This is a genomic window from Devosia sp. (assembly GCF_017744655.1).
Classification (GTDB): domain Bacteria; phylum Pseudomonadota; class Alphaproteobacteria; order Rhizobiales; family Devosiaceae; genus Devosia.
On the sequence record NZ_JAGIAW010000001.1, the window covers coordinates 1,012,382 to 1,069,437 of the forward strand.

General features: G+C 61.3%; 53 protein-coding genes and 3 tRNA genes (2 of these 56 running past the window's edge). 14 read left to right on the plus strand and 42 right to left on the minus strand.

The window, feature by feature from the left end:
- The 17 genes from nuoH to tet(30) form a co-directional block, all read right to left on the minus strand.
- Positions 1 to 381, minus strand: partial view of an NADH-quinone oxidoreductase subunit NuoH gene (gene nuoH, locus J7557_RS05025; protein ID WP_291417924.1) — the beginning only. The gene continues 717 nt to the left of window position 1, outside the view; 381 of the gene's 1,098 nt are visible here — the first part of the coding sequence; it begins with the start codon at positions 379 to 381; its stop codon lies off the left edge, out of view.
- Between the two features lie 9 nt (positions 382 to 390).
- Positions 391 to 2,493, minus strand: coding sequence for an NADH-quinone oxidoreductase subunit NuoG (nuoG, locus tag J7557_RS05030; protein WP_291417926.1), 2,103 nt, complete (start codon positions 2,491 to 2,493; stop codon positions 391 to 393).
- Positions 2,494 to 2,497: 4 nt separating this feature from the next.
- Positions 2,498 to 3,805 carry an NADH-quinone oxidoreductase subunit NuoF gene (gene nuoF, locus J7557_RS05035; RefSeq protein ID WP_291417928.1) on the minus strand — a complete coding sequence of 436 codons (1,308 nt, stop codon included), beginning with the start codon at positions 3,803 to 3,805 and terminating at the stop codon, positions 2,498 to 2,500.
- Positions 3,805 to 5,160 carry an NADH-quinone oxidoreductase subunit NuoE gene (nuoE, locus tag J7557_RS05040; protein ID WP_291417930.1) on the minus strand — a complete coding sequence of 452 codons (1,356 nt, stop codon included), beginning with the start codon at positions 5,158 to 5,160 and terminating at the stop codon, positions 3,805 to 3,807. Before nuoE ends, nuoF begins: the two co-directional genes overlap by 1 nt.
- Entirely contained in the window at positions 5,160 to 6,350 is a 1,191-nt protein-coding gene (locus J7557_RS05045; RefSeq protein WP_291417932.1) for an NADH-quinone oxidoreductase subunit D, read from the minus strand. Before J7557_RS05045 ends, nuoE begins: the two co-directional genes overlap by 1 nt.
- Positions 6,350 to 6,988 (minus strand): NADH-quinone oxidoreductase subunit C, encoded by a 639-nt coding sequence (locus J7557_RS05050; protein ID WP_291417934.1) that lies wholly within the window; start codon positions 6,986 to 6,988, stop codon positions 6,350 to 6,352. Before J7557_RS05050 ends, J7557_RS05045 begins: the two co-directional genes overlap by 1 nt.
- A gap of 9 nt (positions 6,989 to 6,997) precedes the next feature.
- Complete coding sequence (locus J7557_RS05055) at positions 6,998 to 7,579, minus strand: NADH-quinone oxidoreductase subunit B family protein (RefSeq protein WP_291417936.1); 582 nt, start codon at positions 7,577 to 7,579, stop codon at positions 6,998 to 7,000.
- Positions 7,570 to 7,935: an NADH-quinone oxidoreductase subunit A gene (locus J7557_RS05060; RefSeq protein WP_291417938.1), complete on the minus strand. Its 366-nt coding sequence runs from the start codon at positions 7,933 to 7,935 to the stop codon at positions 7,570 to 7,572. Before J7557_RS05060 ends, J7557_RS05055 begins: the two co-directional genes overlap by 10 nt.
- 360 nt (positions 7,936 to 8,295) lie before the next feature.
- A complete protein-coding gene (locus J7557_RS05065) occupies positions 8,296 to 8,871 on the minus strand; it encodes a hypothetical protein (RefSeq protein WP_291417940.1) in 576 nt (191 codons plus the stop codon).
- Between the two features lie 252 nt (positions 8,872 to 9,123).
- Positions 9,124 to 9,699, minus strand: a complete 576-nt coding sequence (locus J7557_RS05070) for a hypothetical protein (RefSeq protein ID WP_291417942.1) — start codon at positions 9,697 to 9,699, stop codon at positions 9,124 to 9,126.
- 354 nt (positions 9,700 to 10,053) lie between these two features.
- Complete coding sequence (locus tag J7557_RS05075; RefSeq protein WP_291417944.1) at positions 10,054 to 10,602, minus strand: porin family protein; 549 nt, start codon at positions 10,600 to 10,602, stop codon at positions 10,054 to 10,056.
- Positions 10,603 to 10,822: 220 nt separating this feature from the next.
- The gene (gene msrA, locus J7557_RS05080) at positions 10,823 to 11,554 is read right to left on the minus strand and encodes a peptide-methionine (S)-S-oxide reductase MsrA (RefSeq protein ID WP_291417946.1); all 732 of its coding nucleotides are present in this window, start codon (positions 11,552 to 11,554) and stop codon (positions 10,823 to 10,825) included.
- 130 nt (positions 11,555 to 11,684) lie between these two features.
- Positions 11,685 to 11,761 (minus strand) — tRNA-Asp (locus tag J7557_RS05085).
- A 318-nt stretch (positions 11,762 to 12,079) separates the two neighbouring features.
- Positions 12,080 to 12,155: transfer RNA gene (locus J7557_RS05090), tRNA-Val, on the minus strand.
- Positions 12,156 to 12,523: 368 nt separating this feature from the next.
- Positions 12,524 to 12,796 (minus strand): HU family DNA-binding protein, encoded by a 273-nt coding sequence (locus J7557_RS05095; RefSeq protein ID WP_035079006.1) that lies wholly within the window; start codon positions 12,794 to 12,796, stop codon positions 12,524 to 12,526.
- A gap of 186 nt (positions 12,797 to 12,982) precedes the next feature.
- On the minus strand, positions 12,983 to 14,182 hold the full coding sequence (tet, locus tag J7557_RS05100; protein WP_291417948.1) for a Tet(A)/Tet(B)/Tet(C) family tetracycline efflux MFS transporter: 1,200 nt from the start codon (positions 14,180 to 14,182) through the stop codon (positions 12,983 to 12,985).
- A 124-nt stretch (positions 14,183 to 14,306) separates the two neighbouring features.
- The gene (gene tet(30) / locus J7557_RS05105) at positions 14,307 to 15,491 is read right to left on the minus strand and encodes a tetracycline efflux MFS transporter Tet(30) (RefSeq protein ID WP_291417950.1); all 1,185 of its coding nucleotides are present in this window, start codon (positions 15,489 to 15,491) and stop codon (positions 14,307 to 14,309) included.
- Between the two features lie 88 nt (positions 15,492 to 15,579).
- Here tet(30) and J7557_RS05110 point away from each other — a divergent pair, with 88 nt between their 5' ends.
- Positions 15,580 to 16,212: a TetR/AcrR family transcriptional regulator C-terminal domain-containing protein gene (locus J7557_RS05110; RefSeq protein ID WP_291417952.1), complete on the plus strand. Its 633-nt coding sequence runs from the start codon at positions 15,580 to 15,582 to the stop codon at positions 16,210 to 16,212.
- A gap of 186 nt (positions 16,213 to 16,398) precedes the next feature.
- On the opposite strand, the gene lon is transcribed toward J7557_RS05110, so the two are convergent.
- Complete coding sequence (gene lon / locus J7557_RS05115) at positions 16,399 to 18,825, minus strand: endopeptidase La (RefSeq protein WP_291417954.1); 2,427 nt, start codon at positions 18,823 to 18,825, stop codon at positions 16,399 to 16,401.
- Between the two features lie 326 nt (positions 18,826 to 19,151).
- Between lon and rocF the strand changes: the two genes are divergently transcribed.
- The gene (gene rocF / locus J7557_RS05120) at positions 19,152 to 20,123 is read left to right on the plus strand and encodes an arginase (protein ID WP_291417956.1); all 972 of its coding nucleotides are present in this window, start codon (positions 19,152 to 19,154) and stop codon (positions 20,121 to 20,123) included.
- A gap of 241 nt (positions 20,124 to 20,364) precedes the next feature.
- Here rocF and clpX read toward each other — a convergent pair whose 3' ends face one another.
- Together clpX and J7557_RS05130 are read right to left on the minus strand one after the other, a co-directional pair.
- Positions 20,365 to 21,642 (minus strand): ATP-dependent Clp protease ATP-binding subunit ClpX, encoded by a 1,278-nt coding sequence (gene clpX, locus J7557_RS05125; RefSeq protein ID WP_291417958.1) that lies wholly within the window; start codon positions 21,640 to 21,642, stop codon positions 20,365 to 20,367.
- 172 nt (positions 21,643 to 21,814) lie between these two features.
- Positions 21,815 to 22,444: an ATP-dependent Clp protease proteolytic subunit gene (locus J7557_RS05130; protein WP_035079023.1), complete on the minus strand. Its 630-nt coding sequence runs from the start codon at positions 22,442 to 22,444 to the stop codon at positions 21,815 to 21,817.
- 346 nt (positions 22,445 to 22,790) lie between these two features.
- Between J7557_RS05130 and J7557_RS05135 the strand changes: the two genes are divergently transcribed.
- Complete coding sequence (locus tag J7557_RS05135; protein WP_291417961.1) at positions 22,791 to 23,186, plus strand: nuclear transport factor 2 family protein; 396 nt, start codon at positions 22,791 to 22,793, stop codon at positions 23,184 to 23,186.
- A gap of 38 nt (positions 23,187 to 23,224) precedes the next feature.
- Here the strand turns inward: J7557_RS05135 and J7557_RS05140 are convergent, their stop codons facing one another.
- Complete coding sequence (locus tag J7557_RS05140) at positions 23,225 to 23,464, minus strand: hypothetical protein (RefSeq protein WP_291417963.1); 240 nt, start codon at positions 23,462 to 23,464, stop codon at positions 23,225 to 23,227.
- A gap of 172 nt (positions 23,465 to 23,636) precedes the next feature.
- Positions 23,637 to 24,035, minus strand: coding sequence for a YciI family protein (locus J7557_RS05145; protein WP_291417965.1), 399 nt, complete (start codon positions 24,033 to 24,035; stop codon positions 23,637 to 23,639).
- A gap of 150 nt (positions 24,036 to 24,185) precedes the next feature.
- On the opposite strand from J7557_RS05145, the gene J7557_RS05150 reads away from it, so the two are divergent.
- A complete protein-coding gene (locus J7557_RS05150) occupies positions 24,186 to 25,442 on the plus strand; it encodes a cytochrome P450 (protein ID WP_291417967.1) in 1,257 nt (418 codons plus the stop codon).
- 139 nt (positions 25,443 to 25,581) lie between these two features.
- On the opposite strand, the gene J7557_RS05155 is transcribed toward J7557_RS05150, so the two are convergent.
- The 5 genes from J7557_RS05155 to J7557_RS05175 all read right to left on the minus strand — a co-directional run bounded on the left by J7557_RS05155 (position 25,582) and on the right by J7557_RS05175 (position 32,213).
- Positions 25,582 to 27,051 (minus strand): NAD(P)H-hydrate dehydratase, encoded by a 1,470-nt coding sequence (locus J7557_RS05155; RefSeq protein ID WP_291417969.1) that lies wholly within the window; start codon positions 27,049 to 27,051, stop codon positions 25,582 to 25,584.
- 108 nt (positions 27,052 to 27,159) lie between these two features.
- A complete protein-coding gene (locus J7557_RS05160; RefSeq protein WP_291417971.1) occupies positions 27,160 to 28,746 on the minus strand; it encodes a diguanylate cyclase in 1,587 nt (528 codons plus the stop codon).
- Between the two features lie 396 nt (positions 28,747 to 29,142).
- Complete coding sequence (gene glnA, locus J7557_RS05165) at positions 29,143 to 30,552, minus strand: type I glutamate--ammonia ligase (RefSeq protein ID WP_291417973.1); 1,410 nt, start codon at positions 30,550 to 30,552, stop codon at positions 29,143 to 29,145.
- 54 nt (positions 30,553 to 30,606) lie between these two features.
- On the minus strand, positions 30,607 to 30,945 hold the full coding sequence (locus tag J7557_RS05170; protein ID WP_035079039.1) for a P-II family nitrogen regulator: 339 nt from the start codon (positions 30,943 to 30,945) through the stop codon (positions 30,607 to 30,609).
- 248 nt (positions 30,946 to 31,193) lie between these two features.
- Positions 31,194 to 32,213 carry a PAS domain-containing protein gene (locus J7557_RS05175; protein WP_291417975.1) on the minus strand — a complete coding sequence of 340 codons (1,020 nt, stop codon included), beginning with the start codon at positions 32,211 to 32,213 and terminating at the stop codon, positions 31,194 to 31,196.
- Positions 32,214 to 32,568: 355 nt separating this feature from the next.
- Here J7557_RS05175 and J7557_RS05180 point away from each other — a divergent pair, with 355 nt between their 5' ends.
- The 5 genes from J7557_RS05180 (at position 32,569) to J7557_RS05200 (ending at position 37,799) form a co-directional block, all read left to right on the plus strand.
- Positions 32,569 to 34,356, plus strand: a complete 1,788-nt coding sequence (locus J7557_RS05180; protein WP_291417978.1) for a methyl-accepting chemotaxis protein — start codon at positions 32,569 to 32,571, stop codon at positions 34,354 to 34,356.
- A 93-nt stretch (positions 34,357 to 34,449) separates the two neighbouring features.
- Positions 34,450 to 34,797 (plus strand): nuclear transport factor 2 family protein, encoded by a 348-nt coding sequence (locus J7557_RS05185; protein ID WP_291417979.1) that lies wholly within the window; start codon positions 34,450 to 34,452, stop codon positions 34,795 to 34,797.
- Positions 34,798 to 34,936: 139 nt separating this feature from the next.
- Positions 34,937 to 35,021, plus strand: a tRNA-Leu gene (locus J7557_RS05190).
- Positions 35,022 to 35,067: 46 nt separating this feature from the next.
- Positions 35,068 to 36,447 carry a trigger factor gene (tig, locus tag J7557_RS05195; protein WP_035079048.1) on the plus strand — a complete coding sequence of 460 codons (1,380 nt, stop codon included), beginning with the start codon at positions 35,068 to 35,070 and terminating at the stop codon, positions 36,445 to 36,447.
- A 122-nt stretch (positions 36,448 to 36,569) separates the two neighbouring features.
- Entirely contained in the window at positions 36,570 to 37,799 is a 1,230-nt protein-coding gene (locus J7557_RS05200; RefSeq protein ID WP_291417983.1) for a diguanylate cyclase, read from the plus strand.
- Here J7557_RS05200 and J7557_RS05205 read toward each other — a convergent pair.
- Positions 37,796 to 39,313 carry an ABC-F family ATP-binding cassette domain-containing protein gene (locus J7557_RS05205; RefSeq protein WP_291417985.1) on the minus strand — a complete coding sequence of 506 codons (1,518 nt, stop codon included), beginning with the start codon at positions 39,311 to 39,313 and terminating at the stop codon, positions 37,796 to 37,798. The genes J7557_RS05200 and J7557_RS05205 overlap by 4 nt on opposite strands.
- A 570-nt stretch (positions 39,314 to 39,883) precedes the next feature.
- Complete coding sequence (locus tag J7557_RS05210; RefSeq protein WP_291417987.1) at positions 39,884 to 40,201, minus strand: hypothetical protein; 318 nt, start codon at positions 40,199 to 40,201, stop codon at positions 39,884 to 39,886.
- A 193-nt stretch (positions 40,202 to 40,394) separates the two neighbouring features.
- Here J7557_RS05210 and parE point away from each other — a divergent pair, with 193 nt between their 5' ends.
- Positions 40,395 to 42,419 carry a DNA topoisomerase IV subunit B gene (gene parE, locus J7557_RS05215; protein ID WP_291417989.1) on the plus strand — a complete coding sequence of 675 codons (2,025 nt, stop codon included), beginning with the start codon at positions 40,395 to 40,397 and terminating at the stop codon, positions 42,417 to 42,419.
- 121 nt (positions 42,420 to 42,540) lie between these two features.
- On the opposite strand, the gene J7557_RS05220 is transcribed toward parE, so the two are convergent.
- From J7557_RS05220 to J7557_RS05250, 7 genes are all read right to left on the minus strand, one after another.
- Positions 42,541 to 43,377, minus strand: a complete 837-nt coding sequence (locus J7557_RS05220; protein ID WP_291417991.1) for an MBL fold metallo-hydrolase — start codon at positions 43,375 to 43,377, stop codon at positions 42,541 to 42,543.
- Position 43,378: 1 nt separating this feature from the next.
- Positions 43,379 to 44,158 carry a TatD family hydrolase gene (locus J7557_RS05225; RefSeq protein WP_291417993.1) on the minus strand — a complete coding sequence of 260 codons (780 nt, stop codon included), beginning with the start codon at positions 44,156 to 44,158 and terminating at the stop codon, positions 43,379 to 43,381.
- 3 nt (positions 44,159 to 44,161) lie between these two features.
- Positions 44,162 to 45,712 carry a methionine--tRNA ligase gene (gene metG, locus J7557_RS05230; RefSeq protein ID WP_291417995.1) on the minus strand — a complete coding sequence of 517 codons (1,551 nt, stop codon included), beginning with the start codon at positions 45,710 to 45,712 and terminating at the stop codon, positions 44,162 to 44,164.
- Positions 45,709 to 46,734, minus strand: coding sequence for an AAA family ATPase (locus J7557_RS05235; RefSeq protein ID WP_291417996.1), 1,026 nt, complete (start codon positions 46,732 to 46,734; stop codon positions 45,709 to 45,711). Before J7557_RS05235 ends, metG begins: the two co-directional genes overlap by 4 nt.
- Positions 46,731 to 47,417, minus strand: coding sequence for a dTMP kinase (gene tmk, locus J7557_RS05240; protein ID WP_291417998.1), 687 nt, complete (start codon positions 47,415 to 47,417; stop codon positions 46,731 to 46,733). Before tmk ends, J7557_RS05235 begins: the two co-directional genes overlap by 4 nt.
- Positions 47,418 to 47,724: 307 nt before the next feature.
- On the minus strand, positions 47,725 to 48,867 hold the full coding sequence (locus J7557_RS05245) for a D-alanyl-D-alanine carboxypeptidase family protein (protein WP_291418000.1): 1,143 nt from the start codon (positions 48,865 to 48,867) through the stop codon (positions 47,725 to 47,727).
- Between the two features lie 59 nt (positions 48,868 to 48,926).
- Positions 48,927 to 49,898 (minus strand): septal ring lytic transglycosylase RlpA family protein, encoded by a 972-nt coding sequence (locus J7557_RS05250; RefSeq protein ID WP_291418308.1) that lies wholly within the window; start codon positions 49,896 to 49,898, stop codon positions 48,927 to 48,929.
- A 482-nt stretch (positions 49,899 to 50,380) separates the two neighbouring features.
- On the opposite strand from J7557_RS05250, the gene J7557_RS05255 reads away from it, so the two are divergent.
- Both J7557_RS05255 and J7557_RS05260 read left to right on the plus strand, forming a co-directional pair.
- Positions 50,381 to 50,590, plus strand: coding sequence for a hypothetical protein (locus J7557_RS05255; RefSeq protein ID WP_291418002.1), 210 nt, complete (start codon positions 50,381 to 50,383; stop codon positions 50,588 to 50,590).
- A gap of 164 nt (positions 50,591 to 50,754) precedes the next feature.
- Positions 50,755 to 51,171 (plus strand): GreA/GreB family elongation factor, encoded by a 417-nt coding sequence (locus J7557_RS05260; protein WP_291418004.1) that lies wholly within the window; start codon positions 50,755 to 50,757, stop codon positions 51,169 to 51,171.
- A gap of 38 nt (positions 51,172 to 51,209) precedes the next feature.
- On the opposite strand, the gene J7557_RS05265 is transcribed toward J7557_RS05260, so the two are convergent.
- The 4 genes from J7557_RS05265 to folD are packed head-to-tail and all read right to left on the minus strand — an operon-like array spanning position 51,210 to position 53,886.
- Complete coding sequence (locus J7557_RS05265) at positions 51,210 to 51,836, minus strand: shikimate kinase (RefSeq protein ID WP_291418006.1); 627 nt, start codon at positions 51,834 to 51,836, stop codon at positions 51,210 to 51,212.
- The gene (locus tag J7557_RS05270; RefSeq protein WP_291418008.1) at positions 51,794 to 52,354 is read right to left on the minus strand and encodes a GrpB family protein; all 561 of its coding nucleotides are present in this window, start codon (positions 52,352 to 52,354) and stop codon (positions 51,794 to 51,796) included. The genes J7557_RS05265 and J7557_RS05270 overlap by 43 nt, the downstream gene beginning before the upstream one ends.
- 60 nt (positions 52,355 to 52,414) lie before the next feature.
- A complete protein-coding gene (locus tag J7557_RS05275; RefSeq protein ID WP_291418010.1) occupies positions 52,415 to 52,987 on the minus strand; it encodes a DUF1643 domain-containing protein in 573 nt (190 codons plus the stop codon).
- Complete coding sequence (gene folD, locus J7557_RS05280) at positions 52,984 to 53,886, minus strand: bifunctional methylenetetrahydrofolate dehydrogenase/methenyltetrahydrofolate cyclohydrolase FolD (RefSeq protein ID WP_291418012.1); 903 nt, start codon at positions 53,884 to 53,886, stop codon at positions 52,984 to 52,986. Before folD ends, J7557_RS05275 begins: the two co-directional genes overlap by 4 nt.
- A gap of 131 nt (positions 53,887 to 54,017) precedes the next feature.
- On the opposite strand from folD, the gene J7557_RS05285 reads away from it, so the two are divergent.
- The gene (locus J7557_RS05285; RefSeq protein ID WP_291418014.1) at positions 54,018 to 54,452 is read left to right on the plus strand and encodes a DUF1801 domain-containing protein; all 435 of its coding nucleotides are present in this window, start codon (positions 54,018 to 54,020) and stop codon (positions 54,450 to 54,452) included.
- Between the two features lie 208 nt (positions 54,453 to 54,660).
- Here the strand turns inward: J7557_RS05285 and greA are convergent, their stop codons facing one another.
- Positions 54,661 to 55,143, minus strand: a complete 483-nt coding sequence (gene greA, locus J7557_RS05290; protein ID WP_291418016.1) for a transcription elongation factor GreA — start codon at positions 55,141 to 55,143, stop codon at positions 54,661 to 54,663.
- Between the two features lie 84 nt (positions 55,144 to 55,227).
- Positions 55,228 to 55,665: a hypothetical protein gene (locus J7557_RS05295; RefSeq protein WP_291418018.1), complete on the minus strand. Its 438-nt coding sequence runs from the start codon at positions 55,663 to 55,665 to the stop codon at positions 55,228 to 55,230.
- Positions 55,666 to 56,062: 397 nt separating this feature from the next.
- On the opposite strand from J7557_RS05295, the gene J7557_RS05300 reads away from it, so the two are divergent.
- A protein-coding gene (locus J7557_RS05300) for an AMP nucleosidase (RefSeq protein WP_291418020.1) crosses the window boundary here: on the plus strand, positions 56,063 to 57,056 show its 5' portion. Its footprint extends 482 nt past the window's final position; only the first 994 of its 1,476 coding nucleotides appear in the window; it begins with the start codon at positions 56,063 to 56,065; its stop codon lies off the right edge, out of view.

Sequence of the window (57,056 nt, forward strand, 5' to 3'; positions counted from 1 at the left end):
GATGCCAATGTTGATATTGGCCATGGCCCAGCCATTGTCGACCGGCACGACGGCCCAGCCGGCGAGAGCCAGCGTGGCAGTGAGCAACGGCGCGAGCAGGAACAAGGCCTTATCGGCGCCGGCCGGAATGATCGGCTCCTTGAAGACGAACTTGAGCAAGTCAGCGAAGGACTGCAGAAGGCCGAAGGGACCGACGACGTTGGGACCGCGGCGCATCTGGACGGCAGCCCAGATCTTGCGGTCGGCGAGAAGAATAAAGGCCGTGAAGACAAGCAGGGCAACCAGCAAGGCCAGGGCCTTGTAGATGAAACCGATCTGCACGCCCCAACCGAGGAAGGGGATGCCGAGCAGATAGTCGAGGGCCGAGAGAACGAAATCCATTGTGGTCCCCTACTCCGCAGCCTGCCGGAGACCGGCAGCGAGCGCAGCGCATTCACCCATGACGGTGGAAGCACGTGCAATCGGGTTGCTGAGATAGAAATCAGCGACGGCCGAACCGAACGGCGCCGACTTGGTCTTGATCGCGGCCTTGGCGAGTTTTGCAACATCGGCAACCTTGCCGGCTGCAATCTCGTCGACCTGGGCCAGATGCGGGAATTCGGCATAGAGGGCCGAACGCAGCTGAGCCAGCGAGTTGTACGGGAGCGGCTTGCCGATGGCGCCGGAGAGGGCACGGAAAATGGCCCAATCTTCCTTGGCGTCGCCCGGCGGGAACACGGAGCGGGCGGTCTGCTGGACGCGGCCCTCAGTGTTCACATAGGTGCCCGACTTCTCGGTGTAGGTCGCACCAGGCAGGATGACGTCGGCGCGGTGTGCGCCATTGTCGCCGTGCGAACCGACATAGACGACGAAGGCCTTGCCCATGGCGGACATGTCGTATTCGTCGGCGCCGAGGAGGAACAGAACGTCGAGTTCGCCCTTGCCGGCCAGAGCGATCTGGTCAGCGGAGCAGACGCCACCGTCATGCGGCACGAAGCCGATGTCGATGCCACCAACGCGGCTGGCCGCATTGTGGAGGAGCGCGAAGCCGTTCCAGCCTTCGGCGACATTGGCACCGGTGGCGAGCTTGGAGGCAATCGCGATAACATCGCGGCCGACCTGCTTGCCGAGATTGGCATGCGAGACGGCGGCTTCGCCGACGATGATGATCGGGCGCTGGGCCTTGGCGAGGACTTCGCCGAAGGAGCCCTTGCCGGCAGCAACGTCAACGAGGGTTTCAAAGCCTTCGCCGAGATAGTCATAGGCGTAGGTGAGGTCGGCACGCTCGCCGATCACGCCCACGGGAATGTTCTTGGCGCGCCAGGTCTTGCGGATGCGCGCATTGATGAGCGACGCTTCCTTGCGCGGGTTGGCGCCGATGATGAGGATCGCGTCAGCTTCTTCAATACCGGCAATGGTCGGATTGAAGATATAGGCCGAGCGCGGCATCGAGGGATCGATACCCGACATGGCAGGACGGACGTCTGTCATGCCCGAGCCGATCGAAGCGAGGAGGCCCTTGAGGGCGTACATTTCTTCGACGGCGGCGAGATCGCCAGCGATGGCGCCGACCTTGTTGCCGGCCTTCTTCACGCGAGCAGCAACAGCCGAAAGGGCTTCTTCCCAGGTGGTGGCCTGGAGCTTGCCGTTCTTGCGAACATAGGGGCGATCGAGGCGCTGGTTCTTGAGGCCATCCCAGATGAAGCGGGTCTTGTCGGAGATCCACTCTTCATTGATGGCTTCATTGACGCGCGGCATGATGCGCATGACTTCGCGGCCACGGCTGTCGACGCGGATGGCCGAACCGACGGCATCCATCACGTCGATGGATTCGGTCTTGGTCAGCTCCCAGGGACGGGCGTTGAAGGCGTAGGGCTTGGAAGTCAGAGCGCCAACCGGGCAAAGGTCGATGACATTGCCCTGGAGTTCGCTCGACAGCGCCTTTTCGAGATAGGTGGTGATCTCGGCGTCTTCGCCGCGACCAAGCAGACCCATTTCGGCAATGCCGGCAACTTCGGTGGTGAAGCGGACGCAACGCGTGCAGTGAATGCAGCGGTTCATCGAGGTCTTGACCAGCGGCCCGATGTACTTGTCTTCGACAGCGCGCTTGTTTTCGTTGAAGCGCGACTTATCTACACCGTAGGCCATGGCCTGGTCCTGAAGGTCGCACTCGCCGCCCTGATCGCAGATCGGGCAGTCCAGCGGGTGATTGACCAGCAGGAATTCCATCACGCCTTCGCGGGCCTTTTTGACCATGGGCGTGTTGGTGAACATTTCAGGCGGTTCGCCATTGGGGCCAGGACGCAGGTCCTTGACGGCCATGGCGCAGGAAGCCTGCGGCTTCGGCGGGCCACCCTTTACCTCGACGAGGCACATGCGGCAGTTGCCCGCGACCGAAAGACGGTCGTGGTAGCAGAAGCGCGGAATTTCCGCGCCGGCTGCTTCGGCTGCCTGCATGAGAGTGTAGTAGTCAGGGACTTCGACGAGCGTGCCGTCGACTTTGATAGAAGCCATAGCCCTACTCCGCAGCGATCGACGGAACCGCGCCGTCGCTGGTGGAAGAATAAGTGTACTGGTCGATCCGCGCCTCGATGACGTCACGGAAGTTGCGGATCAGGCCCTGGATCGGCCAGGCGGCCGCGTCGCCCAGGGCGCAGATGGTGTGACCTTCGATCTGCTTGGTCACCGAGAACAGCATGTCGATTTCGCGCTTCTGGGCGCGGCCTTCGACCATGCGCTCCATGACGCGCATCATCCAGCCGGTGCCTTCGCGGCACGGCGTGCACTGGCCGCAGCTCTCGTGCTTGAAGAAAGCAGCGATGCGCCAGATGGCCCGGATGATGTCGGTCGACTTGTCCATGATGATCATGCCGCCGGTGCCGAAGGAGGACTTCTTCTCGCGCATGCCGTCGAAGTCCATGATGGCGTCCATCATGTCTTCGCCGCGCACGACGGGGCACGAGGCGCCACCCGGAATGACGGCAAGGAGATTGTCCCAGCCGCCACGGATGCCGCCGCAGTGCTTTTCGATGATGTCCTTGAAGCTTTCGCCCAAGGCTTCCTCGAAGGTCGCCGGCTTGTTCACATGGCCCGAGACCATGAACAGCTTGGTGCCGACATTGTTCGGACGGCCGATGGAGGAGAACCAGGCGCCGGAGCGACGCAGGATTTCCGGGACGACGGCGATCGACTCGACGTTGTTGACGGTGGTCGGGTTGCCATAGACGCCCATGCCGGCCGGGAACGGCGGCTTGAGACGCGGCTGGCCCTTCTTGCCTTCAAGCGATTCCATCAGCGCGGTTTCTTCGCCGCAGATGTAAGCGCCAGCGCCGTGATGTACGATGATGTCCAGATCCCAGCCGTGGATATTGTCCTTGCCGATCAGCTTGGCGTCGTAGGCTTCCTGAACGGCTTCCTCGAGGCGCTGACGTTCGCGGATGAACTCACCGCGGACATAGATGAAGGCCAGGTGCGCATCCATGGCGCGCGAGGCGATCAGGCAGCCTTCGATCAGATGGTGCGGATCGTGACGCAGGATTTCGCGGTCCTTGCACGTGCCGGGCTCGGATTCGTCAGCGTTCACAAGCAGGTAATGCGGACGGCCATCGCTGACCTTGGGCATGAAGCTCCACTTGAGACCAGTGGGGAAGCCTGCGCCGCCGCGGCCACGCAGACCCGAACCCTTGACCTCGTTGGTAATCCAATCGCGGCCCTGATCGAGAAATTCCTTCGTACCAACCCAGGAGCCACGCGCACGCGCGCCTTCGAGGCGCCAGTCGTGCTGGCCGTAGAGGTTGGTAAAAATGCGGTCTTTATCAGCGAGCATTAGCGCGGGTCCTTCCCGAACACCTTGCGATATTCCTCAACCCCGCCGCGGGCGAGGACTTCGGCCTGTTGCAGCCAGTTGTCACGCGCAACGCGACCCTTGAAGTTGAGGCTCGATTCCAGCGCCGTGATCTGTTCCGGCGTCATCGCAGCGACCTGGCTCCACTTGGTGATGCCAACTGCGTTGAGCTTGCCTTCGAGAACCGGACCGACGCCCGAGATCAGTTTCAGATCGTCGGCAGGGCCTTCCTGCTTCTGGAACAGCGGGGTGGGTCCGCCAGTCTCGGCAGTCGGGCTTAGGCCTTCGGCCGGCGCGGCAACGATCTTCTTGGTCGACTTCTTCACCGAAGTCGCGGCGGCTTCGCCAGCTGGGGCTTCAGCAGTCTTCTTGCCGGGAGCCTTGCCGCCATCAATCTTGGCAGCATCGGATTCAGCGCCCGTTGCGTTCGGGCGCATTTCCTTGTTCGGCTCTCCATTGGCCTTGGCAGAGGCGTTAGCAGCCTTGCGCTCGCCTTCGGCCTTGGCCTCGGAAACCTTGGCTTCCTTGGGTGTACCCTTGAGGGCGGGAGCGGATTCTTCCGAGACGTCCTTGGGCTTGGCGGCCGTGGTCGGTTCGGGAGCCTTCGCAGCCGGAGCCGGTGCAGCGGCGGCAGGAGCCGGAGCGGCGGGCGCAGGCGCACCGGCAGCCGCCGGTGCTGAACCCTCCGGCGGCGGGGGCGGCACGAACTTTTCGCGCTTGGCCGTCGGCGTTTCGAGCAGGGTCGTCTGACCACCTTCGGCGGCGGCGTTCAGGCGCTCTATCTGAGTGCCCGGCTTGATGGTGTCGCCTTTGCCGGCCTGGAACGCGTCGATGATTTCTTCGAGGCGACCGGCGGTGAGGTCTTCATAGGTGTCGTGGTAGATGGTGACCATCGGTGCGTTGACGCAGGCGCCAGCGCATTCCACTTCTTCCCACGAGAGCGTGCCATCTTCGTTGAGATGGTGCGGATCGTGATGGATCTTGCTCTTGCAGACCTCGATCAACTCCCCTGCCCCGCGCAGCATGCACGGGGTGGTGCCGCAGACCTGAACGTGGGCACGCGTGCCGACGGGCTGAAGCTGAAACTGGGTGTAGAAGGTCGCGACTTCGAGCACGCGGATATAGGCCATGCCGAGCATCTCGGCGACCTTTTCAATGGTCGCGCGGGAAACCCAGCCGTCCTGATCCTGCGCACGCATGAGCAGCGGAATGACAGCAGACTGCTGACGGCCAGCCGGATAAAGCGCTATGCGCTTTTCGGCCCATGCAGCATTAGCATCATTGAAGGCGAAACTTGCCGGCTGAACCGACTCGTCTGCAAGGCGTCGCACGGACATCAGCGATCAACCTCTCCGAACACAATATCAATCGAACCCAGGATCGCGGTTACGTCTGCCAGCATGTGGCCGCGGCAGAGCCAGTCCATGGCGCTCAGATGGGCAAAGCCCGGAGCACGGATATGGCAGCGATAGGGCTTGTTGGTGCCATCGGACACCAGATAGACGCCGAATTCACCCTTGGGCGCTTCGACGGCGGCGTAAATTTCGCCGGCGGGCACCTTGTAGCCTTCGGTGTAGAGTTTGAAGTGATGGATCAGGGCTTCCATCGACTGCTTCATCTCACCGCGCTTGGGCGGAACAACCTTGCCGTCGACCGAGGACACAGGGCCCTTGCCTTCCGGCGCGTTCAGCTTTTCGACGCACTGCTTCATGATCGAATTGGCCTGCCGCATTTCTTCCATACGGACGAGGTAACGATCGTAGCAATCGCCATTGGCGCCGGTCGGGATATCGAAATCCATCTCGGCATAGGCGTCATAGGGCTGGGCCTTGCGCAGATCCCAGGCGGCGCCCGAAGCGCGAACCATGACGCCGGAGAAGCCCCTGCCCCATGCTTCTTCGAGCGGGACAATGCCGATATCGACGCCGCGCTGCTTGAAGATGCGGTTTTCCGTAAGAAGTGTGTCGATGTCGGCGAGCGCTGCGGGGAATTCCTCGCAGAAGGTGCCGATATCGTCGACGAGCGCCTGCGGCAGGTCCTGATGGACGCCACCGGGACGGAAATAGGCTGCGTGCATGCGGGCGCCGGAAGCGCGCTCATAGAATACCATGAGCTTTTCGCGCTGCTCGAAACCCCAAAGCGGCGGGGTCAGCGCGCCGATGTCCATGGCCTGAGTTGTCACGTTCATCAGGTGAGCGAGCAAGCGACCGATTTCGGCGTAGAGCACGCGGATCAGCTGGCCACGACGGGGCACTTCGATGCCGAGCATCCGCTCGACGGCCAGGGCAAAGGCATGCTCCTGGTTCATCGGGGCCACGTAGTCGAGGCGGTCGAAATAGGGAACCGCCTGCAGGTAGGTCTTGTATTCGATCAGCTTTTCGGTGCCGCGGTGCAGCAAGCCAACGTGCGGATCGACACGTTCAACGAGCTCGCCATCGAGCTCGAGGATCATGCGCAGCACGCCGTGGGCCGAGGGGTGAACCGGGCCGAAGTTGATCGTGAAATTGCGGACGTCGACTTCAGACATCAGTTCTTCGCCTTCTCGTCACCGGGCAGCACGTAATCCGTACCTTCCCAGGGTGACAAATAATCGAACGAGCGGAATTCCTGGGCCAGGGCGACCGGCTCATAGACCACGCGGCGGCGCTCTTCGTCGTAGCGCACTTCCACAAAGCCGGTGAGCGGGAAGTCCTTGCGCAGCGGATGGCCGTCAAAACCATAATCCGTGAGGATGCGGCGCAGGTCGGGGTGGCCCGAGAACAGCACGCCGTAGAGATCATAGGTTTCGCGCTCAAACCAGTCGGCACCGGCGAAGACGCCGGTGATCGATGGAACGGGCGTTGCCTCATCGGCCTGCACCTTGACGCGGATGCGCTGGTTCAGATGCGGGCTGAGAAAGTGGTAGACCACGTCGAAGCGGAATTCGCGGGCTGGGTAATCGGCACCGCAGACATCAACGAAGGAGATGAAACGGCATTTCGTGTCGTCACGGAGGAAAGTGACGACGTCGACGATGGAATCGCGATTGGCGGTGATGGTGAGATCGCCGAAGGCGGTCTCGAAGCCGGTAACGGCCTCGCCGAGAGAAGCCACGATGTGTTCGCCAAGAGCGACCAGAGGGTGAACTTCGATGACGGGCTCGACGGTTTCAACAGTATCGGTCATGGCCCGGCCCTATCGCTCGATCGTGCCGTCGCGGCGAATCTTCTTCTGCAGCAGGAGAATGCCGTAAAGAAGCGCCTCGGCGGTCGGAGGGCAGCCAGGGACATAGACATCCACGGGCAGGATGCGATCGCAGCCGCGCACCACCGAATAGGAATAGTGATAGTAGCCGCCGCCATTAGCGCAGGAGCCCATGGAGATAACGTAGCGCGGCTCGGGCATCTGGTCGTAGACCTTGCGCAGAGCGGGCGCCATCTTGTTGGTTAGCGTGCCGGCGACGATGAGAACGTCGGACTGGCGCGGCGAAGCGCGCGGTGCGGTGCCGAAACGTTCGATGTCGTAGCGCGGCATCGACATTTGCATCATTTCAACGGCGCAGCAGGCGAGACCAGTCTGCATCCACATCAGCGAGCCGGTACGGGCCCAGGTGATGAGCTGCGACACGGTGGTGACGAGGAAGCCCTTGTCGGCCAGCTCGTTGTTCACGCCGACGAAAAACGGATCTTCGGCGCCGAAGGGCTTGCCGGTTGCCGGATCGAGAGCACCGGTGGGCGGATTGCTCACCAGCGTCGCGTTGGAGGGGCTCAATCCCATTCCAGAGCTCCTTTGCGCCATTCATAAATAAAGCCGACGGTCAGCACACCGAGGAAGACCATGACGGACCAGAAGCCGAACCAACCGATGTCGTGGAAAGCCACGGCCCAGGGAAACAGGAACGCCACTTCAAGGTCGAAGATGATGAAGAGAATCGACACCAGATAGAATCGGACGTCGACCTTCATGCGCGCGTCGTCGAAGGCATCGAAGCCAGCTTCGAATGCGGACAGCTTTTCAGGATCGGGCTTGCGGAAAGCGACAAGGAATGGCGCGACCAAAAGCGCGCCACCGATGACGGCAGCAAGTCCGATAAAGAGAAGGATTGGCAGGTAATTGCTGAGCAAGTCAGTCATGCGGCAGCCTAAGGTTCGAGCCGGTCGGAGGGGTCCCGGCGATCCGCGAGGCGAGCAAGCAATTGGGGCGAGCCGACCACCGCGTCAGTTGATGGCTAGGGCTTAGACCTTCCCCTAAATGGTTTCAAGGGAAAGAAAATATGACCTGAAAAATCATATATCTAAGCCGCATGGCTGAGAAAGCTTATGACTTTGAAGACGTGAGTTTGACGTAAATATTGGCGTGTGCAACGCGAATTTTGAAATGTGGCAAAGCGCAATTGGCGCTCAACAAGTCCCGAATAAACGAAAACGGCGAGTCGATACCGACTCGCCGTTCGCAAGACTAGAGGATGGCGAGACTAGCCCGCCAGCCGATTCTTAGAAGTGGTAGAAGACGCCGACAGTTGCCTTGGCAGCTTCGAAGAACTGGTCGCCGGCAGCGTTGGAGAAGTCACCCTGGCCGACGACTTCACCGCGGACGGTGATCGCATCGGTAACAGCGAATTCAACACCAGCACCAAGCTGGTACACGCCTTCCGAACCGCCACCGACGGTCGAAACGCCAACGCCACCGATGGCATAAACGAGAGCAGCGTCAGTCACGACAGCACCAGCGCGCAGGTTGGCGAAGAATTCGCCGCCCGAGTTGACGCTATTCCAGGTGTAGTCGCCGGTGACTTCAACGCCGAGCAGGAACGGATCGACGGGGATGAAGTTCACGCCGACGGCAGCACCGATGACGCCATAGGTGGAGCTCAGGGTGTGGTTAGTGTAGGCATTGGTGCCAGTCCACTGACCACCGGCGCGAGCACCGATGTAGAGGCCTTCCCAATCAAAACCAGCAGCTTGGTAGATCGGCTGCGGAGTGGTCGGGATGATCAGGTCCGCTGCCGAAGCGGCGGCGGTACCAAGAGCGGCGATCGACACGCCAATAAGCAGAGAACGAACAGACATTTTAAGCCCTCGAAGATTACGGTGATAACTTCCCATAACCTGACAGAGCCGTGAGCCCCCCGCAATGGGCTTGGCCATCACATCGCCCAAAACGTGTCCGCTTTTCGACAAGTGTAGCCAATCGACAACACAAGAATTCAGTTCTGTTAAAGCATTGGTAATAAACGCAAACGGCGAACCGGAAACCGGTTCGCCGCCTGGGTTTGCAAGACTTGTTCCGCAGCGACCCTAGCCGCAGCGAAAAATAATGTCTTAGAAGTGGTAGAAGACACCAACGGTTGCCTTGGCCGACTCAAAGAACTGGTCGCCAGCAGCATTGGAGAAATCACCCTGGCCAACGAGTTCACCGCGGACGGTGATCGCATCGGTCACAGCAACTTCAACGCCGCCACCAAGCTGGTAGACGGATTCAGTGGTGTTGTTGTTGGTGTTCACGCCAACGCCACCCAGAGCATAGACGAGCACGGAGTCGGTGACGACAGCGCCAGCACGGAGGTTGGCGAAGAATTCACCCGACGAGGTGTTGTTTGCCCAGAGCCAGTCACCGGTGACTTCAGCACCGATCAGGAACGGGTCGACCGGGATGAAGTTCACGCCGACAGCAGCACCAACGACACCGTAGGTGGTGTTGACGGTGGAGTTTGCGTAGGCGTTCGAACCAGTCCACTGGCCGCCAGCGCGGACACCAGCGTAGAGGCCGGACCAATCGAAGCCAGCAGCTTCGTAGATCGGCTGCGGGGTGGTCGGGATGATCAGGTCAGCAGCCTGAGCGCCACCAACCATGAGTGCAGCGGCAGCAACGCCGAGCGAGAGAGAACGTACAAACATATCTTGCACTCCCATAGAGTTAACCGTAGTCGACCGGACTAATGACTCAAGGGAGAAAAAGAGGCAACCCCGCGCCAACACATATTGGGCGGTGGGGATAAGTTTTCATGACCAAATCGAGCGAGTGTTGCCTTTAGGCCGCGGAATTGGTCCAGTTTGATACAAATTGACGCATTCAGCCTTGGTTTGGCGTCCCAAATTGTGATCGGACGCCAGCCCAAATATGGCTGTTGAAGGGCACGCTGCCACATTGTTGCCCGAAATGCAAATGGCCCCGCAACAATTGCGGGGCCATTTTTAGAGATTCGATAGGATTCGGCGATTCCAACGTCGAATCGAGACGCGGTAAATGGCCTAGAAGTGGAAAGCGGCGCCGACCGTGAACTGGTCCTTGGAATTGCCGCCGTTGAGCGGGAAGCCGTGGAGATATTGGGCACGGACCGAGACATTGTCGGTGACGGCCAGTTCGACGCCGCCACCAAGCAAGGCGTCATCTTCTTCCGGCACACCGAGATCGATGCCGTAGCCGCCGGCCGCATAGACGACGACATTGTCGGAAACGACGAGACCAGCACGACCAAGAATCTGGCCATAGCTGGTATTGGTGTTGCCCCCGGTAATCCCCTGCACGGCGACTTCGGCACCGAGGAGATAGAAGTCGAACTGAGCGTTCACACCGGCCATGACGCCGCCGCCATATTGCATGCCGCTAACCGACCCGTTCTGGATGCCGCCGTAGACACCGGCATAGAAGCCGTTCCAGTCAAAACCGGCAGCCTCCTCGTAAACGGGCAAGGCCGCCGGTGTGCTCGTGGGCACGGTAATCAGATCGGCAGCGAAGGCCGAACCCGACATCAGGACGGTGGCAAGTGTTGCCAGGGCGATCTTGTGAGATGAGCGCATCGCGTTTCTCCTTAGCACTACAACCAGCAGATAGGCGGAAAACGGAAGAATGATCCGCCCGTTCCCCTGCCAGTTTTCCTTGGCCGCCCGGCGATGCAGATGCGCAACACCTCTGTCTTGCGGCCGGGAGCGAAGTTCGTTGCGCAATCCGGCCACAAGCCGTCCATTGGGCGGCCAAAACAAGGCACCGCGCCGCCGTTGCATTGAGGGCACACCGCGATCAGGCGGCGGGTAGCTCTCCGACCAATACCGGCTCGGCGCGATAGACATCCGGGAACAGCGCCGCCAGGGCCGCAATCTTGGGAAGATCGTTCCGCACGATATAGGGCCAAGTCGGGTTCAGGGTCAGGAAATCCTGATGGTACTGTTCTGCAGGATAGAAAGCCTCAAAAGGCTCGAGTGTAGTGACGATCGGGCCGGGGAAGAGTTTTGCGGCTTCGAGCTGGGCGATATAAGCCTTGGCGATCTCGGCCTGCTGGTCATTCACCGGGAAAATCGTCGAGCGATATTGCGTGCCGCGGTCCGGGCCCTGGAAATTAAGCTGGGTCGGATTGTGGGCGACGGAGAAGAAAATCTGTAGCAGTTTGCCGAAGGTGACGACCGAGGGGTTGTAGGTGACTTCCACGGTTTCGGCGTGGCCCGTGTCGCCGCGCGTTGTTTGGTCATAGGTTGCCGTTTCGGCCGAGCCGCCGGCATAGCCCGACACCGCATTGGTGACACCCTTCACGCGCTGGAATACGCCTTGCACGCCCCAGAAGCACCCGCCAGCAAAGACGGCGACGGCCGATGTGCCTGCTTCATCAAGATCCCTATCGGGCGCGGGAATGACCACCGGCTCTTCCTGCGCGAAGACCGAGCCCGGCCTCGCAACAAAGCCGAGGACGGAGACTGCAGCCAATCCGCCGAGCAGACTGCGACGCGAAAACGCAAAATCGGGAAAACGTGGCGACATGGGGCACCTTCCTACTGGCCATATTACCAGCAGATACGGTGGCCGCATCCACTCCGTTACACACAAAGAAGAGAGCAAACAAAAAAGGCGCCCGATGGGCGCCGTATCATGCCACTCCTTTTAGAAAGGGTGGCGCGAGAGACGGGGCTCGAACCCGCGACCTCCGGCGTGACAGGCCGGCGCTCTAACCAACTGAGCTACTCCCGCATCGGCGAACCGTGTGGCCCGCTGAACGTGACGCTGATGTACCCAGCGCCCCTCTCTAAGTCAAGCGCCCCTTTCCGCATCCGGCATAAAAACTTCACAGAGGCGACCGAGCCTGTGGAAAACTATTATGCTTCAAGCCACAAGGCGCGTTTTCTCAAGAGGAACGCGAGCTTGTACGCTCTCCGAGGGCATCGGCGAGAGCGTCTGTGGCTGAGATGGATAAGGTGTTGGGCTTTTGCCGGCAGCACTGAAGCCTGCGGCTGGTGATTTTCCGTTTCGTACGCTTCGGTCGAGCCGTAGTCGTCGGGAAACGAAAAATGGTGGGCGATGACGGACTCGAACCGCCGACATTCTCGGTGTAAACGAGACGCTCTACCAACTGAGCTAATCGCCCGTCCGACACAATGGTCTGGAACGGCGCTCTGATTAGGGCCCCTGCCCTTGCCCGTCAACAGGCAATTTGCCGGTGGGCGCGCGGGGCTGTGGGAAGATAGGCTGGGCTTTCGCGCGCCGCCGGAGCAGCGGCACACTGAAGAACCGTAGCAGAGCGAGCAGAAAAATCACACGACCTTCGTCATTGCCGGGCCTGTCCCGGCAATCCATCTCGAGGAGACATGGACTACCGGGACAGGCCCGGTGCTGACGGCAGATCGGAGTTTTGGACGCCCGGACTTCCGGCTACCTCCCCCGCCCCCGCAAAAACAAAACGGCCCCAGCGAATGTTCGCGGGACCGTTTGTTTGAAGCGCTAAAAGCGGTGCTTTTAGTTGATCGCGTCCTTCAGGCCCTTGCCGGGCTTGAACTTGGCCTGATTGGAGGCCGGAATCTGGATCTCTGCGCCGGTGGCCGGGTTGCGGCCAGTCGATGCCTTGCGCTGCGACACGGCGAAGGTGCCGAAGCCAACGAGACGAACTTCGTCACCCGACTTCAGGGCGGCGGTGATTGCTTCGAACACTGCGTCAACCGCTTCAGCGGCCTGAGCCTTGGTGATCGTAGCCTTGTCGGCAACGACGCCAACCAGATCGTTCTTGTTCATTGCGTATCCTCACAGTGAATGCCCGCCCTCGCTGGCGAAGCTTGGTGGCGGCAACCCTTGGTCGATTCTAGCTGAAGCGCAAGTGTTTCCGCCGTTTTGGCGAGGTCGAACGGTACGGGAATGTTAATGGCCCGGAAATTCGGGGGCTACAAGGCCGAACTATCAGGTTTTCCGGCCTTTCCACCATCATTCCGCCAGGTTTTTTGCCGCAGCGGGGCTGCTTCGGATGCCAATCATCAATGGCAGGGCAAGACAGTAGATGCCAATGGCCACGATCCAGATCATTCCAGGCCAATCATGGCGCACCGACGCGTAAATGGCACTGAAGAGCAGCGGGCCGAAAACCGAGGCGATGCTGACAATGCTGGCCAGTACGCCCTGGAGCTGTCCCTGACGGTCAGAATCAACCTGCTGGGTGGTCAGGGATTGCAGTGCCGGCATGCCGATGCCGCCCAGGGCGAAGAGTGGCGCCATGGCAAAGAGCAGCCAGCCCTGGCTGGCGAATGCGAGGGTAAGCATGGCGCCGGTTTCAAAGACCATGCCGACGATAAGCGCCCAGCGTTCGCCGAGGCGCGCAACGGCCGGGCCGGTCAGGAAAGCCTGAGCGAGGGCGTGAAAAACGCCGAAGGCGCCGAGCGACAGGCCGATGGTCAGGCCGGAAAAGGCAAACTGGTCTTCGCTGAACTGGGCCCAGGCGGTGCCGTAGACGGTGCCGACGAAATTGAGAATCAGAAAGATGGCCATCAGCGGCACCAGGGCCCTGAAATTTAGGGCCCAGGCGAGCGGCTTGAAGGGGTTGAGCGTTTCCCAGGTGAAGCGCGCGTCGGCCTTGCCGGGCCTCGATTCGGGGAGGACGAAGAGCGCCAAGGCGAAATTGACGCCATTGAGGACTGCTGCGGCCAGGAACGGGGCATGGAGCCACCAATCGCCCAGGATGCCGCCGATGACGGGGCCGATGATGAAGCCGACGCCGAACATGGCGTGGAAAAGGCCGAAGCGCTGGGCGCGTTCTTCCTCGGTGGTGATGTCGGTGATGTAGGCCGTGGCGACGGCCATGTTGGCGCTGGTGACGCCGGCGATGGCGCGACCGATGACCAGCATCCAGAGATGCGGGGCGAAGGCCATGATCAGGTAGTCGATGGCGGCGCCCGCCAGCGAGACCAGGAGGACCGGACGCCGCCCGAAGCGATCGCTGAGCACGCCGAGAATCGGGGAAAACAGGAACTGGCAGGCCGAATAGAGTGCGAGCATCACGCCGAGCAGAATCGAAATGTCCGACGTGTGCCCGACATCGCGCAGCAGCGCGGGGAGAATCGGGAAGATCAGGCCGATGCCTATGGCATCGAGCATCACGGCGGCGAGGATGACGACGAGGGCCTTGTTCAAGGTATTCTCCTGTTTGGCTCACCGGCCGGTAAAGGGAGGTAGGGCGTTCACGGGGCTGTTACAACCCCACCTCCCCTATGACGGATGGTGCTGACAGGTTTCGACAGGAGGCACCCTGCCCGGCTCACGCCATCGCGGGCTTTGGCTGGCGCACTGTGGCGAAGAGCGGCGTGGCGAGGAGGTAGAGTGCGGCGCCGACGATCCAGATGGTGCCGATCCAGATGTTCTTGGTGGAGAAGAAGATGGCGGTGGTCAGTACCGGGCCGACGATACCGGCGAGGCTCATGAGACTGGCGAGGACGCCTTGCAACTGGCCCTGCTGTTCGTCGCTGACGCGGCTGGTGAGGAGAGATTGGAGAGCGGGCATGGCGACGCCGCCGAGGGCGAAGAGCGGGGCGACGGCGTAGCCCATCCAGCTTTGATAAGCGAAGGCCATGAGCGTGTAGGCAAGCGTATCGAAGGCGACACCGATCATCAGAGTGCCGAGATCGCCGAAGCGTTTTGTCAGCGGGCCGACGAGGAAGGCTTGGGCGAGAGCGCCGCTGATGCCGAAGACGGAGAGCGAAATGCCCATATGGACCGAATCCCAACCGAATCGTTCCGCGCCATAGAGGACCCAGATGGTGCCGGGAACGGCGGCGATGAGCCCAAAGACGACCGAGACAATAACCATGGGCAGCAGGGGTTTGAAGTTCCAGAGCCAGACCAGGGGCGCGAGCGGGTTGAGCTGCTTGAAATCGAACTTTTCGTCCGATGCCTTGCGGCTTTCGGGCAGGACGAAGAGGGCGACGGCGAGGTTGAGGCCATTGAAGAGAGCGGCAACGAGGAAGGGCGAGCGGAGCCACCAGGCCCCCATGACGCCGCCGATGACGGGGCCGATGATGAAACCCGTGCTCATGACGGCGCCGATGAGACCGAAGCGTTGGGCGCGTTGCTCGGGTGGCGTGATGTCGGTGATGTAGGCGGAGGCGACGGCCATGTTGGCGCTGGTGATGCCGGCCATGGCGCGGCCGACGACGAGAACCCAGCCGAGCGGGGTCAAAGCCATGACGAGATAGTCGATCAGCGTACCGGCGAGCGACAGCAGCAGCACAGGGCGGCGGCCGAAGCGATCGCTGAGGGCGCCGAGGACGGGCGAAAAGATGAACTGCATGATGGCGTAGACCGCGAGCATGGCGCCATAGAGGAAGCCGATGTCGCCGCCTTCGGTGAGCTGCGTCAGCAGTTCGGGCAGGATGGGGAAAATGAGGCCCGCGCCAATCGCATCTATGGCGACGGTCGCGAGAATAACGATCAGGGCCTTGTTCATAAGGACCTCCAGAGGTAATTTATCAGCGATAAGTTAATTTATCGCCGATAAGCTCCTTTATCAGTGATAAGTCAAGAGGATTATGTGCATGGCGATTGATCGCGTCCGTATTGTCGATGAGGCCATAGCCCTTCTTAATGAGGTGGGCATCGACAAGCTGACGACGCGAAAGCTGGCGGAGCGATTGGGGGTGCAGCAGCCGGCGCTCTATTGGCATTTCAAGAACAAGTCGGCGCTGCTCGACGCCATCAATAGCGAGATGCTGGCGCGCTATCACACACATCGCCGGCCTTCGCCGGGCGAGAATTGGGTGGATTTTACCTATGGGACGGCGCGCAGCATGCGGAAGACACTGCTGGCCGTGCGCGATGGAGCGCGGATTGCTGCGGGGACGCGGCCATCGTCGGCGGATTTTGCAGATGCCGAGGTCCAGTTGAAGCTTTATGTGGACGCCGGATTTACCGCTGAGGAAGCGCTGCACATTTCGATTTCGGTGGCGCGCTATGTCGTGGGCTATGTGCTCGAGGAACAGGGCGAGCGTGAGCGGATGGAGGAAGAGGTCGGCCAGGAGGGCGATCTCGACGCGGAGCTGGGGCCCTTTCCGATTCTGGCCGAGGCATTTCGGTCGCTGGAGAAGGAGGGCTCGATCAATACCGAGCAGGCGTTTGAGCGCGGGCTGCGGTATATGGTTGAGGGGATGCGGATGAGCCGGGAGGCCTAAGCGCTTCTCCCACTTGAACCGCCCCAAGCTCGATTGTCACCCCGGCGAAGGCCGGGGCCCATCTCGAGATCTCAGGATGGGCCCCGGCCTTCGCCGGGGTGACAGCCGGTGGGTGTTGGGCGGTGCAGACTCCCCAAAACAAAAACGGCGGCCCGAGGGCCGCCGTTTTCATATCTGTCAGATCGATCAGTGCGTCAGGCTGGCGGCCGAGTCGTCGGCGGCCGGGTCGGTCTTGGCGACGGCCGGGGCTTCATCGAAATTCCATTCGATGGCTTCGGGCTTGCGCACCAGGGCGCGTTCAATGACCTGGTCCATGCGGCTGACCGGAACGATCTCCATGCCTTCCTTGACGATGTCCGGAATCTCCTGAAGGTCGCGAACATTCTCTTCCGGGATCAGCACAGTCTTGATGCCGCCGCGGAGGGCTGCGAGCAGCTTCTCCTTGAGGCCGCCGATGGGAAGCACCCTGCCCCGCAGCGTGATTTCGCCGGTCATGGCGACATCATTGCGAACCGGAATGCCTGTCATCACCGAGACGATGGCAGTCGCAAGACCAATGCCGGCCGACGGACCATCCTTGGGCGTAGCGCCTTCGGGAAGGTGGACGTGAATGTCGCGCGTGTCGAACATCGGCGGCTTGATGCCGAAGTCGATCGAGCGGGAGCGGACATAGGCCGTGGCCGCCGTCAGCGATTCCTTCATCACTTCCTTGATGTTGCCGGTAACCGTCATGCGGCCCTTGCCCGGCGTCATCACGCCTTCAATGGTCAACAGTTCGCCGCCAACCGAAGTCCAGGCGAGGCCGGTCACGAGACCAACCTGCGACTCGGCTTCGATCTCACCATGCTTGAAGATGGCCGGGCCGAGATACTTGGCCAGACGCTCTTCGTCGATGGTGATCGACTTGGTCTTGGTGCGGACGATATCCGTAACCGCCTTGCGCATCAGCTTCGAAATCTCGCGCTTGAGGTTGCGGACGCCGGCTTCACGGGTATAGCCGCGAATGACCTTCATCAGCATCTCGTCGCTGAGCACGAATTCGCCGTGGGCGACGCCGTTTTCCTTGGCGGCTTCCGGGATCAGGTGCTGCTTGGCGATCGCGTGCTTCTCCTCTTCGGTGTAACCCGAGAGGCGAATGATCTCCATGCGGTCCATCAGCGGGCCGGGAATGTTCAGCGTGTTCGAGGTCGTGACGAACATCACGTCCGAGAGATCATAGTCCACCTCAAGGTAGTGATCGGCGAACGTGTTGTTCTGTTCGGGATCAAGCACTTCGAGCAGAGCCGAAGACGGGTCGCCCCTAAAATCCTGGCCCATCTTGTCGATTTCGTCGAGCAGGAAGAGCGGGTTGGATTTTCCCACTTTCTTGAGCGACTGGATGATCTTGCCGGGCATGGAGCCGATATAAGTGCGGCGGTGCCCGCGGATTTCGGCTTCGTCACGGACGCCACCGAGCGCCATGCGCACGAATTCGCGGCCGGTCGCCTTGGCGATCGACTTGCCGAGCGAGGTCTTGCCGACACCCGGAGGGCCGACGAGGCACAGGATCGGGCCCTTCAGCGTGCCGGTACGAGCCTGAACGGCCAGGTATTCAAGGATACGTTCCTTGACCTTTTCGAGACCGTAGTGGTCTTCGTCCAGAACCTTTTCAGCCAGCAGCAGATCGCGCTTGACCTTGGACTTCTTGCCCCATGGCAGGCCGAGAAGCGTATCAAGGTAGTTACGCACGACGGTGGCTTCCGCCGACATCGGGCTCATTCCCTTGAGCTTCTTGACTTCACCATCGGCCTTGGCCCGAGCTTCCTTGGAAAGCTTGGTCTTGGCGATGCGCTCTTCCAGTTCGGTGATCTCGTTGGTGCCGTCTTCGCCGTCACCGAGTTCCTTCTGGATCGCCTTCATCTGCTCGTTGAGATAGTACTCGCGCTGCGTCTTCTCCATCTGGCGCTTGACGCGCGAGCGGATGCGCTTTTCGACCTGCAGCACGCCGATCTCGCCTTCCATCAGGCCTATCACCTTTTGGAAGCGTTCGATGACGGAAACGGTCGACAGCAGGTCTTCCTTTTCCGGGATCTTGATGACCAGGTGGCTGGCAATGGTATCGGCGAGCTTGGACGGGCTCTCGATCTGACCGACCGCAGCCACGACCTCTGCCGAGATCTTCTTGTTCAGCTTGACGTAGTTTTCGAATTCGCTCTGAGCGGAGCGCGCCAGAGCTTCAAGCTCGGTCGCATCTTCCTCGGGCTCGGGAAGCGGGCTCGCTTCAGCTTCGAAATATTCTTCCGTCTGCAGATAATTGTCGATGGTCGCGCGGCTGAGACCTTCCACGAGCACCTTCACAGTACCATCCGGAAGTTTCAGAAGCTGGAGCACAGTGGCGATCGTCCCGGTGCTGTAGATCTGATCCGGGGCTGGATCGTCGTCCTGCGCGTTCTTCTGGGTCACGACAAGAATGTGCTTGTCGTCGCGCATGACCTCTTCAAGAGCCTTGACCGACTTTTCGCGACCGACAAACAGCGGCACGATCATTCCGGGGAAGACCACGATGTCGCGCAGGGGAAGAACCGGGTAAACCCGGTCCCGGCTCGTTTCGCCGGTGGGATTGACGTCCGACATCATATTTCCTTTCCGGGGCGCGCCGGGAGGAATTGGAGTAGCGCGCCCGTATTGCGACTGCCCAATTCTGAAAGGCTGGGCGATTCAGGTTAATAAATAGGTTCGCACGCCCCCACCGCAAGTCAATCATTGCGGTTTTGTGACCTATTACACCGCTTCGCACAGGAGGCATGCCTATTAAGGCAGGAACAGGCGTGTGCCTTGGATACAAAGGAGAATCTGGCCTTTGGTCCGGCAGCAGACTGTGTCGCAGCCTATAGATTGGGTGTGACAGGAAGCTGTGCCATGCTTGGCCAATCGCCATGCCCCAAAATGAGGACCAAACAATGGTAACAAAACCCAAACGGATCGACATTCTGGGGGTAGCAACGGCGTCGGGCGCCTCGGTTCGCGGTTGTGGCATGGGGCCGGAGGCGCTGCGGGTAGCAGGGCTGCTGGAGGCGCTCGTTGAGCTGGAGCATTCGATTGGCGACCATGGCGATCTCCGAAGGGTGCATCCGGAGATAAGCACCAATCCGTCGAGCTGGCGATTGCCGGATGAGCGGAAGGCCGACGTACTGGAGCTTGCCGAGCGGACGAGCAATGCGGGTTACGACATTCTGAGCAATGGGCACTTTCCGATTTTTATCGGCGGGGACCATTCGATTGCCATGGGTTCGCTGTCAGCTGTGTCGCGGTACAATGCACCCAAGGGCAAGCCGGTGCATGTGCTCTGGGTCGATGCGCATGCCGACTATAACACGCCTGATACCTCGCCATCGGGCAATCTCCACGGGATGCCACTGGCGCTGCTGTGTGGCGAGCCGGGCTTTGACGACAGTTATAGGGGTGATTGGCTCGGGAAGATCGAGCCGCGCAATGTCACGATCTTTGGGGCGCGCTCGATCGACCGGGAGGAGCGTCGGCTGCTGCATGCGCGCGGCGTGGAAGTGATCGATATGCGCAAGATCGATCAGACGGGCGTGGTCGGGTTGATGCAGCCGATACTTGACCGCGTGAAGGCGGCGAATGGGCACCTGCATGTGAGTTTTGATGTGGATGTGGTGGACCCTGCTCTGGCCCCGGGAGGCGGCACGCTGGTGCCAGGAGGGCTGACCTATCGCGAGGCGCATCTGATCATGGAGATGCTGCATGACAGCGGCGTGGTGGGGTCGCTCGATATCGTGGAGCTCAATCCGTTTGTGGACCACGGTGGCAAGAGCGCGACGCTGTTGGTGGACCTGGTGGCGAGCCTGTTTGGGCGGTCGATCATGGGTGAGGAGCCGGGGCCGGTGGAGTTTGTGACGGGGGAGGACTAGGCACCAGCCTTCCCTCGCCCCTTGCGGGAGAGGGAAAGGAATTTCTTCGTTCAGAAGAAATTCCAGGGTGAGGGGTTCTCTCCACACGCTCAGGGCTTGCCGAGGGATCGCATACCCCTCATCCGCCCCTTCGGGGCACCTTCTCCCGCAAGGGGAGAAGGGAGTGCGGTGGCTCACAAACTTCAAACAAAAAAACACCGGGTCTTGCGACCCGGCGTTTTGATTTCAGCTCAGCGCCGCTTTAGGCCGATGCAGGCTCTTCGTCTTTCTTGCGCTCGGAGTAGATGTAGAGCGGACGGACATCCTTGCCCTTCACCACTTCTTCCGAGATCACCACTTCTTCGACGCCTTCGAGCGAGGGCAGGTCGTACATGGTATCGAGAAGGATTGCTTCCATGATCGAGCGGAGGCCGCGGGCGCCGGTCTTGCGCTCGATGGCCTTCTCGGCGATCGCCTTGAGGGCGTCTTCGTGGAAGGTCAGTTCGACTTCTTCCATCTGGAAGAGGCGCTGGTACTGACGGACGAGAGCGTTCTTCGGAGCGGTCAGGATTTCGATCAGGGCCGGAATGTCGAGGTCTTCCAGGGTCGCGAGAACCGGGAGACGACCGATGAATTCCGGGATCAGGCCGAAACGGACCAAATCTTCCGGAGCGACGTCCTTGAGAAGCTCGCCGACGCGACGATCCTGCGGGTCCTTGACGGTGGCCGAGAAGCCGATGCCCGAACCTTCGCCGCGAGCGGAGATGATCTTTTCAAGACCAGCGAAAGCGCCGCCGCAGATGAAGAGGATGTTCGTGGTGTCGACCTGCAGGAATTCCTGCTGCGGATGCTTGCGGCCGCCCTGCGGAGGCACGGAGGCAACGGTGCCTTCCATGATCTTGAGGAGAGCCTGCTGCACGCCTTCGCCGGACACGTCGCGGGTTATGGACGGATTGTCCGACTTGCGGGAAATCTTGTCGACTTCGTCGATGTAGACGATGCCGCGCTGGGCCTTTTCGACATTGTAGTCGGCGGCCTGGAGCAGTTTCAGGATGATGTTTTCGACGTCTTCACCGACATAACCGGCTTCGGTCAGGGTCGTGGCGTCAGCCATGGTGAAGGGCACGTCGAGAATGCGGGCCAGCGTCTGTGCGAGCAGGGTCTTGCCCGAGCCCGTGGGACCGATGAGCAGAATGTTGGACTTCGACAGCTCGACGTCCTGATTCTTGGTCGCGTGGTGCAGGCGCTTGTAGTGGTTGTGGACAGCCACGGAGAGGACGCGCTTGGCGCGACCCTGGCCGATGACGTAATCGTCGAGCACCTTGCAGATATCGGCAGGGGTCGGCACGCCATCGGAGGACTTGACCATGGAGGTCTTGTTCTCTTCGCGGATGATGTCCATGCACAGCTCTACGCATTCATCGCAGATGAATACGGTCGGGCCGGCGATCAGCTTGCGAACCTCATGCTGCGATTTCCCGCAGAACGAGCAGTACAGCGTGTTCTTGGAGGTTTCGCCGTTCGTTGTCTCTTTGGACATCAGTCACTCCCGGGAACTTTTGGTCCCCAAAATCAGCGTTATCGGAAACCGTAACGCGGAAGACATAAAGAAAGTCTAAGCCGAAACGACCTTAAAGGCCGTTCCGGCTGTGTGCAATTGCTGTGGGATCACAGTCCACGGCGCATCAGCAATGTGCTTAACGCGCGTCAAATCAGGCAGACGCCTCGGGAACAGCACGCTTCTCGTGGATGGAATCGATCAGACCGAAGGTCTTGGCTTCTTCCGGAGACAGGAAGCGATCGCGCTCGAGAGCGTTCTCGATTTCCTCGTAGGTGCGGCCGGTGTGCTTCTCATAAATCTGATTAAGACGACGCTTCAAACCCTCGACTTCCTTGGCATGAATCAGAATGTCAGTGACCTGACCCTGGAAGCCGCCGGAAGGCTGGTGAACCATGACGCGCGAGTTCGGCAGCGAGGTGCGCATGCCCTTTTCGCCAGCGGCGAGGAGCAGCGAACCCATGGAAGCAGCCTGGCCCATGACCATGGTGGCAACGGCCGGGCGGATAAACTGCATGGTGTCGTAGATGGAAAGGCCAGCCGTCACCACGCCACCGGGCGAGTTGATGTAGAGGGCGATTTCCTTCTTCGGGTTCTCTGATTCGAGGAACAGAAGCTGGGCGACGATGAGCGAGGCCATATTGTCCTCGACCACACCGGTCACGAAAATGATGCGCTCGCGCAGAAGGCGCGAATAGATGTCGAAAGCGCGTTCGCCACGGTTCGACTGCTCGACCACCATGGGAACGAGCGTGTTCATGTAAAGATCGTGCGGATCCCGCATATTTTGCCCCTTGGCCCCCGTCGGCGTCGCAAGCGAACGGCAGGCTTAGTTGGTTGGCCCACGCCCCTGCCCCGAACGCGCACATGGCAAGGCAGAGAAACGCAGGTGAAATTCGAATCGGCGCGACTGGCCGATTGCAGCTATGCCGCCTTAACGGGCGGTAAAGGCACAAATAGGCGGCAATGGGGCCGGCTTCAATAGAGCGTCGCCAATGCAATGACACTAAGGTGAATGCCGCGTTTGGGATGTTCACAACTCCAGCCGGCCGGCTCCGTCAGATTTAATTCACGGTTGATAATGTTCTTGTTCTGTTCTAGTAAACTCGGGATCTGTGAGGGAGGACAATATGGATCATCCGGTGCTGGAACTGGAACGCGCTGCCATGGCCCGCTGGTGCCGGGGCGAAACGCGGGGATTTGTCGAACTGCTCGACGAGGACGTCGTCTATTTCGACCCCACGACACAAAGCCGGCTCAACAAGGCAGACCTGATGGCCATGTATGCCGAGATCGAAGGAACGATCTTTGCCGACCGCTACGAATTCATCGAGCCGCTGGTGCAGGAAATCGGCGACGCGGCGGTGCTGACGTTCAGGTTTGTCTCATGGGACAATGCGGGCAAAGCACTGCGCTGGAATTGCACCGAGGTGTTCCGGCGCCGTGATGGCGTGTGGCGGATCATCCAGACCCATTGGTCGATCACCGAGGCCGGCATACCAGACCCGGCGCCCTATACGATCTAGGGACGAGGCGGCGGGACTTTTCTCCCGCCGCAAAAGCCTTATTCGGCGCCGCCGGTGAAGGAAACGACGATGCCCTTCTTCTTGAAATAGGCCTGCATGAGCTTGCGGCCCTGGCGGTTGGGCTGGGCGAGCTTGGAGGTCTCGAACACGGCTTCCTTGGCGCCTTCCTTGGCCATGGCGGCCTTGAGCGCTGCGATGTGCAGGTCGATGTCTTCGTTGTTGTTCTTGATCGAGGCGTAGATGGCGTCGATCGCTGCGGAAACGGTGATGTCGCTCACGTGCGGATTTCCTTCGTCGCGTTTTGGCGCTCTCAAGACATCATTGCGGGTCGTTTGCCAAGGGTTTTCACCCCGTTTGAGAAAACGGAGGCCGGCGCAATCGCGGGGATGACGGCGAGTAGAGCAAGGCCGCGGAGCGAGAATCGCCGCGGCTTAACCCTCAGCACCACCGCTATGTCGGCTTGAATTCAGGTCGGCCCTCGCCGGTCTCGCTATGGCGGTCACTTTCATGCAGCGGCCTGATCTGGATTCGGCAATGGGCGGCGATGGGATCGTCGGCGAAAAGCGCCTTGGCTTCAGCCATGTCGGTGGCTTGGATGAGGACAACGCCACCAACGACTTCCTTGGCCTCGGCATAGGGGCCATCGGTTTCGTTGATGCGCACGGGGCGACGACGGTCGATCACTTCCTCGGTCGAAACGTCAGCCAGGGGCGAGGCTATGAGCAGGTGACCGCCGGCGCGCAGTTTCTGGTCGTGTTCGATAGTCGCATCGTCGAGGCGGCGCATTTCTTCGGGTGTGGTGCCGGCGAAAGCATCTGGAGCGAAATGGAAGAGGCAAAGGAATTTCATGTTCGGTCTCCGTGGTTGGACAGCGACGCGACGAGTGCCCGTTCTTGGGCTCGACTAATTTTCTGAGCTTTTTTTCGTTGAGCCACCAGAGGCATTTGCAGGGCGATGGGGTCGGCTTAAGGTGACGGGGTACAAGCCCTACGGACGACCATGGCCGCCATTATTCAAGTCAAGCCGATCACCGACGTTGCCGACGACCGCCGCGCCAGTGCCGCCCCTCGCGATCCCAAGTTTTTCCAGAGCCCCTATGCCTTCTATGCCGAGCGGCATGCGAGCAATCCGGCTTTTTTCTGGGAAGAGTATGGGCATTGGTGCTTTGCCGATTTCAAATCGGTCAGCGCCTTGTTACGCGATAAGCGATTTGGCCGGGAAATCCTGCATGTGTCGACGCGGGAGGAAATCGGGCTGCCGGAGCCGAAGCCGCATGTGGCGGATTTTGATCTCACCGAAAAACACTCGCTGCTGAACCTCGAACCGCCGGGGCACACGCGGCTGCGCATGCTGGTCAATCGGGCTTTCGTGTCGCGGCAGGTGGAGCAGCTACGGCCACGCATTCGGCAGTTGGCCAATGAGATCATCGATGGGTTCGAGGGCGAGGATAGCGTCGATCTGATCAAGGCTTTTGCCGCGCCCCTGCCCGCGATCATCATTGCAGAAATGATTGGCCTGCCGGCCGAAGCGGCGCCGCAATTGCTCAATTGGTCCAATCGGATGGTCACCATGTACATGTACGGGGTGACGTATGAGACCGAACTCGATGCCAACAAGGCGTCGGCCGATTTCATGACTTATCTGCGCGATGTGATTGCCGAGCGGCGTCGGGTGCCGCGGGAAGACCTGCTTACGCACATGCTCACCGCCGAACAGGGCGGGGAGAAGCTGAGCGACGATGAGGTGATGTCGACCGCCATCCTGCTGCTCAATGCCGGGCATGAGGCGACGGTGCACACGACAGGGAATGGGGTGAAATCCATTCTCGAAAGCGGGCTTGATCCCAAGACGCTATTTGCGACGCCGGAGCAGACCGAGGCGACGGTGGAGGAGTGTTTACGCTTTGACGCGCCGCTGCATCTTTTTACGCGCTATGCGCTGACGGACCTGGAAGTGGAAGGCATTCCGCTACGGAAGGGTGACGTGATTGGGCTGATGCTTGGTGCGGCCAATCGCGATCCCTCGCGGTTTGCCGATGCGGGGCGGTTCGATCCGTTCCGGACGGATGGCGCCAATGTCAGCTTTGGCGCCGGCATCCACTTCTGCATCGGTGCGCCGCTGGCGCGGATCGAGTTGCAGGAGGCCATGTCTGTGATGTTCCAGCGCCTGCCGAAGCTGCGGCTGGCCGAGCAGCCGAGCTACAACGACGTGTTCCATTTCCATGGGCTGGAAAAGCTCATGGTGCGCTGGGACTGAGCTTTCCGCGCCGTGTGGTGAGATGCTTCGTGTAAGCGAAACCTAGGTGCCACGCCCTCGTGGTTCGAGGCTGCGCTTCGCTGCGCACCTCACCATCAGGACTACTTGGATGCCAGGGCGTGGCCTTGTCATGCAGCCCCTAGAGCGTCGCGAGGACGGCCGGTAGCAGCGGCGGCAGGTCTTCGCTCATCATGCCGGGGCCGCCAAAGCGATTGGCAGCTTCCGCGTGGAGCCAGGCGCCGGCACAGGCGGCGTCGAAGCCGTTCATGCCCTGCGCGAGCAGGCCGCCGATGATGCCTGCGAGGACATCGCCGGAGCCGGCTGTGCCGAGCCAGTTGGGGGCATTGGCATTGATGGCGGCGCGGCCATCGGGCGCGGCGATGGCGGTGTCGCTGCCCTTGAGCAGGATGATGGCGCCGGAATGCTGGGCAGCGGCGCGGGCGCGTTCGAGCTTGCCGCCGGGGACGTTGCCGAAGAGGCGTTGGAATTCGCCTTCGTGGGGGGTGAGCACGACGGGGCGGGCGGCATTGGCCTTTATTGCGGCGAAGAGCCTTTCGCTCTCGCTGGCAAAACTGGTGATGGCGTCGGCGTCGAGCACCGTCGCCGCACCCGAGGAGAGGGTCGCCAGTGCCTTGTCGCGCGTGGCTTCGCCAATGCCGGCGGCCGGGCCTAGGACGACGGCGTTCATGCGCCTATCGCCGAGCAGTTCGGCCAGTTCGCCGGCGTTTTCGGCGGACTTGAGCATGATGGCCGTCACATGGGCGGCGTGAACGCGTAACGCGGCGGTTTCGCCTGCGAGGGAGACGACCCCTGCCCCAACGCGAAAAGCGCCATGGGCGGCGAGACGGGCGCCGCCGGTTTCGAGCTCGCTGCCGGAAACGACGATCACGTGGCCACGGTCATATTTGTGGCCGTCGGCCATGGACTGCGGCATGGCCCAGAGTTCGCGCGTGTTCTGCCAGGCTTTTGGGTTGATGCGGTCGAGGACCGCGTCGGGAATGCCGATATCGGCGAGGACGACTTCGCCGCAATGCTGACGGCCCGGCAGGAGCACGTGGCCGGGTTTCAGGCGGAAGAAGGTGACCGTCATGTCGGCGATCATGGCCACGCCACGGACGGCACCGGTAGCGCCATCGATGCCGCTGGGCACGTCGACGCTAACCACGGGGAGCGTCGAGCCGTTGACCGTGGTGATGATGCTGGCGATCTCGCCTTCGATGTCGCGATCGAGCCCGGCGCCCAGAATGGCGTCGACGATCAGGTCTGCGTCCTCGATGTCCTTTTCGCTCGGAGCGTCGATACGGCCGGTCCACTGCTCAGCCGCAACGAGAGCATCGCCGCGGAGCGCATTGCGTTCGCCGAGGAGGCGCACCTGCACCGGCCAGCCGCGCTGCTGCAGGAGACGAGCGACGATGAAACCGTCGCCGCCATTGTTGCCGGTGCCGCACAGCACGAGAACGGAGCGCTGGTAATAGCGCTCGATGATGGCCTCGGCCACCGCCTTACCGGCCGCCTCCATCAGGCGGAAGGACCTGACGCCGCCTTCGATGGCGAAGCGATCGGCCTGGGCCATTTCCTGAGGCGTGAGAAGGGCATCGGTATGGGCCATGAGTGCCTCGCTGCGAGTCAGTGCTGTCTATCTCATAGCGAGGTTGGAGCAGAAATAGGACAAAGAAACGCCGGAACCGGCAATTGGACGGAAAAGCAACGGGGTGTTTTAGCCGGCCTGCCGGCGTTGGTCCGTGTCGCGCCAGACCGTGCGATTGCGGCCACCATGCTTGGCCGCATAGAGCCGCTGGTCGGCGCGAACCATGATTTCGTCGTGGTGGCGGGCCTCGGCGGTCGAGCACAGGCCAATGCTTGCCGTGGCGCGGAGGCCCGGGGCGATGTCGCTCCAATCGATGTCCTGGAGCGCCAGGCGCAGGTCTTCCACGATGGCGATCGCGTCCTGGGTATCATGGCGCGGCAGGATCACGACGAATTCCTCACCGCCGAGGCGGGCCGCAAAGCCCAGGTCGGCCACATGGGCGCCCAGGGTGCGGGAGACTCGGCGCAGGACGTCGTCGCCTACGAGGTGGGAATATTGATCGTTCACGGCCTTGAAGTGATCGAGATCGAAGATGGCCAGCGCGTAGTCGCTGCCTGCCAGGTCTTCCACCATGCGCTCGAAACTGCGCCGATTGGGCATGCCGGTCAGCGCGTCAAGCAAGGCTTCCGCGGCCAGCGCACTGGCGCGAGCGCGCAACTGGCTGGTTTCCGCGCGCAGTTCCGCTGCTTTGGCGAGGCGCTGCGTAGTTTCGCCGGATTGGCGCACATAGAGCGCGTGGAAACGCTTTTGCAGCGCCAATGCCAGCTCGAATTGACCGAGAGCCTCATGGACCCGCCCCAATTGGGCGGCTGCATTGAGCTGATGGTCGATCTGGCCCGTTTCATCGGCAAGGTCCAGGGATTGCTGCGCAGCTTCCAGCGCGCCAGAGAGATCGCCGCTGCGCAGCCGGGCCGTTGCGAGGGTATAGAGATAGTGGATGCGAAGACTGGCCCCACCTTCGCCGGGTAGAGCGGCCGAGCGCTCGAGGCGCTGCATCGCAGCGTCGACATCGCCTTTGAGAGCGCTGTATTCGGCGCAATTGCCGAGCGCCACGCGCAGGGTCCAGAGATCGCCACAGGCTTCGGCGGCGGAAATGGCCTCGTCGGTTATGCGAATGGCGCGGTCCAGCCAATGAGTCGTGGCGGACGTGTCCTCTGCGGCTTCGGCTTCTTCGGCGCGCTTGGAATAGCAAAAGCCGAGGTTGAGCAGGCCGAAGGCGTGGAGACCGGCATTTCCGGCGCTTGCTGCTACCGCAGTGCTGCGCTCGAGGAGCGGAACGGCCATGGAAACCTGCCGGCAGACCGCCAGGGTGACGCCCTTGGCATTGAGCGCGAATGCCAGTGCCGGGGCGTCATTGCTGCTTTCGGCGGTGGCGACAGCCAGCGAGGCCAGGTCAAAGGCATCGTCGCTCAGGCCGATATCGAGCAGCAGGAAGGCTTCGATGGCCTTGATGCGGGCCAATTCGGCCGTGTCATCGAGCTTGCTCCAGAGGCGCCTGGCGGCGACGGCGCATTCCAGCCCGACCTCGACATCCCCCAGCCGCATGCAGCACCAGGCCATCTGGCTCATGCAGCGGGCCAGAGTGCTGGGCTCGCCCTGTTGCTGGGCCGAAAGATAGGCTGATTTGGCAAAGCTCAGCGCCCCGGCGCAATCGCCCCTGTCCATGAGCGAAAAGCTCTGGGCGAGATCGTCACCGAAAAAGCGCTGGTCAGACACAGATACTTACAACCCCCGAGCAGAGCGACCATAGCCGATTTTCAGCTCTGATTGTACTCAACTTTTTGGTGTGCACGTTTTTCGGGCCCTCGATGCCGCCAAATCTCTAGCGGGCGACCGTTTCTTTGACGGCGTGGGCACGGGCCTTGATGGTGACCGGCCCCTGCCCCGTCATTTCCTGGGCGACGTCCTGCGCGGTCAACTGGCCGAGCACCTGGCTTATTCCCGGCGCGGAGGTCCCCACGGTCCAATAGTCTTCAAAGCTTGGATAGTTGCGCGATACTTCGATCGTCCTGGTGGCGACATTAACGAGGCCCGCGCCATTCCAGAGTTTTTCGAGCCTGACGGTAACAAAAAAGGGCCCCGGAGGGCCCTTTCTCTTTGCTACTGCAGCTCTTAGGCCGAGTAGTACATTTCGTATTCGACCGGGTGCGGGGTCATTTCGACGCGCAGGACTTCCTGCATCTTCAGTTCGATATAGGCATCGATGAAATCGTCGTCCATGACGCCGCCGACCTTGAGGAAGTCGCGGTTCTTGTCGAGGTTTTCCAGAGCTTCACGGAGCGAGCCGGAAACGGTCGGGATTTCCTTGAGTTCGTCCTTCGGCAGTTCGTAGAGATCCTTGTCCATCGGGTCGCCCGGGTGGATCTTGTTCTTGATGCCGTCGAGGCCGGCCATCAGCAGGGCGGTGTAGGCCAGGTACGGGTTTGCCAGCGGATCGGGGAAACGAACTTCGACGCGCTTTGCCTTCGGCGACTGGCCGAAGGGGATACGGCAGGAAGCCGAACGGTTACGGGCCGAGTAGGCCAGCAGAACCGGAGCTTCGAAGCCGGGCACCAGACGCTTGTAGGAGTTGGTGGTCGGGTTGGTGAAGGCGTTGATGGCCTTGGCGTGCTTGATGACGCCGCCGATGTACCAGAGGCATTCCATCGAGAGACCAGCATACTGGTCGCCAGCGAAGAGCGGCTTGCCGTCCTTCCAGATCGACATGTGGCAGTGCATGCCCGAGCCGTTGTCGCCGTAGACCGGCTTGGGCAGGAAGGTTGCGGTCTTGCCATAGGCATTGGCAACCTGCTGCACGGCATACTTGTAGATGAGAACGTCGTCAGCCGACGCGATCATCTGCTTGTACTTGAGGCCGAGTTCGTGCTGGGCGGAAGCCACTTCGTGGTGGTGCTTCTCGATGATGATGCCCATCTGGCCCATGGCTTCGAGCATTTCACCGCGCATGTCCTGCGCGCTATCAAGTGGAGGAACCGGGAAGTAACCCTTCTTGAGGCCGATGTGGTGACCATTGTTGCCGGCTTCGTAGTCGGCGTCGTTGTTGGTCGGCAGTTCGGCAGCGTCGACCGAGAAACCAACCTTGTAGGTGGTGGTCGAGTACTTCACGTCGTCGAAGATGAAGAATTCGGGCTCGGGACCGAACACGACGGTGTCGCCGATACCGGACGACTTGACGAGGCCTTCAGCCTTCTTGGCGATCGAGCGGGGATCGCGGTTATAGGGCTGGTAGGTTGCCGGCTCGAGAATGTCGCAGTTTATCGCGAGGGTCGAGGCGGCGAAGAACGGGTCGATATAGGCCGAGTTCGGATCGGGCATGAGCACCATGTCGGACTCGTTGATGGCCTTCCAGCCAGCAATCGAGGAACCGTCGAACATCACGCCATCTTCAAACATGTCGGCGTCAACGACGGACGCATCCATGGTGACGTGCTGCAGCTTGCCGCGCAGGTCGGTGAAACGCACGTCGAGATACTTGATGTTCTCGTCCTTCATGCGCTGGATAATGTCTGCTCCGGTAGTCATCAGGTCTTCCCCTGTAAACGGACTGTTTGTTGCTGGATTTATGGGGCGCGACGCTTAGAGCGCGTCGTCGCCGAATTCGCCGGTACGGATGCGGATGGCTTGTTCGATCGAATAGACGAAAATCTTGCCATCGCCGATGCGGCCGGTTTGCGCGGCATTGCGGATCGCCTCGATCGCCTTTTCGGCGAGTTCGTCGGGGCAAACCACCTCGACCTTCACTTTGGGAAGGAAATCGACGACATATTCCGCGCCACGATAGAGCTCCGTGTGCCCCTTCTGGCGGCCAAAGCCTTTGGCCTCGGTCACGGTGATGCCCTGCAGGCCAACTTCCTGCAGCGCCTCTTTGACTTCGTCGAGCTTGAAGGGCTTTACGATAGCCTCGATTTTTTTCAACTGTGCCTCCACTGAGCGTCTTAGGCCGTTACCGCCAACCTGTATGCACGGGCCATGCCAGCGTGCCAAAGCATGGAAAACATTAACTGTTGCATGGACTTGACCAGGTCGAACGAGATGCGTCCGGGTGGCCACGATAGCACGAATGATCGTTTTTCGGGCGTGTTGCATATTTTTTATGCAAACAAAAGTAGCTTTCGGACATTCCTTGCGCCATAGCTGACCAAAATCTCACCACATGCACGCGATCAGGCGAGATCGGAGACGCAGAAGCGGCCGCGTTCGTCGTGCCAGATGGTTAGGCCGGCTTCCTTGAAGGCCAAGAGGACCATGCGGAGGCTATCGCCCTGGCCGGGGATTTCGGCGCTCTCGATGCGACGCACCGTTGAGACCGAAATGCCGGCATTCTGCGCCAGGGTTTCAGCCGTCCAATCGAGCAGTGCGCGGCAGGCCCTGACCTGGGCCGGTGTCAGGGAGGCAATATCCTCCCTTGCTGCGCGCGGAGCGGTAATGCGCGGATTACGGCTCGAAATGCCACCATAGTGCAGGTTGGATGAAATTTCGGAGGAGAAGGGCAAGCCTACGATATGAAACTGCTGATATTCGCCATTGGCGAGGCGCAGGCGGGGCGAGAAACTGTAGGGCCTGCGATTTCCCACGGTTTCGCGCCAGAGATCGGGCAGACGTTCGAGGTCGTCGGGATGCAGGCTCGTGCGCCAATTGGTGACGTCGTCGCCCGGCTGGGCATTGGCGTCGACGAGGTCGCTGCCGAAGTGATCGATCAGGCGCCCTTCCTCGTCGGCGATCCAGAACACGGCGCCAATGAGCCGGGAAATATTGTGCAGCAGCGCGCGGTTGTTGGCGACGCGTTCGCGGAGGTCCTGCCGTTCCGTTATGTCGGAAACCACGGCCACGACGCGGGTGGCATTGCCGTCGCGATCAAAGAGCCGGCGCGCCTCACTGCGCAGATACCGCAACTGGCCATCGGGGCGGATGATCCTGAACTGCCGGTCGGTCTGGCGGGCATCGGTGACGAAGCCGTGCGGATCGTCGACGGGGAGACGATCCTTTGGATGGACGAGGGTTTCGAGAAAGGCGAGGTCGAGGTGAAGGCCGGCGGGGTTGATGCCAGCCAAGGCATACAGCCCAGCCGAGCAATGCAGCCGCGCGTTGGCGATATCCCAAGACCAGAAGCCCACACCAAGCCTGGCCTCGACGGCGCGCACCCACTCGTCGGACTGCCGGATACCCGGACTACGTTCTGCCATGTCCCTCTCTCCACCGGATGCTTTTGCATCCGCTAACCGCGCAACAGGAGCTGGCCAGACGAAGTCGGGGACTCTGCGGCATCATCAAGTGCCGCACGTTGTCTTTCTTCGAAAACCTGGGTCATGGCAAGAGCCCGTGGCGATCGTTTTTTCTTAAGATTAGCGACAAGATTCGGAGGGACGACTTGATCTGGATCAATGAAACTTTTCCGCTCAGCCCTTGAGCAGAAAAGTGGCGAAATCCCCGCATCAGGAGAAACGCGTACTCCGCAGGCGGCCAAAAGGGGCGATGGCCGAAAGATGGTGCTCATTAGAAGTTGCTAGCGTCGATCTACTTTAACCCTGGGGGATCACTGTGGACGTCCGCCTCTTCAGCAACAAACGCCGGGTTCTGGCGCAAGAGAACCAAGCTACTCTCGACGCAATTTCGCGGGCGCTGGCTGTCATCGAATTCGAACTCGACGGCACGATCCGGACGGCCAACAAGAACTTCCTCGACGTGATGGGATACACGCTCGACGAAGTGCGCGGGAAGCATCACCGCATGTTTGTCACCCCCGCCGAAAGCGCCCTGCCCGACTACAAGCTGTTCTGGCAGCAATTGGCAAAGGGCGAATTCCAGGCAGCCGAGTATCGTCGCATTGGCAAGGACGGCAAGGAAGTCTGGATACAGGCGACCTATAATCCGGTTTTCGGGCGCGATGGGACGCCCTCGAAGATCGTGAAGTTCGCCACCGATGTGACAGAGGCAAAGCTCCTCGCCGCCGACAGCGCCGGCCAGCTTGCCGCGATCTCGCGCTCGCAAGCCGTCATCGAATTCACGCCCAAGGGCGAAGTGATCACGGCGAATGACAATTTCTGCCGGGCTCTGGGCTATTCGCTCGAAGAAATCCGCGGGCGGCACCACAAAATTTTCGTGCCGCCCAACGAGGCTGCCAGTGCGGCCTATCAGGAATTCTGGAGCCGGTTGGGACGCGGCGAGTTTCAGTCGGCCGAATATCTCCGCCTTGGCAAAGGTGGGCAGGAAGTCTGGATCCAGGCGACGTACAACCCAATCTTTGACCACCATGGGAAAGTGTTCAAGATCGTCAAATACGCTACCGACGTCACGGACAGGAAGCGCGCCGTGAACTTGCTCGGCGGCGAACTGGCAAAGCTCGCCAAGGGCGATCTGCGGGCGCGCATCCACACCCCGTTCAAGGGGGAACTCGACGCCGTGCGGCTGGCCTACAACAATACGGTGGACCGCTTCGCCGAGATCGTAGCGCGGCTGCGGCGCTCGTCGGGCACGCTGCGTGCGGCAACGGCAGAAATCCTGACCGGCGCCAATGATCTTGCGGAACGCACCTCGCGCCAGGCATCGGCAATCCAGGAAACGAGTGCGGCGATGAAGAATCTTGCCGACACGGTGGAAGAAAATGCCGCGCGAGCGGAGGCGGCCCGCGGCAAGGCGCGCGCCGTTTCGACCACTGCGGAGCAAAGCGGCGCAGTCATGAACCAGGCCCAGGACGCCATGGGGCGCATCCTGGCGTCGTCGTCGCAAATTTCCAATATTGTCGGGCTGATCGACGACATCGCCTTTCAGACTAACCTGCTTGCCCTCAACGCCTCGGTGGAAGCGGCGCGGGCCGGCGATGCCGGCAAGGGCTTTGCCGTGGTAGCCGTGGAAGTGCGTCGGCTCGCGCAATCGGCGGCGCAGGCGTCCTCGGACGTCAAGGTGCTGATTGAGCGCTCGTCCTCAGAGATTTCGACGGGATCGAGGCTGCTCTCCGACGCGGCGGAGCGCATTGCCAGCATGCTGGGCGATGTGCGGGACAATAGCGGGCTTATGGACAGCATTGCCAGCGGCAGCCGCGAGCAGTCGGGCGCGATCGCCGAAGTTGCGACCGCTGTCCGGCAGATGGACGAGATGACGCAACACAATGCGGCGCTCGTTGAAGAGACCAATGCCGCCATCGAGCAGACCGAGGGGCAAGCGAGCGAACTCGACAGAATCGTCGAAGTCTTTGTCGTTGAAGATGCGCCCCTGGCGCGCGAACCGGCGCAGGAGAAGCCGCGGGCGATACCGCGAGCGGTCAGGCCGGCATGGGATTGGATGGGGCAAGGCAATGCCGCCCTCGATATCGGCTGGAGCGAGCGCTAGGCGAATGCAGGCAGGACGTCCGCCAGCGCCCTGCCTGTCATTTCCGTTCCGGACTTGCTATCGACCTTCCGGCGTAGGAGCGACTGACCAAAAATGACACCACTTGAATGCGTCGAACTGCAGCTTGCAGCCTATAACGAGAGAAATCTCGAGCGTTTTCTGACGGCCTTTTCCGAGACCGTCCGCTGCTATCGCCTGCCTGACATGGCCCTGACTATCGATGGAAGGGCGGCCATGGGCGAGTTCTATGCCGCGAACCGCTTCGTGCATGAAGGTCTGCACGCCAAGCTGCTGAATCGCATGGTGGTCGGCAACAAGGTCATCGACCACGAGCTGATCGATGGCCTCGGACCGGAGCCTATGGAGACATCGGTGATTTTCGTTATCGAAGACGGCCTTATCGTCCAAGTGTTCTTCATGCCGGCAAAAACGGCCAGTTGACGCGGGCGCGGTTCGGCCGCTGCTGATTTGAAGGGTCTTTCGTCGAAGCCGGGCGCACCCTGGGGAGACATGCGTTAGGCTTTGACTGACTTCAACACTTCATATAGATGCAACGCCAACCCGGCCGACGGGGACCCTTGCGGGTGTGGCGGAATTGGTAGACGCACTGGATTTAGGTTCCAGCGCCGCAAGGCGTGGAGGTTCGAGTCCTCTCACCCGCACCATAGCGGCCTCGGCCGAACGAGATGAACCAATACGGGATAAACCCCAATGCAGGTAACTGAGACCCTTAACGAAGGCCTGAAGCGCAAGCTCAGCGTCACCATTCCGGCAGCGGACCTCAATACGCGCCTTGACGCCAAGCTTGAAGAACTCAAGGGTCAGGCCAGTATCAAGGGCTTCCGTCCGGGCAAGGTTCCGACCGCTCACCTCAAGAAGGTCTATGGCCGCTCGGCCATGTCCGAAGTGATGACCGACGCGATCAACTCGACCGTGTCCGATACGCTGGATGGCCGCAAGGAACGCGCCGCCGCCCAGCCCAAGGTCGATCTGCCGCAGGACCAGGCCATCATCAACGACGTGCTCGACGGCAAGGCCGACCTCGCATTCGAAGTCGAATACGAAGTTCTGCCGCCGGTCTCGCTGATGGACCTCAAGGGCCTGAAGCTGAACAAGCCGGTCGTGGCAATCACCGAAGAAGAAATCGACGCTGAAGTGAATCGCGTGTTCGCCCAGAACCGTGGCTTCACCGACAAGGGCGATGGCGCCGTTGTCGAGCAGGGCGACCGTCTGGGTCTCTCGTTCGTCGGCAAGATCGATGGCGTTGCCTTTCCGGGTGGCACTTCCGATCACGCTCACCTGACCGTTGGTTCCGGCGAATTCATCCCTGGCTTCGAAGAACAGCTCGTCGGCCAGAAGAAGGACGAGACCCGCACGATCAAGGTCACCTTCCCCGCCGACTACGGCAATGCCGAACTCGCCGGCAAGGAAGCCACCTTCGACGTCACCATCCTGCATGTCGACGGCCCGAATGCCGGCGAACTCGATGACGATTTCGCCAAGCGCCTCGGCCTCGAAGACGTCGCCGCCCTGCGCAAGACCGTCAGCGAGCAGATGGAAGCTGCGCTCGAATCCATGAGCAAGCAGCACGTCAAGCGCCAGATCCTCGACGCGCTCGACGAAGGCCACAAGTTCGACGTTCCGGCCCAGTTGGTCGAAGCCGAATTCGCCACCATCTGGCAGCGCGTCCAGCATGAAGTTGAAGGCCATGGCCGTTCCTTCGAAGACGAAGGTACGACCGAAGCCGAGGCCAAGGAACAGTATCAGCGGATCGCCGAGCGCCGCGTGCGCCTGGGTCTCGTCGTTGCCGAAATCGGCAATCAGAACGAAGTCCAGGTGACCGACGACGAGCACCAGCAGGCCCTGCTTGCTGAAATCCGCCGCTTCCCGGGCCAGGAACAGCAGGTTTACGACTACTATCGCAAGAACGCCCAGGCTCTCGCCAGCCTCCGCGCTCCGGTGTTCGAGAACAAGGTCGTCGACTACGTCGCCAGCCTTGCCGAACAGACCGAAAAGAAGATGTCGCGCGACGAGCTGGCCAAGCTCATCCAGGCCGACGAAAACGAAGTGCCGGAAGAGCACCACCACTAAGTGGTGTGACCCGACTCATGGTTTAGTGGGGCCGCCTTCGGGCGGCCCTTTCTTTTTGGCCAGTTCGAAGGTGCCGGACGGTTAACCTGTTATTGCATCACGACGAATAGACTCTCCACGGGATGCAGGACATATTTGGAACCTCGACGATGGTGCATGGCCAGCTTTTCTTTGCACTCATCAATCCGATCATCGCATTGCTGTTCTCGCTCGGTTTTGGCCTGATCTGGCTGCGCTGGCGTTCTTACAAGCACCTGGTGGTGCTTTCCCTGGCATTCCTCTGTCTCGGCCTTGGTTTCATCTTCTATGATTTCAAGATTCTGGTCTGGCCCGCCGAGATCAATGTCGGCGCAAACATTCTCTATGTCGCAACGATAACACTGGCCTGTGCCAGCACCTTTTTGCGCAAGAACCTGCCGCCGCCTGTCCTGATCTATCTCGCCATCACAGCTTCAGGTGCCCTGCCCTTCATATGGTACCTGCTCGTCGAGCCCTCGACGCTGGCGCGCATTCTCATCACATCGGCCATTTTTGCTGGCGTGACCATCGTCACTTTCGTCGGCCTTGTTCGACAGCCCGAGAGGACGCTCGCCGACAACCTTTTTGCTGCGGCGGTCGGCCTGGCGTTTTTCGTCGCCGTCTTCAGGCCAGCCCTCGTCCTGACAGGCGTCCTCCACATTGAAAGCTCGGAGGGCTTCACGGCGTCGGATTATTGGACGTCCATCAGGGCTTTCACGCCGCTGATGTCTTTCATCGTCGCGGCATTGTACTCCGTAGCGATCGGCCTCGATGTCGTCAGCCACCTCAAGGGCCAGGCAGACCGGGACTATCTGACAGGCCTCCTCAACCGGCGCGGTTTCGAGACGGCCGGAGACGAGGCCGTGGCTCGCGATTTCGCCAATTCACGCCAGCCCGCCATGTTGGTGGCCGATATCGACGACTTCAAGAAGGTCAACGACACGTTTGGGCACAAGGTTGGTGACGCGGTTATCGTGGCCGTGGCGCGCACATTGGCACGGCATGGCGACGCCGTTCTCGCCGCACGCACCGGCGGCGAGGAATTCGCCCTTTACTACAATGACATCGATCGGGCGGAGCTGCAGGGCATTGCCCGCAAGATCCGGTCAGCGCTGGCTCAGATGACCATTGCTGGCCTGCCCAACAATTATCCGGTTACCCTCAGCGTCGGGCTGCACCTCAGCTATAGCCAGGAGAGCCTGGCCGACATGATGACACTGGCCGACCAGGCGCTTTACCGAGCCAAGAGCGGGGGCAAGGACCAGGCGGTGATGACGCCCGTTCGCCTGCACCTCGCATCCGGCAGCCGATTGCAGAGCGGGGATCGGCCCTAGGGCGCTTCGGCCATCTCTGCGAAGAAAGCTTCCGGCCCTTCGACCTCGCGCAGGCGCTTACCGATGATCTGCAGGAAACGCGTACCGACGCCCCGCAGGAAGGCACGGTCGTGGGAGACGAGAAGACAGGTCGCGCCATGCTCGGCGATATCGAGTTCGAGCTGCTCCTGGCCCGGAATGTCGAGATGGTTGGTCGGCTCGTCGAGAAGGTAGAAATTCGGCCGCTGCAGGCGCAGCGCCAGGAGGGCGAGCCGTGCCCGCTGGCCAAGAGACAGCGTGCGGATGGGCCTGTCCTGCCGGTCGGGATCAAAGCCGGCACCAGCAAGCAAGGCGATGCTGCGACGGTCCCCCTCATCATAGGATGAAACGATGAAATCGAGCGGCGTCTTGTTGAGCGGTAGCCAATCGAGGGCCTGATCCAGATAGCCGGGGACGATCTGTGGGCTGAGACGCAATCCGTCGATAGCCTCGCCATTCAGTGCCGCAGCAACCTTGCGCATGAGCTGGGATTTGCCGGTGCCATTGCGACCGAGCAGGACAACCCGGTCACCTTGAAAGACATGCAGCTTGTCGATGGAAAAAAGCGGGCGTCCGTCGGGCGTCGCGACGGCCATGTTCTCGAATGCGAGCATGACGCGAGCCTCGGCGCCCGAATTGCCGAGCATGACCTTACCGGTCTTTTCGCGATGCACGGCGACGACCTGATTTTCGATCTTTTCGGCGCGCTCGCGAAGCTGCTTGGACTTTACCGTGAGCAGGTCGCTGCCGGAATTGATGCCGATATTGGTGAGTTTCGCCGCCTGTTTTCGTAATTGCGCGACTTCCTTCAAATCGCGCTGGCGCTGCTGTTCGGCGGCCTGGTCCGCTTCTTCGAGGGCAGCGCGCGCGGCGCCGTATGCGAGCGGGAAGAAATGCGAGGTTTCGGGTCGCAGGAAGAGCGTACGATTGGTGGCGCTGTTCAGAAACTGCCGGTCGTGGCTGGCCATGACGACGATGGTCTGGCGGGGGAGCGCGGCCATCCAGTTTTCGAGCGCCAGGATGCGGCCGAGGTCGAGATGGTTGGTGGGTTCGTCAAGGAGCAGAAGATCGGGCTGCGTGACCCAGCCGCGAGCAATCAGTGCTAGACGTTGCCAGCCGCCGCTGAGTTGGCCAATGGGCTTCTGGACGAGATCGAGCGGGAAGCCGAGTTCGTCGAGCGCCACGTCGGCACGCCAGCCTTCGCTCTCGCGGTCGGAAGGCGAGAGAGCCTGTTCAACGAAATCGCGGAGCGGAATGGCCAGAGCACCCGCCGGTACATCCTGTGGGACATAACCGATAGTGAGGCCGCGTGAGCGGGAGATTTCGCCCTCGCTGAGTTCGGCTTCACCGATGAAAGCACGTAGGAGCGTAGATTTGCCGCGGCCATTGGCGGCGACGAGGCCGACGCGGTCGCCATCGGACAAAGACAGGGAAAGGTTGGAGAAGAGCACATGGCCCGAACGGAGGCCGGCATTGCGGAGGCTGAGATTTGCCATCGTATGGTCTTTCTGGGATGGCGCTGCGTTGTGGGGCGCGCCTAGTCCATCAATGTGCACTCTGACAGGAGTCAGAGTGCCGTGACGGGCAAACCAGTGGATCAAAGACCGAAAGTGTCGTCCGAACCGTTCTGGTCAGCCCTGCAGCTTGAGCCACAGGGCATGAACGGGGCCATGCTGGCGATGATGAGTGAAATATACCATGCATCCCTCCCCGCTTCGTGTTGGATGACGAAACAGACCTAATTCAGCGGGCGCATGAAATCAAGCGTCAGGCGAGATAGAAAACAAGGCTCGCAAGCAGGGTCGCCCCAAAACGCGGGACGTGGAGCTGGGCCAGCCGGTACGCAATACTCAAAAATCCGGCTCTTGGCTCAACGCCAGCAGATGAACCGAAATGGGGCACTAAATACGCAATACTGGGCCCATTTCGGGTTCGCATACGGCAACTCCATACAAAAACCGTATGCCCGAACGCTAACAGCGTGCGCTTAAGAAAGTGCTTTCAAGAAGCAAACGAGGGGTAAACGCACCGCCTCAAGTTGAAACGAGGCTTTACCGATTGCGCGCTCAGCCGGCCGGGCGGAGAGCTTTCTGGCCACGGATTCGATCGGCGCAGAAATCGAAGTCTATGAGATAGACCCATCCATCCTGCGTCGCGCGCACCTGGATGCGTTTTTCATTGGCAACGTTGAGCGAGATATTGGTGTAGCCGCGACGGGCGATTGCTTCGCGGATCTGATGGTCCGTCAGGCAAATCGGAAGCTGGGGGTAGAAATCGCGCGGCTCATCACCGAAATGAAAGCCAAAGCTGACCTGCGCCGAAGCCGGCACGGGAACCAGCGCCAATGCCGCCAGCATGACGCCCGCAAAAATCCTGTTGACCATGACTGCCATCCTCTTCGATCGAGCTTGCCCACCAAACGCTCATAGTGGGCTTTTGCTCCTGAACCCAGGATGAACCCCCGTCCGTTTCGCCCGGTTTCGGGGGAAAAACCAAGGCAAACCGCGCCTCAGCGCCGGTGTGCGATATGCTAGAACATCTAGTGAACTGATTCGCAGAATTATCGGACTCGATCGCATGCAAGCAGACGATCTCTTTGGCGGCGGGGCAGAAGGCCAGCCCCAGGAACCCAAGCCAGCCAAGGAAAAGCCAGTCGCCAAGGCCCCTGCGCCTTCGACCTCCGAAAGCTATGGTGCGTCCGATATCGAAGTGCTCGAAGGGCTTGAGCCGGTTCGGCGTCGCCCGGGCATGTATATCGGCGGTACGGATTCCAATGCCTATCATCACCTCTTTGCCGAGGTGATCGACAATTCGATGGACGAGGCCATTGCCGGCCACGCCACGCGCATTGAAGTGCATCTGGGGGCCGATGGCTACCTGACCATTACCGACAATGGCCGCGGCATTCCGGTCGAGAAGCATCCGAAATTTCCCGGGCGGTCGACGCTCGAAATCGTCCACACGATCCTTCACGCCGGTGGCAAATTCGACTCCAAGGCCTATGAGACGTCGGGCGGTTTGCACGGCGTCGGCGTCTCTGTGGTCAATGCGCTTTCGGACGACATGATCGTCGAGGTGGCGCGCGACCAGCAGTTGCATCGCATCATTTTCTCGCGCGGCAAGGTTGTGCAGGACGTCGAAAATGTCGGCCGGGTGCAAAACCGGCGCGGGACTTCCACACGCTTCCATCCCGATCCGGAGATCTTTGGGGCTACAGCGCATTTCTCGCCTGGTCGCATTTACCGCATGACGCGGGCCAAGGCCTATCTCTTTGGCGGTGTGGAACTGCGTTGGAGCTGCGACGAGAGCCTTGCCAGTGACGAGGTTCCGGCCAAGGCGGTGTTCCACTACCCAGACGGTTTGAAGGATTTCATGACCGCGCGCATTGAGGGCGAGACGCGCATTGTCGACGATATCTTTGCTGGCAAGACCGGGCGCCCCGGTAGCCATGGATCGGTGGAATGGGCTGTGGCCTGGACCCTCGAGGATGGCAGCGTTTCTTCCTATTGCAACACGGTACCGACGCCCGATGGCGGCACGCACGAGGCCGGCTTGCGGCTGGTGTTGCTGCGCGGGCTCAAGAACTATGCCGAGCTGACCAAGAACAAGGCGGCGGCGAACCTGACGGCAGAAGACGTGCTTGGGCATTGCAATGCTATGCTGTCCGTCTTCGTGCGCGAGCCGGAATTCGTCGGCCAGACCAAGGACAAACTGGCTTCGGGTGAAGCGACGCGCATCGTCGAAAACGCGTTGCGCGATGCTTTTGACCACTGGCTCGGTTCTTCGCCGCAGCAGGCGGGCAAACTGCTTGATTGGGCCGTTGAACGCGCCGAAGAGCGCCTGCGTCGGCGCAAGGAAAAAGAAATCGACCGCGCCAGCGCGACGCGAAAGCTGCGTTTGCCGGGCAAACTGGCTGACTGCACGCAGAATGCGGCGCAGGGCGCGGAACTGTTCATCGTCGAGGGTGACTCGGCAGGTGGTTCGGCGAAGCAAGCACGCAACCGCGCCAATCAGGCCGTGTTGCCGCTGCGTGGGAAAATCCTCAACGTGGCTGGCGCCAGCCGCGAGAAGATGGCCGCTAGCCAGCTGATCTCGGACCTGATCCAGGCGCTCGGCTGCGGCACGCGGGACCGCTATACCGAGGATGATCTGCGTTACGACAAGATCATCGTCATGACCGACGCCGACGTGGACGGGGCGCATATCGCCTCGCTGCTGATCACATTCTTCTTCCAGGAAATGCCGCGGCTGATCGAGAACGGGCACCTCTATCTCGCCCTGCCCCCGCTCTATCGCATCAGCCAGGGCGGCAAGACGCTCTATGCGCGCGATGACGCGCACAAGAATGAGCTGATGGCGACGGAATTTACCGGCAAGAGCAAGGCCGATATCACGCGCTTTAAGGGCCTCGGCGAGATGCCCTATGCGCATTTGCGCGAGACAACGATGTCGCCCAAGACGCGCACGCTGTTGCAGGTAAAGGTGCTGGATGATCATCAGGCGACCAAGACGACGGTCGATCGTTTGATGGGGACCAAGCCGGAAGCACGGTTTGAGTTTATCCAGGAGAATGCTGAGTTTGTAATGGATCTGGACGTTTAGGCGTCCTTTTCCTCCCGGTCTCGATGTCATCCCCGCGAAAGCGGGGATTTCTGTTTTTGGAGCCGAAACAGGGATTCCCGCTTTCGCGGGAATGACGTCGTGGAGGTGGGGAGATGGGAACCTAGCGGTTCAGAATTCGCCCAGCCAGCACATCGATCTGCATGCCATCGAAGGCCGGGGTGACGTTGGCCGGTGTGTTGGCATCCGTCTGCGCATAGTCGAGGTCGATGTGCATGTCTGTCAGCACGGCTTGGCGAGGGGCGTAACGCTCTATCAGGTCTAGCGTTTCCGGCAGGCTTAGGTGGCTCGGATGCGGGGTTTGGCGGAGCGCGTCGATGACCCAGAGGTCGAGATCGGCGAGGAAGGGTTCGGCGGTTTCAGGGAAGCCGGAGAGGTCGCAGCAATAGGCAGTGCGGGCGATCTTGAACCCGAGGGAGTCGATGTCGCCGTGGTTCTGCAGGAAGGACTGGACTTCCAGCGTGCCGCCGGGGCCGTTTATCGTAAGTAGCTGGCCGGGCTGGATAATGTGGGCGTTCAGGATCGGCGGATAGGCGCTGCCGGGTGGGGTCGAGAAGCAGTAGCCGAAAGCCTCGTTGAGGCGGTGGCCGCATTCCTTGGTGAAGTAGACGTCGACGCGGCGGCGGTTGTGCAGGGCTAAAACCCTAAGGTCATCAATGCCGTGGGTGTGGTCGGCGTGCTCATGGGTGTAGAGCACGGCGTCGACGCGGTCGACCTTGGCGTCGAGAAGCTGTTCGCGGAGGTCGACGCCGGTGTCGATCAGGACGCGCGTGGGTTCGGCCTCGCCATTGCGAAAACCTTCGATGAGAAGGGCGCAGCGGCGGCGGCGGTTTCGGGGATTGTGCGGATCGCAGATTCCCCAATCATTGCCGATGCGCGGTACGCCGCCGGACGAACCGCAGCCTAAAATGGTCGCGATGATCCGGTCGGGCTTAACCACTTCAAATCACACCGGATTTCGAGAACAGGCGGCCGAAGTTGGTGGTGGTCTCAGCGCCAAGCTGTTCGAGGGAAATACCGCGCAGTTCCGCGACTTTTTCGGCGGTGTGGCGGACGAAACTGGGTTCGTTCGATTGGCCGCGGTGCGGGATCGGGGCCAAGTAGGGCGCGTCGGTCTCTACGATGTAGCGATCGGCCGGGACGAACTTTGCAACCTCTTGGATTTCCTGGGCATTTTTGAAGGTGACGATGCCGGAGAAGGAAATGTAGCCGCCGAGGGCGAGGGAGCGCTCAGCGAGGTCGCGGCCGGCGGTGAAGCAGTGGAGCACGAAGGGGAAGGCCCCTGCCCGGCTCTCTTCTTCGAGGATATTTGCCATGTCCTCGTCGGCGGCGCGGCTGTGGATAACCAGTGGAAGACCCGTCTGCCTTGAGGCGGCGATGTGGCGGCGGAGGCCGGTTGCCTGGGCCTCGCGTGGGGCGTTGTCGTAGAAATAGTCGAGGCCCGCTTCGCCGATAGCAATGCAACGGGGATGGGCACTTAGGCGGACAAGGTCATCCGTTTGTATATGCAATTCCTGATCGGCATTGTGCGGATGCGTGCCGACAGAGCACCAAACGTTCGGGAAACGTTCCGCGATTCCCGCATAGGTGGAAAAGTTATCCACACGTGTGGAAATCGTCACCATTCCGGTGACGCCGACGGCGGCGGCGCGGGCCATGACGCCGTCGATGTCGGCCGAAAGTGCCTCGAAGTCGAGATGGCAGTGGCTGTCGATGAGCATGGCTTACTCGGCCGGCTTTTCGAGACGCGCGAAGACGCCTTGCGGCACTGGCAGGTCAGTATTGGTTAGCAGACTGTTAGCATTGAGCGCAGCCGACAGGGTTCTCTGGTCAGCAGGCACTGCCAACTGGTCGAGAAGGCGCGCGGCCGAGGCCGGAACGAAGGCGAGCATCGGGATAGCGATGCGGCGAACCGTGTCGGCCGTCACGTAGAGAACAGTAGCCATGCGGGCGGGATCGGTCTTCTTCAGCGCCCAGGGTTCCTGGCCGGCGAAGTAGTTGTTGGCCGAGCTGAGAGCCGAAATCAGCGCGCCGGTAGCTTCGTGGACGAGCTGCTCGTCCATCGCCTTCTGGGCGGCTTCAAGCGCTTCGGTGACTTCGGCGATAATGGCGTTGTCGGCGTCGGTCAGGATGCCGCGATCAGGCACCTTGGCGTCGCAGTTCTTGTTGATCATCGAGAGCGAGCGCTGGGCGAGATTGCCGAGATTGTTGGCGAGGTCGGCGTTGACGCGGTTGACCAGCTTCTCGTTGGAGTAGTCACCGTCGTTACCGAAGGAGACTTCGCGCAGGAAGAAATAGCGGACGGCATCGGGGCCGAAGGTTTCCACGAGGGCGAACGGGTCGATGACGTTGCCGAGCGACTTGCTCATCTTCTGGCCGTCGACGGTGAGGAAGCCGTGGGCGAAGACGCGGTGCTGCACTTCGATACCGGCGCTCATCAGGAATGCAGGCCAGTAGACGGTGTGGAAGCGGATGATGTCCTTGCCGATGACGTGGAGGTCAGCGGGCCAGAACTTTTTGAAGAGTTCGCTGTTTTCGTCGGGGTAGCCGACGCCGGTGATGTAATTGGTCAGGGCATCGACCCAGACATACATCACATGGCCTTCGGCGCCAGGAACAGGAATGCCCCAATCGAAGGTGGTGCGGGACACGGAAAGGTCCTGCAAGCCGCCCTTGACGAAGGAGATGATCTCGTTGCGGCGTTCTTTCGGCGCGATGAAATCGGGATTGGCTTCGTAGAGAGCCAGCAGCTTGTCCTGATAGGCGGAGAGGCGGAAGAAATAGGTCGGCTCTTCGACCCATTCGACTTCGGCGCCCGAGGGGGCAAAGCGCTTGCCGTCCTTTTCGGTCAGCTCGGCTTCGTCGAAATAGGCCTCGTCGCGCACCGAGTACCAGCCCTTGTAGGTGGACTGGAAAATGTCGCCGTTGTGGCTCGCTTCCATCTTCTTCCAGATGGCCTGCGAGGCCTTGTGGTGGCGCTCTTCGGTGGTGCGGATAAAATCGTCGTTGGAGAGGTTCAGCGCCTCGGCGAGTTTCTTGAACTCGGCCGAGTTGCGGTCTGCCAGTTCGCGGACAGGAATGCCTTCCTTGGCCGCGGTCTGAACCATCTTGATCCCGTGTTCGTCCGTACCGGTGAGGAAGTAAACTTCCCGGCCTTCGAGCCGCTTCCAGCGGGCGATGGCGTCGGTCGCGATCATCTCATAGGCGTGGCCGATATGCGGGGCGCCATTGGGATAGGAAATCGCGGTCGTGACGTAAAAGGGCTTGGCGGTCATTGTGACTCTGTGGGGATGGCAGTCGTGTTTCGGTGCTTCCTTATGGCGTCGAACAGCACGGACAGCGTCTGTTTCATGTCGAGATTGACGCTGTCGGCTTCGCTCAGAAGCGCGTTTGCCTTGTCCCATAGGTCAGTTGCCGAGGCAAGCCGCAACCTCTCCCCCGGCTGCATTGCGGCATTGCGCGCCTCGTCGGAAAGCCAATCAAGGAGGATTTCACGGGCGAAGGACATGTCCGGCCCCTGGGGATCGGAGCCGATGGCATCGGCAAGTGCGATGGCAGTGCCGGCAGGCAGGTTTTCAGGCGATTGCAGCCAGGCGATGAGGGCGCCGACCGGAGACTCTGGGGACAGCGCGAGGGTTTCGAAGGCGCGACGGGGGCGGCCACCGGCAAGGCCGAGGGCGCGCTGCAGGGTCTCGTCGTCGATGCCTGGCATGCTGGCGGTGACGATTTCGGCGACATCGCTATCGGCAAGGGGGCGCAGGGCCAGGTTGTGGCAGCGCGACTTGATGGTCGGGAGCAATTGGCCGGGGCGATGCGAAATGAGAAGGAAGGTCGTGTCGGCTGGCGGCTCTTCTAGCGTCTTCAGCAGGGCGTTGGCGGCAGAGGGATTGCAGTCGTCGATGGAGTCGAGGATGGCGATGCGATGACCGGCACGGCCGCGGGTGTGGTGCAGGGCATCGCGGAGCTCGCGGACGTCTTCGACGCGAATGATGGTGTAAAAACCCTTGGCGTCTTTGGGACGGCGGCGGAGGACGAAGAGGTTTGGGTGCGAGAGCGCCGTGACTTGTTCGGCGACGCGCTCGGGGCTTTCGTCGCCGGTGGCGAGGAGGATGGCTGCGGCAAGTTCGAAGGCGAAGGTGGCCTTGCCGATGCCCTGGGGGCCATGAAGCATGATGGCGCCCGGGAGGCGGTGCTCGTGAAGCTGGGCAAGGATGGCCGCGCGGGCGGCGTCATGGCCGATGGCGCCGTGCCGTTCTTCGGGCAGCGGCAGGCCGGCAAGCGCGTTGGGATCGGTCACGCGGGGATACCGGTCTGGAGTTCCGGGAAGCGCGACTGGACAGTGTTCCAGATTTCGCGCTCGAGGCTTTCTTCGGCCTGATTGGCGGAGAGAACAACGCAGCGGTCGGTATTGTTGCGGGCGATATCGAGGAAGCCGTCGCGCAGGCGCTTGTGCCAGTCGATCTCTTCCTTTTCGAAGCGATCACCGGTGAGAGCGAGGCCATCTTCGATGGCGCGCTCGGCGACGCGCTTGAAGGCGGTTTCTGGGTCCATGTCGAGAACGATGGTCAGGTCGGGCGTGTGGCCGTCAAGGGCGAGATCTTCGAGGGCGTCGATCAGCTTTGTATCAACGCCGCCGGTGAGGCCCTGATAGGCGCGGGTGGAATCGCAAAAGCGGTCGGAAATGACCCAGGTACCCTTGGCGAGATTGGGGGCGATCAGTTGGGTCACGTGATCGTAGCGGGCGGCGGCGAAGAGCACGGCTTCGGCGCCCGAACCCCAGGCTTCGCTGCGGCCCTGGAGAATGAAGGAGCGGATGGCTTCGGCCTTGGGCGTACCGCCGGGCTCGCGAGTGCGTACGGCATCGACGGAGACATTGGCCAGATTGGCGAGCAGGCGTTTTACCTGGGTGGACTTGCCCACCCCTTCCCCACCTTCAAAGGTGATGAAGCGGGCCTGTCTGCGATTTGGCGCTTCGAGCATGGGTGGGCTGATTCCTTGGTCCGGTTTCTTTTAGGTCAACTCGGGAGGTGGGGGAAGGTTTTGGGATGGAGCGTTGTTCGCACAAGTGCAGGCGATATTGAAGCGGCGGTAGTTGAAAATAGCGTTCGTGCTGGATTTCATCCCTGCGCTGTCCCCCTCATCCGGCGCTTCGCGCCACCTTCTCCCCGAGAGGGAGAAGAATGGTCCGGTGGCCCCTCTTATTCCTCTCCCACTCGGGGAGAGGGTGGATCGCGCGTAGCGCGAGACGGGTGAGGGTGGATGTCCTAGCGTATTGGCCCCGGCACCTTCAAAGCCAGCCCAACGCGAGCTGCTTAAGCGCATCCGTCGCACGGCGCACGAGGTCGCCTTGCGGGACGTCTTCGGCGGCGTAGAGGGGGGCGCTTTGGACGAGTTGGTCATTGCAGAAGACGCGCAGTTCGGCGACTTGCTGGCCAGCGGCAACCGGGGGAAGAAGCGGGCCGACATAGTTGACGCTGGCCGAGAGGCAATCGCGCGAGCCGCGCGGCAGGTAGAGGGCGATTTCGCCCTTGCCGACGAGGCCGACGCTGCCGATTGCGCCGCCATACACATCGGCATAGGCGACAATGGCACCATCTGGATAGGCTTCAAAACGCTCGAAGGCGCGCATGCCCCAGGTGAGCAGCTTGCGCCCCTCTTCGGCGCGTTCGCGCATGGAGCCGAGGCCGTGGACAACGGCGACGAGGCGGCGATCACCCTGAGCGGTGGAGATAACAGCCCCGTAGCCGGCCGCTTCGGTATGGCCGGTCTTGAGGCCATCGACGCCGATGCCGACTTCGATCAGCGAATTGCGGTTGGCTTGCTTGATGCCGTTCCACTCCATCTCCGGCTCGGAGAAATAGTGGTAGAATTCGGGAAATTCGCGGATCAGGTAGCGGCCGAGGTCGGCCAGGTCGCGAGCGGTCGAATATTCGTCCGGGTCCGGCAGGCCGGTGGCATTGGTGAAGTGGGAGCCGTCGAGGCCGATTTCGCGGGCCAGTTCGTTCATCATCGAGGCGAAGGTGCCTTCGGTGCCGGCAATGCCTTCGGCCAGCACGATAGCGGCGTCATTACCGGACTGGATGATGACCGAGCGGACAAGGTCCTCGACGCGGATCTGCGAGTTTAGGACGGCAAACATGGTGGAGCCGCCGGAGGCCGCGCCGCCCGTGCGCCAGGCATTTTCGGAGACGAAGAACTGATCGTCGAGCTTGATGCGGCCAGCGCGGAGTTCGTGAAAGACGACGGCCAGGGTCATGAGCTTGGTCATGCTAGCCGGCTCAAGACGCGCGTCGGCGTCCTTCTGAAAGATCACCGTGCCCGATTCATAGTCCACCAGCACCGCGAAGCGGGCATTGGTCTCAAAATTGGCCTGCGCGAGAGCCGGAAAGGCACTGGCGAAAGCGATGAGCAGGGCGAGAAGCAGTCTCACGGGCAGTACCTTGCGTTTCGGCCGTTCTGGCCGGATGCGGCTCGGCGACAGACCCCTATTTAATAGAGAATTATGTCGCCAAGGCCAAGTTCTCGGGCCAGTGCAAGAGCGTCGTCTTTTGTGGCGCCGGGCTTCAAATAAGTGAGAGTGAGGCGGGTCGCCGGATGGCCGTTGACCAGCACCTGCTGCTCATCGACCGCACCGAGAATGGCGAAGCGTTCGGCGAGGGCGATGGCGTTGGTCGGGTTCGAGAAGGTGCCAAGGCCGAGCTTGAAGGCGCGGCTATCGGCATCGACGCTCTTGGCCCAGGCTTGCAGATCGGGCGTGCCGGCGGCCATGGAATTGACGGCTGCGAAGGCAGTTCCAATGCCGGCATCGACTTCCTGAGGTGTCGAGTCAGCGTAGGAGAACAAGCCATTGAAGAAATTGGTGGTCATGCCGACGAGGCTGCGATTGCTCTCGGCCGATGCAACCCGGATATTGCCGGTATCGAAATCCTGCGGACCGGAATAGCTGGCCATGAGGGTGCGGGTATCGTCGCCTTCGAGCGGGGCCGCGCCGACATACTGGACCCGCACATTGGCGGAGCCGTTGTTGACGTAACCGAGCATGGCAGCGGCCTGATGGGACAGGTCGACGACGCGGCCGGCGACATAGGGGCCACGATCGTTGATGCGGACGATCAGCGAGCGACCATTGTCCTGATTGGTGACGCGGACATAGGACGGCAGCGGCAGGGTCGGATGAGCGCCGGTGATGGCATTGGCGGAGAAGATTTCGCCATTTGCCGTGCGGCGGCCATGGAAATCGGAGCCGTACCAGGAGGCGGTGCCCGAGGCCTGATAGTTCGGATCGTGCTGCGGCACATAGGTTTTTCCGCGCACGGTATAGGGCTGGCCGACCTGATAGCGGCCACCGCCGCGCGGGGGATTGGGGTCATTGGTGACGCGCGGGGAGACGGCGACGCCATATTCCTTGGAGGTGAAGGCACCGCGCTTGACGGTGGCGCCAAGGCCTCCTCCGCCACCCATACAGGCGGCAAGGGCGGGGGCGATAAGCGCGCACAGGGCGACTGTGCGAACGAGATTGCGCCAAGTGGTCACGGTACTCTTTACTCAACACGCTTGGGTCAGGGCGCACGCTTTTACACAGCATGCGTACAATTCTTTGCAAAATGTCGTCAGGCTGGTTGAGGGGACGTTAATGCTGACAGACTGTTAGCATTCGAAGCCGCATTGCGTGGATTTGGGTAAACGAGCGGTAAAGAGCGGGTTTCGGCACGAATTTGACTTTGCGGGGGATATGGCCATGATGGCAGGCATGAGCACGGATTTCATTTTCGTCCCCCAGACACGCGACGGTCATCGCCCGGCACTCTGATTGCCTGGTGTTGCTACCTGCCGAAAAGGCAAGAGCGGCACCAGGAGGCTCTAACCATTCCTTCATTTCCTATGCCTGATGGCGCCTGCGGATCGCGGGCGCATTTTGGCATGCCTGTCCCGAGACAATTGCGATGACCTTCAAGTATTCCGTGACCCTTCCGATCAGCGGTGGGAACAAACTCAGCCGGTTCAAGGATTGGGCCGAGCGGCATGTGCCCGCGGTGCGCTATAGCCTGCCGCCGCAGACGCCGATCAAGACCGAGACAATGACCATACGCCTCGCTTCGCTCGAAGAGCGGCAGCATTTGCTGCAGGCTTTTGCGCGATCGTCGCAGATGTGAGGTCGGGAGATGCCAGCGCTGAGATTTTGCCGGTCTTGTGCCGGTCCTCGCCCGAGGGCGGCACGGCGGTGTCCGTGGTGTCATCGGGACTATGACGCTCCGAAGGCCTTGCCCGAGCATCTTTTCGATGCGCCGGACGGGCGAACGCAGAGGGAGGCCGCGCGATGACGACGCTTTCGCTGAAGGATTGGTCGCAATCTCCCGAGATCATGATCGGGGCGCGGGAGCATCGGCGGCTGACCACTGCGGCGTTGATCGATGTGGAGCAGGATTCCGACCAGGTGGACTTTTTGCTCTATGAACTCGATCGGGCCGTGATCGTGGAGGACACGATGCTGCCGGCCGACATTGTGCGGCTGGGGAGCGTAGTGCGTTTTCGCGTTGCCTCGGGCGAGGAGCGGACGATCAGGCTGGTGCTGCCTGAGCATGTCACGGGGCGCGACGCCTATCGGCTGTCGGTGACGTCAAAGCATGGGGCGGCGCTGTTGGGGCTGCGGCCGGCGCAGATCATTGCCTGGGTCGATGCCGGCGGGGCGGCACATAGCGTCGAGGTGCTGAAGGTGGCGAATGCCGGGGCGTGAGCGGCCATGAGCTGGGGGCGGTTGCGTCCCCAGTCTCGTCAAGCCGCAGCGGGTAGAGTCAGGGCGTCAACGAGCGCTACGGCGATCTCGGAGGGGAGGTTCTGGGAGATGACCAGAGCGTCGCCTTCGTTGATGAGAATCTGGAAACGCTGGCGGAATTTCTGGTCTTCGGAGGTTCGTTGGAGACCGAAGCCGCGCTGGAGCTGGCGCTCTACCACGATCGGGGTGGCGATCTCGATGTCGCGACTGGGCAGGAGGACGATGCCGTAGCCGGTCGAGACCAGGCGGCGGGCTTCGATGTTGTCGGGTGTGCCGACGGGCGCGGCGAGAAAGCCGGAGGCGGTGACGAAAATTCGGGGGCCGGTGACTTCCGACAGTAGAACTCCGGCCAGAGCAAGATTTTCGTCGCGGTAGCGCTGGTAGCCATGCCGGGTGATGAACGGGCCGATCAGATCGAGGCGTTTGCAGAATTCCAGATCGAGGTCGATCAGTGGCCAGTTGAGCACTCCGGCGAGTTCGCGGCCCAAGGTCGACTTGCCGACGCCGCCGGGGCCGAGGAGAAACAACGTCTCGCCGGCCCGCCATGGGCGGCGGATGTCTATTTGGGTCTCGCCGTGATCCATCAGTCGGGCGCCGCTTCTGACCAGTTTGTGCGCTTGGCCCATTCCATCGCCCCCTCGTGGATGATGTCGAAGACGGGGTCCTTGATGTCGTAATAGGCGTCCTGATCTTCGGGGAAGAAGGCGGCGAGGCGCTGCTTGATCTGTTCGTAGGCCTTTGCCGTCACCGGGTGGGAACGAAGGTAGTCGCGGCAGATCAGAGGGAATTTCTGGTTGAAGGCGCCGCGTTGGCGGATGTGGACGTGGGCGCGGCGTGGGGTAAAAACGACGAAGAGGTGTTTGGCGAGGTCGGCGGGCGCGAGGTCCATGCCGGGCGGGCAATGGTCAGACGTGTGCTCGCTCTGGCGGTGGCCGGCGGCGAGGAAGCCGGCGGGATCGACTTTGGTGAGATCATCGACGGTGATCTGGATATCGATGATGTCCTTGGCGGCCAGGTCAGGCACGGCGGTGGAGCCGATGTGGTGGACATAGGCGCCGGGTGGACTGAGGGTCAGCAGTTCGGCCTTGAGATGCTGGAAATCGCGCGGCCAGGATTTTTGCGCTGGCGTGATGATGATCTGCATGCGGCACTCCTCCTTACCTCAGAGATGGACGAGGAGGAGCGACAGGGCAAGGGCCCAGCCTCAGCCAGGGAACGGGATGAGGGCGGTATCCGCGCGGAGATAGAGCGGGTGCTTGGGAGAGCCGTCGGCATTGGTGCCGAAGCACCAGAGGTCGAGGTTGTCGGCGCGGAGGGTATCCACCAGTTCGCGACCGGCAGGGGCGAGAGCCTTGTTCAGCTTGCCGTGGCAGAGCACGATGCGCCCTGCCCCGTTGGCCGCCTTGCGGATGGCGGGGAGGTTCGCAGACGAGACGGCGACCGTGCCAGGAAGAAGCAATGATTTGGGGTCGGTGGCGCGGTAATCGCCGACATTGCATTTGACCATGGCGGAAAAACCCTCGCGGCGGGCAAAGGTCCATTCTCTCGCGCAGGTTGGGTCGTCCACGGTGGCATCGGCGGTGGAGGGATTCATGCCGATGAAGAGGATGTAGTTTTCCGGGAACGTGTCTCCCAGCCAACGGCGCATGAGCTGGCGATAGCGGCCATCTTCGCTCATGACCGCATCGCCATGGACGCCGGCGCCAAGGCGCAGACGCACCTTGCCGCCGGGATCGTGGGCGGCTTCGTCGCCCAGGTCGAGAGAGGTCTGGCTCATGCCGTGAGATCGCTCGGGGGCACGAGGCCGTTGATGAGCGAGGCGGTGGTGATGGTGTTCGCCAGGAGGCAGGCGATGGTCATGGGGCCGACGCCACCGGGAACCGGCGTGATGGCGCTGGCGACTTCCACCGCGGAGGCGAAATGGACGTCGCCGACGAGCTTGGTCTTGCCTTCGCCCTTTTCGGGAGCGGGAACGCGGTTGATGCCGACATCGATGACCACAGCGCCGGGTTTCAGCCAATCGCCCTTGACCATTTCGGGACGGCCGACAGCGGCGACGACGATATCGGCCTGACGGACGACGTCTGCGAGGTTTTGCGTCTTCGAGTGGGCGACGGTGACGGTGCAGTTGTCGCGCAGGAGAAGCTGCATCATCGGCTTACCGACGAGGTTGGAACGGCCGATGATGACGGCGTTCTTGCCTTCGAGTTTGCCGAGGTGATCGCGCAGCAGCATGAGCGAACCGAGCGGGGTGCAGGAGACCGGGCCCGGCAGGCCGATCTGGACCTTGCCGACATTGGCCGGCGTAAAGCTATCGACGTCCTTCATGGGGTCGATGGCTTCGATGACCTTGTTGGGATCGATGTGCTTAGGAACGGGCAACTGGACGAGGATGCCGTGGACGGCGGGGTCGGCATTGAGCTGATGCACCAGGGCAAGCAGGTCTGCCTCGGAGATATCCTCCGGCAGTTCGTGCTTGAACGAATTCATGCCGACTTCGGCGGTCTGCTTGGCCTTGTTGGATACATAGACCTGACTGGCCGGGTCGTGACCGACGATGACGACGGCGAGGCCGGGGGTAATGCCGTGCTCGGTTTTGAGGCGCTCGACGTGGCCCGCGATACGACCGCGCAGATTCTCGGCAAAGAGTTTTCCGTCGATGATTTTTGCGGTCATAGTGGCCTCCTTTTCTTGGGGGATAGAGGCGCGAGAACTGGCTCCCCGCGTTTCGGCTTCGACATAAGGGATGCGTCATGATCCGTCCATTGCTTTGCGGGTCATGGCAGCCATTTTGAAAGAGGTGTGCTGTGGCCGAACAGAAGACGCGAGCGGGTACTGGCGATGTGACGTCGTTCCTCGATGGGATCGAGGATGAGGCGAAGCGCGGGGATGCGCTGGCGCTGGTTTCGCTGATGTCCGAAGTGACCGGGGAGCCGGCGGTGCTCTGGGGCACGATGGTAGGGTTTGGGAGCTACCACTATCGGTATGAGACCGGGCACGAGGGGGATAGTTTTCTCGTGGGGTTTGCGCCGCGGAAGGCGGAGTTTTCAATCTATCTGATGGGGACGTATCTGCCGGAGGCGGCAGCGGAGCGGGAGGCTTTGCTGGCGCGGCTGGGGAAGCATCGCATTGGCAAGGCTTGTCTTTATGTGAAGCGGCTGAGCGATTTGGATTTGGGGGTTTTGCGGGAGCTGGCGGAGATGTCGGTGGGGGCGTTGCGGAGGGTTTATGGAGCCACCTGACCTCGGAGCGTCAGAGATTTCTCCTTGGTCGTCACCACCGACTTGTCCCCGTGGTCCATGCGGAGGCGAGATGGATTGCCGGGACAGGCCCGGCAATGACGATGGAGAGGGGATTTGGGGGGCTGAGGAGAGCGTTGAAACGGAGGTTCCCGCTTTCGCGGGAATGACACCGTGGGTGTGGCTGGATCGAGAAGGACGAACGTTCCCACTAAGCGATCCTGATGATTTCCAGTTCCTGCGGGCCCAGGGTGGCGACGTCGTCGACGCTTTTGCCGAGGAGGGCTTGGGCGATTGGGGAGGCGTGGGAGATCGAGCCGGCTTTGGGGTCGGCTTCGTCTTCGCCGACGATGCGGTAGGTCTGCGTGCGGCCATCGTCGCGAGTGAAGGTGACGGTGCTGCCGAAGGCGACGGTTTCGGAGCTTGATGGGGCGGGCGCGAGCTGGGCGGTGCGGAGGCGCTCGGCGAAGTAGCGGAAATCGCGGAGGGGGACGGCGGACTGGCGGCGGCGCTCGTTGATGTCTTCGATGGCCTGCGCAGCTTCGAAGGCGGTGCGGGCGGATTCCACCTCAGCCTCGAGCGCCTTCAGACCGGCTTCGGTGACGAGGTTGAGGCCGGGCGGAATGGGGCGATCGGGGAGGACGGATTCCGAGGCGGTTTCGGCACTGTCTTCCTTGGTGAAGGCTACGCTCACGGCGTCGGTCTCCGATTTTGTAGACGCCTACCCCTATCAAAGCGCGGCGATTCAGGCTGGTGTTTTAGCGCATATCCCGGTGGGCTAGCGTATGCCGCATTTGCCCAGTTCGGTTGCCAGCTCGGCCATATCATAGCTTGCGGTGGCGGCAATGCTGCTGTCGGCGTTGTAGCCGGTGACCGTAAAAGTCTTGCCATTCACAAAGTTGGACAGGAAGGCGAGGTCGACGGAGAGTTCGCCGCTGGCCGGGGTGACGCTGAGCAGGATGTCGTCGAGGCCGGGGATGAGGATGATGTCTTCGCGATCTTCGCCATCGATCTGCCCGGCGAAAAGTAGGCCGGTTGGTTGGGTTGGCGTATCGATCTGCAGCTCCATGCTGTTGCCGAAATCGTAAAGCGCCAGGTCGCCAAATATTTCATTGGGCGCCGTGGGCGAAACAGCGGACGTGCACTCCTCTGCAAGCGCGGGGGAGGCGAGCGTGATGGCTGCGATGGCGGCTGTGAACAGTGTCCGAATGTGCATGTGCGACGTCCTCCCCAAGACCTCGACCTTCGCTGCCGCGGCATGAATGGCGGATGAACTTCTCAGTGAGGACGGGAAAAGAAAAGACCGTCCGACATCTCTGCCGGACGGCCTTGGGGGATATAGTCCGCCGCGCTGTTGAGGGCTTGGGGGACAAGCGGCCAACCACATCCTGCTCACCGGGTTGCATGGGTCGTTTGCCGTGCCGATGAACTAGGTGAAAAGATGGTGGGCAATTGCGGCAATAAAAGTACAACTCACCGAAGTGTGAAGACCGGTTTGGCGTGCGCAGCCTCCGTTGAGAAGGTGTCATGCGGTCCCTATAGTGAACGGTAAAACCGGTGCGATTCCAATGAGCGCCCGCCGGCCGAATGGGGCCGGCAGATGAGGATGGTACATGACGACGATTTGCCCGCCGCGCCTCGAAACCCAGAGCTTTACCGATCCGGAAGCCGCATGGGAGCAGATCGCGCTGATCTATCGGCGCAATTGCGAATTCATTCGCGGGCATCTGGCGGGGCTGACGCGGGGAGAAATTCCCGAGGGAAGGGTTCGGGCCTGCTATCCGCAGGTGGAAGTGCGCTCGACGAGCTATTCCAAGCATGAGAGCACCCTGCCCTATGGGTATTTGCATACGCCGGGGATCTATCGCACGACGGTGACGGCGCCGGATCTGTTCAAGACCTATTTCGAGGAACAGTTCACCGTGTTGCTGCGCAACCATGGCGGCACGATCGATGTGGGCGAGAGCGATACGCCGATCCCGCTCCACTTTGCGCTGCCGGCGCATGAGCACGTGGATGGCGCGGCACTGAATGCGCTAGGGATTCCGCTGCGCGATGTGTTCGATGCGCCCGACCTCGCCAATACGGACGACGAGATTGCCAATGGCACCTATGTGCCGCCGCGGGGCGGGCCCTACCCGCTTTCGGCCTTTACGGCACCGCGGGTGGATTATTCGCTGTTCCGACTGGCACATTATACCGGCACGGCGGCCGAGCATTTCCAGAACTTCGTGATCTTTACGAACTACCAGTTCTATATAGACGAATTCTGCCGGGTGGCGAAGGCCTGGATGGCCGAAGGCCACGGGCATTATCAGCGGTTTATCGAGCCGGGGAATGTGTCGACCGACAATGCTCTCACCGGGGGCGCGGTGACCGGGTCGCCGCCGCCGCGGGCGCCGCAGATGCCGGCCTATCACCTGGTGGGGGATCGCGGGCGCGGCATTACCATGGTCAATATCGGCGTTGGGCCGGCCAATGCGAAGACGATTACCGACCATATCGCGGTGCTCAGACCGCATGCCTGGATCATGCTGGGGCATTGCGCGGGCCTCAGGAATTCGCAGGAGCTGGGCGATTATGTCCTGGCGCATGCCTATGTGCGCG

Coding starts and splice junctions, on each gene's coding strand:
- J7557_RS05130 (WP_035079023.1), bottom strand. CDS start 22,444: ATGCGGGATCCGCACGATCTTTACATGAACACGCTCGTTCCCATGGTG.
- J7557_RS05135 (WP_291417961.1), top strand. CDS start 22,791: ATGGATCATCCGGTGCTGGAACTGGAACGCGCTGCCATGGCCCGCTGG.
- J7557_RS05225 (WP_291417993.1), bottom strand. CDS start 44,158: ATGCTCATCGACAGCCACTGCCATCTCGACTTCGAGGCACTTTCGGCC.
- nuoG (WP_291417926.1), bottom strand. CDS start 2,493: ATGGCTTCTATCAAAGTCGACGGCACGCTCGTCGAAGTCCCTGACTAC.
- tmk (WP_291417998.1), bottom strand. CDS start 47,417: ATGCTCGAAGCGCCAAATCGCAGACAGGCCCGCTTCATCACCTTTGAA.
- J7557_RS05210 (WP_291417987.1), bottom strand. CDS start 40,201: ATGGTCAACAGGATTTTTGCGGGCGTCATGCTGGCGGCATTGGCGCTG.
- J7557_RS05255 (WP_291418002.1), top strand. CDS start 50,381: ATGACCTTCAAGTATTCCGTGACCCTTCCGATCAGCGGTGGGAACAAA.
- J7557_RS05265 (WP_291418006.1), bottom strand. CDS start 51,836: ATGGGCCAAGCGCACAAACTGGTCAGAAGCGGCGCCCGACTGATGGAT.
- J7557_RS05150 (WP_291417967.1), top strand. CDS start 24,186: ATGGCCGCCATTATTCAAGTCAAGCCGATCACCGACGTTGCCGACGAC.
- J7557_RS05200 (WP_291417983.1), top strand. CDS start 36,570: ATGCAGGACATATTTGGAACCTCGACGATGGTGCATGGCCAGCTTTTC.
- nuoF (WP_291417928.1), bottom strand. CDS start 3,805: ATGCTCGCTGATAAAGACCGCATTTTTACCAACCTCTACGGCCAGCAC.
- J7557_RS05075 (WP_291417944.1), bottom strand. CDS start 10,602: ATGCGCTCATCTCACAAGATCGCCCTGGCAACACTTGCCACCGTCCTG.
- J7557_RS05185 (WP_291417979.1), top strand. CDS start 34,450: ATGACACCACTTGAATGCGTCGAACTGCAGCTTGCAGCCTATAACGAG.
- J7557_RS05050 (WP_291417934.1), bottom strand. CDS start 6,988: ATGACCGATACTGTTGAAACCGTCGAGCCCGTCATCGAAGTTCACCCT.
- J7557_RS05155 (WP_291417969.1), bottom strand. CDS start 27,051: ATGGCCCATACCGATGCCCTTCTCACGCCTCAGGAAATGGCCCAGGCC.
- J7557_RS05275 (WP_291418010.1), bottom strand. CDS start 52,987: ATGAGCCAGACCTCTCTCGACCTGGGCGACGAAGCCGCCCACGATCCC.
- msrA (WP_291417946.1), bottom strand. CDS start 11,554: ATGTCGCCACGTTTTCCCGATTTTGCGTTTTCGCGTCGCAGTCTGCTC.
- lon (WP_291417954.1), bottom strand. CDS start 18,825: ATGTCGGACGTCAATCCCACCGGCGAAACGAGCCGGGACCGGGTTTAC.
- J7557_RS05260 (WP_291418004.1), top strand. CDS start 50,755: ATGACGACGCTTTCGCTGAAGGATTGGTCGCAATCTCCCGAGATCATG.
- J7557_RS05270 (WP_291418008.1), bottom strand. CDS start 52,354: ATGCAGATCATCATCACGCCAGCGCAAAAATCCTGGCCGCGCGATTTC.
- J7557_RS05065 (WP_291417940.1), bottom strand. CDS start 8,871: ATGTCTGTTCGTTCTCTGCTTATTGGCGTGTCGATCGCCGCTCTTGGT.
- tig (WP_035079048.1), top strand. CDS start 35,068: ATGCAGGTAACTGAGACCCTTAACGAAGGCCTGAAGCGCAAGCTCAGC.
- rocF (WP_291417956.1), top strand. CDS start 19,152: ATGGTAACAAAACCCAAACGGATCGACATTCTGGGGGTAGCAACGGCG.
- folD (WP_291418012.1), bottom strand. CDS start 53,886: ATGACCGCAAAAATCATCGACGGAAAACTCTTTGCCGAGAATCTGCGC.
- J7557_RS05175 (WP_291417975.1), bottom strand. CDS start 32,213: ATGGCAGAACGTAGTCCGGGTATCCGGCAGTCCGACGAGTGGGTGCGC.
- J7557_RS05250 (WP_291418308.1), bottom strand. CDS start 49,898: ATGGGTGGCGGAGGAGGCCTTGGCGCCACCGTCAAGCGCGGTGCCTTC.
- J7557_RS05060 (WP_291417938.1), bottom strand. CDS start 7,935: ATGACTGACTTGCTCAGCAATTACCTGCCAATCCTTCTCTTTATCGGA.
- J7557_RS05110 (WP_291417952.1), top strand. CDS start 15,580: ATGGCGATTGATCGCGTCCGTATTGTCGATGAGGCCATAGCCCTTCTT.
- clpX (WP_291417958.1), bottom strand. CDS start 21,642: ATGTCCAAAGAGACAACGAACGGCGAAACCTCCAAGAACACGCTGTAC.
- nuoE (WP_291417930.1), bottom strand. CDS start 5,160: ATGTCCGTGCGACGCCTTGCAGACGAGTCGGTTCAGCCGGCAAGTTTC.
- J7557_RS05070 (WP_291417942.1), bottom strand. CDS start 9,699: ATGTTTGTACGTTCTCTCTCGCTCGGCGTTGCTGCCGCTGCACTCATG.
- metG (WP_291417995.1), bottom strand. CDS start 45,712: ATGACCGCCAAGCCCTTTTACGTCACGACCGCGATTTCCTATCCCAAT.
- J7557_RS05205 (WP_291417985.1), bottom strand. CDS start 39,313: ATGGCAAATCTCAGCCTCCGCAATGCCGGCCTCCGTTCGGGCCATGTG.
- J7557_RS05055 (WP_291417936.1), bottom strand. CDS start 7,579: ATGGGATTGAGCCCCTCCAACGCGACGCTGGTGAGCAATCCGCCCACC.
- glnA (WP_291417973.1), bottom strand. CDS start 30,552: ATGACTACCGGAGCAGACATTATCCAGCGCATGAAGGACGAGAACATC.
- J7557_RS05045 (WP_291417932.1), bottom strand. CDS start 6,350: ATGTCTGAAGTCGACGTCCGCAATTTCACGATCAACTTCGGCCCGGTT.
- parE (WP_291417989.1), top strand. CDS start 40,395: ATGCAAGCAGACGATCTCTTTGGCGGCGGGGCAGAAGGCCAGCCCCAG.
- J7557_RS05095 (WP_035079006.1), bottom strand. CDS start 12,796: ATGAACAAGAACGATCTGGTTGGCGTCGTTGCCGACAAGGCTACGATC.
- J7557_RS05145 (WP_291417965.1), bottom strand. CDS start 24,035: ATGAAATTCCTTTGCCTCTTCCATTTCGCTCCAGATGCTTTCGCCGGC.
- J7557_RS05295 (WP_291418018.1), bottom strand. CDS start 55,665: ATGCACATTCGGACACTGTTCACAGCCGCCATCGCAGCCATCACGCTC.